The following is a 57,671-nucleotide window of genomic DNA, read 5'->3' as shown; positions in this document are numbered from 1 at the left end:
CGACCGACCTGCGGCAGGCGCGACAGCGTCAGCAGGAAGTTGCCGGTCCAGGCGAAGTCGATCTTCACGTCCTTCAGTTGCGGGAAGGTCTTGAGCATCTTCGGGCGGATGATCGCCTCGATATTGGCTGGATCGCGTGCGCCATACACCACGCCACCGCCGTAGATCAGACGCTTGTCGCCGGTGAGGCGGTAGTAGTCGAGCAGGTAGTTGCAGTCTTCCACGCAGTAGTCCTGCGGCAGCAGGCTGGCGGCGACTTCATCGGACAGTGGCTCGGTAGTGATCACCTGAGTGCCGCACGGCATCGATTTGGACGCCAGCTCCGGCACCAGATTGCCCAGGTAGGCGTTGCCGGCGACCACGACGAATTTGGCTTTGATACGGCCTTCCGGAGCGTGCACCACCGGGTTGGCGCCGCGCTCGATGCGCGTGGCCGGGGACTGTTCGTAGATCACCCCGCCCAGCGATTCCACTGCAGCGGCTTCACCCAAGGCCAGGTTCAGTGGGTGGATATGCCCACCGCTCATGTCCAGCATGCCGCCGACATAGTTCTCGGTAGCAACCACTTCGCGGATGCGCTTGGCGTCCATCAGCTCCAGCTGGGTATGGCCGTAGCGCTCCCACAGCTTCTTCTGCGATTCCAGGTGGCCCATCTGCTTGCTGGTCAGCGCGGCGAATACGCCGCCATCCTTCAGGTCGCACTGGATGTCGTACTTGGCGATGCGTTCACGAATGATGCGGCCGCCCTCGAACGCCATCTGCCCAAGCAGTTGCGCCTGCTTGGGGCCGACCGTACGTTCTATCACGTCGATGTCGCGGCTGTAGCTGTTGACGATCTGTCCGCCGTTGCGGCCGGAAGCGCCAAAGCCAACCTTGGCCGCCTCGACGATGCTCACCTTGAAACCGTTCTCCAGCAGAAACAGTGCAGTGGACAGGCCGGTGTAACCCGCGCCGATTATGCACACATCGGTTTCCACCTCGCCTTGCAGGGCAGGGCGTTGCGGGACGGGGTTGGCTGAAGCGGCGTAATAGGATTGTGGGTATGCCGTGTGCGCCATCTTGAACCTCTGTTCTTTATTTTTTACGAATGATCCGATGCTACCTGAGTTGAAAATAGCCGGCTAGTGTCCGTGCAAAATATTCAACGATCCGATTTCGATAAAAAATTGGCCTATTTCAGTGAGTTAGCGAAAAAATCTGTTGACGGCCAAAAAGATCTGCGTAGAATGCGCACCCATCGAAGGCACATAGCTCAGTTGGTTAGAGCACCACCTTGACATGGTGGGGGTCGTTGGTTCGAGTCCAATTGTGCCTACCAAATCGATAAAAAGGGGTCGCTAAGCGACCCCTTTTTTATTGCTCGAATTTTTCGAGCAGGCTTTGCGTGTTTGTTGCAGGTGGTTGCTTGTCAGAGCTCAGGCTTTCTGAAAGCATCCGCACTCTTTACTTCCAGTGACTTGGTTCGGTCTGGTTGGCCTTTGGGCTCCTGCCATTGTTAGGCGGGTATACCGCCGAATCGCTTCCTGGCTCATCCCAACCCACGTGACCTTTGGTAGGGGTCACCACTAGGAGAGGAGGCGCCATGCCCATCATTACTCTTCCCGACGGCAGTCAACGTTCGTTCGATCATCCGGTATCCGTGCTGGAGGTCGCTCAATCCATTGGTGCGGGTCTGGCCAAGGCCACCCTGGCTGGCAAGGTAAACGGCAAGCAGGTCGATGCCTGTGACGTGATCGATACCGACGCCACTCTGCAGATCATTACGCCGAAGGACGAAGAGGGGCTGGAGATCATTCGCCACTCCTGTGCTCACCTGGTTGGGCATGCAGTCAAGCAGCTGTATCCGAACGCCAAGATGGTGATCGGGCCAGTCATTGACGAAGGCTTCTATTACGACATCGCCATCGATCGTCCTTTCACGCCGGAAGACATGGCAGCCATCGAAAAGCGCATGGCCGAGTTGATCGAGAAGGACTACGACGTCATCAAGAAGATGACTCCGCGCGCCGAGGTCATCGAGCTGTTCAAGGCTCGTGGTGAGGAATACAAGCTGCGTCTGATCGACGACATGCCGGACGAAACGGCCATGGGGCTGTACTTCCATGAAGAGTACGTCGACATGTGCCGCGGCCCGCACGTGCCGAACACGCGCTTCCTCAGGGCGTTCAAGCTAACCCGTATTTCTGGTGCTTACTGGCGCGGTGACTCGAAGAACGAGCAACTGCAGCGTGTTTACGGCACTGCCTGGGCGGACAAGAAGCAGCTGGCTGCTTATATCCAGCGCATCGAAGAGGCTGAAAAACGCGATCACCGTCGCATCGGCAAGCAGCTGGATCTGTTCCACCTGCAGGAAGAAGCGCCGGGCATGGTGTTCTGGCACCCCAATGGCTGGACTGTCTACCAGGTGCTGGAGCAGTACATGCGCCAGGTGCAGCGTGAGAACGGCTATGTGGAGGTGCGCACGCCGCAGGTGGTCGATCGCATCCTGTGGGAGCGTTCCGGTCACTGGTCCAACTACGCCGAAAACATGTTCACCACGGCTTCGGAAAACCGCGACTACGCGGTGAAGCCGATGAACTGCCCGTGCCACGTGCAGATCTTCAACCAGGGCCTGAAGTCCTACCGCGACCTGCCGCTGCGCCTGGCCGAGTTCGGTGCTTGCCACCGCAACGAGCCGTCCGGCGCGCTGCACGGCATCATGCGTGTGCGTGGCTTCGTGCAGGACGATGCGCATATCTTCTGCACCGAAGATCAGGTGAAGAAGGAAGCGGCCGATTTCATCAAGCTGACCCTGCAGGTCTACTCGGACTTCGGTTTCACCGATATCGCCATGAAGCTCTCGACTCGCCCGGCCAAGCGCGTGGGCTCCGATGAACTGTGGGATCGCGCCGAGGGCGCGCTGGCCGAAGCGCTGAATGAGTCCGGCCTGGCCTGGGAATATCAGCCGGGTGAGGGCGCCTTCTACGGGCCGAAGATCGAGTTCACCCTACGTGACTGCCTGGGTCGTAACTGGCAGTGCGGTACGCTGCAGTACGATCCGAACCTGCCTGAGCGTCTGGATGCCAGCTACATCGCCGAAGACAACAACCGCAAACGCCCGGTCATGTTGCACCGCGCGATCCTCGGTTCGTTCGAGCGCTTCATCGGTATGCTGATCGAGCACTACGCCGGTTCCTTCCCGGCTTGGCTCGCGCCGACCCAGGCGGTGATCATGAATATCACCGACAAGCAGGCCGATTTTGCCCGTGAAGTCGAGAAAACTCTCAATCAAAGCGGTTTTCGTGCCAAGGTTGACTTGAGAAACGAAAAGATCGGCTTTAAAATCCGCGAGCATACCTTGCTCAAGGTTCCCTATCTCTTGGTTATTGGAGATCGGGAGGTCGAGACTCGATCCGTTGCTGTCCGTACCCGTGAAGGCGTCGATCTGGGCTCTCTGCCCATCGAGCAGTTCGCCGCACAGTTGCAGCAAGCGGTTTCCCGGCGTGGTCGCCAAGATTTGGAGTAATAACTATTAAGCGTGAAATGAGACAGGACAAGCGGGCCGCCCCTAAGGCGCCGATCAACGAAAACATCACCGCTCGTGAAGTGCGCCTGATTGGCGCTGACGGCGAGCAGGTCGGTATTGTTTCGATCGATGAGGCATTGCGCGTGGCTGAAGAAGCCAAGCTGGATCTGGTAGAGATCTCAGCTGATGCAGTGCCACCCGTTTGCCGCATCATGGACTACGGCAAGCACCTGTTCGAGAAGAAGAAGCAGGCTGCTATCGCCAAGAAGAATCAGCACCAGCAGCAGATCAAAGAAATCAAGTTTCGTCCAGGGACGGAAGAGGGGGATTACCAGGTAAAACTACGCAACCTGGTACGTTTCCTTGAAGATGGGGACAAGGCCAAGGTATCTCTGAGATTCCGCGGTCGTGAGATGGCTCACCAGGAGCTGGGTATGGAGCTGCTCAAGCGGGTCGAACAAGACCTGATCGAGCTTGGCACCGTAGAACAGCATCCTAAGCTGGAAGGACGCCAGCTGATGATGGTTATCGCACCCAAGAAGCGTAAATAATCTACCGGGCACTGGCAGGCCTGATGGTTATCAGTAGTTAATGAATGCGGAGTACAAAACATGCCAAAAATGAAAACCAAGAGCGGTGCTGCAAAGCGCTTCCTGAAGACTGCTACAGGCTTCAAGCACAAGCACGCTTTCAAGAGCCACATCCTGACCAAGATGTCCACGAAACGTAAGCGCCAGCTGCGTGGCAGTTCGCTGATCGGTCCGTCGGACAAAGCTAAAGTCGAGCGCATGCTGCGCGTTCGTTAATTCGGTCAAGATACTTAGAGGTAATTACTCATGGCTCGTGTTAAGCGTGGCGTTATCGCTCGTGCTCGTCACAAAAAGATTCTGAAACTGGCTAAAGGCTACTACGGCGCTCGTTCGCGCGTGTTCCGTGTTGCCAAGCAGGCTGTCATCAAGGCTGGTCAATATGCCTACCGTGACCGTCGTCAGAAAAAACGTCAGTTCCGCGCACTGTGGATCGCTCGTATCAACGCTGGTGCTCGCGTCAACGGTCTGTCCTACAGCCGTCTGATCGCTGGCCTGAAGAAAGCGTCGATCGAAATCGACCGTAAGGTTCTGGCTGATCTGGCAGTGAACGAAAAAGCGGCGTTTGCTGCGATTGTCGAGAAAGCTAAGGCCGTTCTGGCTTAAGTCCCCCGACAATCACCGGGTTCGCCCGGTGGCAACGTCAAAGATAGGGGAAGAGCCTTAACAGCTCTTCCCCTATTTCGTATCTGGAGTCTGTAAATGGAAAATCTGGATGCATTGGTCTCGCAAGCGCTTGAGGCCGTGCAACGAAGTGAAGATGTCAATGCCCTGGAACAGCTCCGGGTTCAGTACCTTGGCAAGAAAGGCGAACTGACCGCCCTGATGCAGACTCTGGGCAAGCTGTCGGCCGAAGAGCGCCCACAGGCCGGCGCCCTGATCAACACTGCCAAGAATCAAGTGCAAGACGCCCTGAATGCCCGCAAATCCGTGCTTGAGCAGGCCCTGCTCGCCGAGAAGCTGGCGTCCGAGCGGATTGACGTGACCCTGCCTGGCCGTGGCCAGGCATCCGGTGGTCTGCACCCGGTCACTCGCACGCTCGAGCGTGTCGAGCAGTTCTTCACCCATATCGGCTACAACGTGGCCGAGGGTCCGGAAGTCGAAGACGACTACCACAACTTCGAGGCGCTCAACATCCCTGGCCACCACCCGGCGCGGGCGATGCACGACACCTTCTATTTCAACGCGAACATGCTGCTGCGTACCCACACCTCGCCGGTGCAGGTACGCACCATGGAATCGCAGCAGCCGCCGATCCGTATCGTTTGCCCTGGTCGTGTGTATCGCTGCGACTCCGATATCACCCACTCGCCGATGTTCCATCAGGTCGAAGGCCTGCTGGTCGACGAGGACATCAGCTTCGCTGACCTCAAGGGCACCATCGAGGAATTCCTCCGCGTGTTCTTCGAAAAACCACTGGGTGTGCGTTTCCGTCCTTCCTTTTTCCCCTTCACCGAGCCGTCTGCCGAAGTCGACATGCAGTGCGTGATGTGCTCCGGCAAAGGTTGCCGCGTGTGCAAGCAGACCGGCTGGCTGGAAGTGATGGGTTGCGGCATGGTCCACCCGAACGTGCTGCGCATGAGCGGCATCGACCCGGAGAAATACTCCGGCTTCGCCTTCGGCATGGGTGTCGAGCGCCTGGCCATGCTGCGCTATGGCGTCAATGACTTGCGCCTGTTCTTCGATAACGACCTGCGGTTCCTGGCGCAATTTCGCTAGCAGCCGCCCCTCGTGATCGAATTCGTTTAAGGAGAACAGACAACATGAAATTCAGTGAACAATGGCTGCGCAGTTGGGTGAATCCCGACGTATCCCGCGAGGATCTGGTCGCACGCCTGTCCATGGTCGGCCTCGAAGTCGACGCGGTGCAACCGGTAGCCGGTGCTTTCAGTGGCATCGTGGTCGGTGAGATTCTCAGTGCCGAACAACACCCGGACGCTGACAAGCTGCGCGTATGCCAGGTGAGCAATGGTGCTGAGACCTTCCAGGTCGTTTGCGGCGCGCCCAATGCCCGCGCCGGCATCAAGATTCCGTTCGCCATGATCGGTGCCGAGCTGCCGGGCGACTTCAAGATCAAGAAGGCCAAACTGCGCGGCGTGGAATCCCAGGGCATGCTGTGCTCGGCTTCCGAACTCCAGATCAGCGAAGACAACAGCGGCCTGATGGAACTGGCGGCCGATGCGCCGGTAGGTAGCGACATTCGCTCCCACCTGCAACTGGACGACGCCAGCATCGAGATCGGCCTGACCCCTAACCGTGGTGACTGCCTGTCGCTCGCCGGCCTGGCTCGGGAAGTAGGCGCCATGTACAGCGCTTCCGTTTCGCCAGTCGCTATCGACGCCGTTGCGCCTGCGCATGACGAAGTGCGCCCTGTCGAGGTGCTCGCGCCCAAGGCTTGCCCGCGTTACCTCGGTCGCGTGGTGCGTAACGTTGACCTGTCTCGCCCGACCCCGCTGTGGATGGTCGAGCGCCTGCGTCGTTCCGATATTCGTAGTATCGATGCGGCGGTGGACATCACCAACTACGTGATGCTCGAGCTGGGCCAGCCGATGCACGCCTTCGACCTCGCCGAAATCAATGGCGGCATTCGCGTGCGCATGGCTGAAGAGGGCGAGAAGCTGGTGTTGCTCGACGGCCAGGAAGTCAGCTTGCGTGCCGATACGCTGGTCATCGCTGATCATGGCCGCGCGCTGGCCATCGCCGGCGTGATGGGCGGTGAGCACAGCGGTGTGAGCGACAATACCCGCGATCTGTTCCTGGAAAGCGCCTTCTTCGACAACATCGCTGTCGCTGGTAAGGCTCGTTCCTACGGCTTGCATACCGACGCCTCGCACCGCTTCGAACGTGGCGTGGACTCGCAGCTGGCACGTCAGGCAATGGAGCGTGCTACTGCGCTGCTGCTGGAAATCGTCGGCGGCGAAGCAGGCCCGATCATCGAAGCGAGTAGCGAGGCGGACCTGCCTAGCGTGGCGCCGATCACTCTGCGTGCCGAGCGTATCAGCCAGATGCTGGGCATGGATATGGACGGTGCCGAGGTCGAGCGTCTGCTCACTGCACTGGGGCTGGGCGTCAGCGCTCAGGGTGCCGGCCAATGGCTGGTCAGCGTGCCGAGTCATCGCTTCGACATCAGCCTGGAAGTGGACCTTATCGAAGAACTGGGTCGCCTGTATGGCTACAACCGTCTGCCTGTGCGTTACCCGCAAGCTCGCCTGGCGCCACAGACCAAAGCCGAAGCGCGTGCCGAACTGCCGGCACTGCGTCGTCTGCTGGTCGCCCGTGGTTATCAGGAAGCGATCACCTACAGCTTCATCGACCCGAAGCTCTTCGAGCTGTTCACTCCAGGCGTAGAGCCGCTGCAACTGGCCAATCCGATCTCTGCCGATATGGCCGCCATGCGTTCCTCGCTGTGGCCGGGTCTGGTCAAGGCACTACAGCACAACCTCAATCGCCAGCAGTCGCGCGTGCGTCTGTTCGAGAGCGGCCTGCGTTTTGTTGGTCAGCTGGAAGGTCTGCAGCAAGAGGCCATGCTCGCTGGCGTGATCACCGGCAGCCGCCTGCCCGAAGGTTGGGCCAACAACCGTGATAGCGTCGACTTCTATGATCTGAAGGCCGATGTCGAGGCGCTGCTGGGTTATGCCGGTGCAGCTGATGCTTTCAGCTTCGTGCCGGGCGAGCATCCTGCTCTGCATCCGGGCCAGACTGCTCGCATCGAACGGGAAGGGCGCCTAGTTGGTTTCATGGGGGCTCTGCATCCTGAGTTGGCCAAGACATTGGGCCTGGATCAGTCGGTGTTCCTCTTCGAGCTGGTGCTGGCTGAAGTGGCTGCTGGCCGCATGCCGGCATTCAGCGAGTTGTCGCGCTTCCCTGAAGTGCGTCGCGACCTGGCGCTGCTGGTCGATCGCGAGCAGCCGGCCGAGGCTGTGCTGGGCGCAATCCGTGAAACGGCGGGAGAATGGCTGACAGACCTCAAGCTATTTGACGTCTATCACGGTAAAGGCATTGATCCGCTTAGAAAAAGCCTTGCCGTCGGCTTGACCTGGCAACATCCATCGCGCACTCTTAATGACGATGAGGTGAGTACTACTACGCAAAATATCCTCACCTGCCTCGAACAAAGGTTCAACGCCACGTTAAGGAAGTAGCGTATGGGGGCTCTGACGAAAGCTGAGATGGCGGAACGTCTGTATGAAGAGCTCGGCCTGAACAAACGGGAAGCCAAGGAACTGGTGGAGCTGTTTTTTGAAGAGATCCGCCAGGCTCTTGAGCTGAACGAACAGGTCAAGCTGTCCGGGTTCGGCAACTTCGACTTGCGCGATAAGCGCCAGCGACCCGGCCGTAACCCGAAAACAGGGGAAGAGATTCCAATCACGGCTCGCCGTGTGGTCACTTTTCGTCCAGGGCAAAAATTGAAAGCCAGGGTCGAGGCCTATGCTGGAACCAAGTCATAACGACGAACTACCGGCAATTCCCGGCAAACGCTACTTCACTATTGGTGAGGTCAGTGAGCTCTGCGCGGTCAAGCCCCACGTTCTACGTTACTGGGAACAGGAATTCCCACAACTGAACCCGGTAAAGCGGCGGGGCAACCGTCGCTATTATCAGCGTCAGGATGTGCTGATGATTCGGCAGATTCGTGCGCTTCTGTACGATCAGGGTTTCACCATAGGCGGCGCACGTCAGCGCCTTTCTGGTGACGAAGCCAAAGACGACACCACTCAGTATCGTCAGCTGATCAAGCAGATGATCGCCGAGCTCGAGGACGTTTTGCACGTGCTGAAGAAGTAGGGCTAAGAAAAAGTTGCCTTATTTCAAAAGCTTAATGTATAGTTCCTCCCGCTTTCGGTCATCTGGAAGCATTGTCGGGGCGTAGCGCAGCCCGGTAGCGCACTTGCATGGGGTGCAAGGGGTCGAGTGTTCGAATCACTCCGTCCCGACCAAAAAACCCTAGAAAATCCAAGCACTTGCGGGGGCTTGGATTTTTTTATGCCTGTCTGTTTTTGGTGGTGTTCGAAAATTGATCAGGTTGGTTGCCAATTGGTTGCCAATTGAGATTGGCTTGCGCACACTCATGGCTGACTAGCAGCAGCTCGGCCGTGAAGGATCTTCGGGATGGATGAGCGCAACAACCTAGACCATGGCGCCCGACAGAGCATACCCCTCTGTCCGGTTAGCTTGCGTGCGCTTTCCGTGCCGCGCCCCTCTGGTGCCATCTCCAGTCGTACAGCTCCAAGGCTTCACCCGCAGCCCCGCGATGCATCCCCGATGCTCAGTCCGAGCAATTCTGCCCGGGTGCTGTGTGGCGGCCCCCTACGATTCGATCTGTGGTGGCCATCCCCGGCCTCCATCATCAGATCGCTGCTTCTTCTATATAAGCTGACTGACACTGACGAATGTATTGCTGGCCCCTGCCTGTGCTTTGGCGGGGCCTGCGTTGAGTATTGAATGGAGATCGAGTGCCGATGCTTGGGTTAACGTTGCGTGAGGAGTTCCGGGGCAAGCGCCTCAAAGGCACTGCCATCGAGCTTGCCAACGAGAGTAACACTGGTGCGACACAGGTTGCGGCTCAGGAATTCCTGAGCATCACCTACCCTACCCAGGATCTCCTCAAGGGTATCGAGGCTGTTGGGCCTGACCAGGGGCGCCCCGTTGTAGTGATTGGCGAGCGAGGGCTTGGTAAATCGCACTTGATGGCGGCCCTGTACCACGCGGTCAACGACCCCGTATCGACCGCTGCCTGGCTCAACTCATGGGCAACCACCCTGGCTTTGCCGGAGATTGCCAAGATTCGCCTGCGTGATGGCATGCTGGTGATCGGTGAAAGCCTGCACCGCCAACGCTACAAATTCCTCTGGGATGTGCTGCTGGAGCGTCACCCCCATGGCACATACATCCGCGGCAAATGGGAGGGCATGGGCCACGCGAAGACCGATGTTCCCTCCCATGACCTAATCCTGGAGTTGCTCCAGAAGCAGCCAACCATGCTGCTGCTGGACGAGTTCCAGACCTGGTTCGATGGGCTTAAGGACACCAAACAGGCCCCAGCGGTCGCTTGGGCCTTCAATTTCATCCAGATCCTTTCCGAGATCGCCAAGGAGCATCCGGAGCTCTTGGTTCTGGTGATCTCCGTGCGCAATGGCGGTACTGACGCCTATCAGCAGGTTCACCGCGTCAACCCGGTGACCATCGATTTCAAGGCAGGGGGCAGCCCCGAGCGTATCCAACAGGATCGCCGGCGTATGCTGCTACACCGCCTGTTCGACAACCGGCTGCAGGTGTCTGCCGCCAATATCGAAAATCTCTTGGCAAATCACGTCAGCGAATACTTCCGACTACTGGATGTTCCAGCCGCGGAACAGGAGCGAAAGCGCCGCGACTTCACTGAGGCCTGGCCCTACGCCCCGCACCTGCTGCAGCTCCTGGAGGACCAGGTGCTGATCGCCACGGATGCCCAGGAAACCCGTGACATGATCCGCATCCTGGCCAACCTGTTCAAAAGTCGGGGAGAGACCAGCCCGATCCTGACTGCCGCCGACTTCATTCTTGATGACGACAGCGCTGGCATCGGCGCGCTCTTGGATTCGGTGTCCAACCAGCAGCATCGCACCCTGCGCGAAAAGGCGCTGCGCAACATCACCTCGGTTACCGAGGCTGTGCCGGGGTACCGCTACGATGTGCCGCACCTGCGGGAGATTGTCAGTGCACTCTGGTTACGCTCGATTGCTGTCGGGAACCAGGCAGGGGCCGAACCAGCAACCCTGCAGGTCGATATCACCCGCGCATCGGCGGTTGATGACAACGCCTTCCAGGTCGAGCTCGCCACCATTGTCGAGAACAGCTTCAACATCCACCAGGATGGCAATCGACTGGTTTTTCGTGAAGAGGAAAACCCCCAAGCCAAGCTGATGGCCTGTGCTCGCAACGACAAGCTGTTTGCTGATGGTACAGATCTCGCTCAACTGGCCAAGGAGATCCGCTACGTCATCGGTGGCACCGAGGAGGTGGCGAAAAACTTCCGCGTGATTGCGTTGCCCAGCACTTGGCTTTCTGACCCTTGGTCCACCCTTGAGGAAAGCGAGCAGCCTGAGCGTTGGGATGATCGCCTGCCCATTCTGGTGCTGCCGGAGGAGCCTGATCGTCTTGATGAGCGTCTCGGTCGCTGGCTCAAGGATCACTTGCAAAAAAATCGCAATACGGTGCGCTTTCTGCTTCCCCGAGGAGGCTCGAAGAATGCGTTCCAGGACCGCGACCTGCTGATCCTGGCCCGCGCATCCATGAAAGCCCAGGAGTGGGGCAACCAGAGCCCTGAATACCGGAAGCTACAGACCAAGTATCAGAATGAGCTGCGTGACATTCTGAAGAAGCGCTTTGATCGCTTCGCTGTACTGATGCGCTGGAGCAACCAGGACCCCAGCCAATGTGCATTTGCTATAGAGACGCTGAAGAAACAGGGGGGGCAGATCCCCGAGGCTATCGAGGAAGCACTGGTCAATGACCTGTTCGTACCGGAAGACCTTGAAGAGCTGGTCATGGAAGTCGCTTCCAACAGCGAGCCTATCAGCAAGCTGCTGCGCGAACTGAAGGAGCCCCGCCCCGGTGGGCTGGACTGCATCCCATGGCTGGGAGAAACCGCCATGAAGGAGCGCATCATCCGCCTTTGCGCACGAGGCAAGATCGCCATCAATCTGAGGGGGATGGAATACCTGCAGGCACAGCCAGGTGAAGATGAAGAAAGCGCCTGGAGGCGCCTGCGCCCCAAGCTTTCCTTCACGGGGCGACAGCTGGACGAGGTATTCCTGCTACAGCCTTCTGCCGTACCTGCTACAAGCGGCACGGTCACTCCGATTGTCCCTCCGACACAGCCTGGCGGGCTCTTCGGTGACAGTAATGGCAATCCCGGCCAGGGAAGTGGCATGCCCCCATTCCCTATCTCGGAGCCGGGAGGTGGCACCCCACCTGCTCCTGGAGGGATTTTTGCCAATCCATCTGACAGCACCAACAGCAAATCGAAAACCGTACTGCAGAACCCTGCCACCTCGCCGCTGAATCTGATTGGCAAGCTGGAGGGCTGGGGTATTGGTCCTGCCACACCTGTCGAGTCCGTGACGCTCAAGCTCTCGGCAGCCACTGGCGCTCAATTGAAAGAGCTACTGAAGAAGCTCCCGGATGGCATGACCTTCGAGCTATCCCTTGAGAAGGAAGATAACTGATGGCACTGGATGCTGAACTGTTGCAGAAGATCACCAGCGGTACGTCCGCAGAGGCCTGGGAGCTTATTGTCGGCCGCGTCATGGAGATCACCAGCAAGCCGTTGGCCACGGGTAATGCAGCTGGCGAGGTGACCCGGCGTGACCGTGAAGTGGGTTGGCTGGATCATTTTCTTGCGACCAGCAGCTGGGATCTCTGGCATGCCTTTGCAGATCCTGAAGTGAGCGGCATTCAGCGTACCTCGGACCGGCTGACAAGTTGGTGGGAGCAGCCGTACAGCGCCAAGGCAGTGTTGATTCTGGATGGTCTGTCGCTGCGCGAGCTGCCTTGGCTTCTCCAGGGGGCTAAGGAGCGTGGTTTTACCCTGCATGAAGTCTCAGCTACAGCCTCGGAACTGCCGGGTGAAACCAACGAATTTGCCAAAGCCCTGGGCTTTGGCAGCCGTAGCCAACTACAGAACAATGGCGGTGGATTGACTCACAGGGTGGCTCCCTGCCAGACCGAGAGCATCGACTTGCCCTGGCAGGACTGCGCCGGTCTGGTTAACAGCGCCCCGAACTGGGTGTTCTGGCACCACTGGCCTGACAGCAAGGTGCATGATGGCTCCGGCGCTGGCCAGGGGCTAGAGGTGCTGACTCGCGATGCCGCTGAGCAGCTCACTAGCGATGACTTCTGGGCCTTGGTGGAAAAACTGGCGAATGGCCGCCGACTGGTTATCACCTCTGACCATGGCTATGCCGCTACAGGCTATTTCTCCGATGCCGAGGGGGATGTAGCTGCCTACCTCAAGAAAACCTTTGCCGGCGGCCGTAGCACTGCAGGCACTGCCGAGGCTGGCCATTTCTCTCCCCCGGTTTCTCTCCAGATCGAAAACCAGCATGGACCACACCTGATGGCGCTTGGCCGTTTGAAGTGGAAGAACCAGGGTGGATACCCGACGCTGACTCACGGTGGCTTGTCGCTGCTGGAAGTTTTGTCGCCGTTCGTCGAGCTCACCAAGTAAGGATTGCGCCAAATGGCAACCAAAAAAGAACTCCTGGCCCTCGAAGTCGCCAAGGCTGTCAGTGCCGGCAAGGCCGTTGCGCTGGAAACCGTGGATTTCAACGACCCGAATCGCCCCAAGACCTGCCTGGAGGTCGATTTCCCGATCCTACCGGTCAACCAGGTAGCGATCATCGAGGGGAATGCGGGCAAGCCTATTTACCAGATGTCGAAATGGTGGGCACGTCGGCGCTCCAGCGTTTTCCGCTCCATGCTGATTGCCGCGGCCACCAAGGCTCCTGAGGACAAGTCGCACGCGGCCAAGCTGGTATGGGACAACTACTACGCCAACCACCAGAAGAAGGGTGCTTTCAAGGATCTGAAGGTGGCGGACATCTTCATGGGGGGTGGCACCACGCTGGTGGAGGGCTCACGCCTTGGCATGCAGATGATCGGCAATGACCTGAATCCGGTTGCCTGGTTCGTAGTAAAGCAGGAGCTTGCCAACGTCGATCTGGACCAGGTCAGGCACCTGCTTGCCGACATCGAGGCCGAAGTCAAGCCGCAGATCATGCCGTACTACTACTGTGATGGCCCGAATGGTGAGAAAGGCACCTGGACGCATCTGCCGACCCAGAAGGTGATGCCCGCCGGCTTCGACCCGCTGAGCATTCCGCGTGAGGAGCGCAAGGACTATCGCTACGAAGGCCCGGAGATCATCTACACCTTCTGGGCCAAGCACGGCCCTTGCCAGGTGACCGGCTGCGGCCATCGAACACCGATCATGACCAGTCCGGTGATGGCGGTGAAAACTCTGTCCGTCAAGCACTGGGAGCATGCCTGCAGCAACTGTGGCGGTGAATTCCATATTGAGGAACACTCTGCGCGGATGGCACCCGACGTGCCGTTGTATGTGGCACCGTCGGAGCATCCGTTCGCCATCCTTGATGTCGAGAAGGGTGTGAGCTGTCCGCATTGTGGCAGCAGTATCAAGGCCCAACTACGCATCAAGGATGGTCTGGCGCTGGAAGGCACTCGTGGGCAAATCAAGCTTGGCAAGGGCAAAAATAAGAAGGTCGAGCTGAGTCTGCTGGTGCATCCGCAATGGCTAGCAGGCTCGCCAAAGCTGGATGTGAACGGCCAGCCCTTCGGTGGTTCGGCGCAGGATGACGTGGGTGCGACCACGCGCTGGGATAATGAGCGAGCATCCAAAATTCGTCTGCTAGAGGTGCGAGGTGCACTGCCGGACCAAGTGACTTGCCCAGAAACGAAGATCACCTTTGCGCCGGAAAACGGCACAGTGCCGAAGCGCTCCAACTTTGCCTGCGCGGCCTGCGGCACAGTGCAAGACGTCATGAGCTCTATCAAGGCCACCAAGAAAAGCGGCCAAATGGCAGCATATGCCGTTCAAGGCTACGCGCCCAAGCGGGATGAAGCAGGCAAACCCTACAGCGGGCGCTTCTTCGCACCTTATGAAATAGCACATGCCCATCAACATGACGCTGCGTTCGCGGAATGGGAAGCGCGCAAGGATGCTGACCTGAAGGACTACTGGCCGCGCTCTGAAGTGCCCTATGGGTTCATGACAGCTATTGCCAACAGTGATATCCGTGAAAACTACGGCTTCACGCACTGGTGGACGATGTTCAACCCGCGCCAACTGCTGGTGCACGCTCAACTGCTCAAAGCCATTGTCGAAGTCGGGGACTACGACTGGCGGGTGCGGGAGTTTGTGCTGGGGGCCTTCCAGCAATATTTACGCAATCAAAATCTTTTTTGTTTTTGGGATAGCGGTTACGACAAGCTCGTGCCGCACATGAGCAACAACAACTATCACCCGAAGAACAATGTCGTTGAAAACAGTGTTTTTCCAGCGTTGGGTCGTGGCAATTGGGCGTCGTGTATCGAAGGGATCAATGAGGGCCGAGAATGGGCGGCTGAACCGTGGGATTCGGTGAGCATCGAAGCGCTGAAGCGCCGCGACTCTGCGCTTGCTGGTCAGCTAAGTGGGAAGAGCGAAAAAGTGTTCCCCGGCGACCCGGTACTAGATGTGGTCGTGCATCAGGGCTCGTCCACCGATCTGACTCAGCTAGAAAGTGCCAGCCTTGATCTGGTCATCACCGATCCGCCTTTCGGCGGCCTGTTGCACTACTCGGAGCTGGCCGACTTTTTCTACGTCTGGCTCCGCCTGGTGCTTAAGGGCAAGTACCCAGAGATTTTCAGTGCAGAGTACACACCCAAGTCGCTGGAGGCCGTGGCCAACAAAGCACGGGAGCCAGAAGACCCGGATGGCTTCTACCAGCGCTTGCTCACGCAATGCTGGCGCGAGGCGCATCGCCTCCTGAAGCCCAGCGGCATCCTGGCCTTCACCTTCCATCACAGCGAGGATGAGCCGTGGGTGGCAGTGCTGGAGTCGCTATTCGATGCGGGCTTCTACCTCGAGGCTACCTACCCGATTCGCTCCGACGAGACCAAAGGCGAAGGAGAATTCGGCTCGAAGACCATCGAGTACGACATCATCCACGTTTGCCGCAAGCGCACTGAAGAGCCCAAGCCGGTGAGCTGGGGCCGGATGCGCCGTGAGGTCTTGACTGAGGTTCGCCAACTGCAAGGCATGCTGGAGAACCACTCCAAACAGGGCTTGCCATCGGCTGACCTGCAGGTGATTCGCCGTGGCAAGGCCCTGGAGTACTTCTCTCGCCACTACGGCAAGGTCTATGTCGATGAAGGACGGGTGATCAACGTGCGGGATGCCCTGGTGGGTATCAATCAGCTGATCGATGAGGACGCCAACCGTACCCAGGAGCCGCCGCCGGTCAATGCGGAACCCGTCACTCGTCAATTCCTGCGTATCTACGACGGTCAGACCGAGGTCGCCCGCGACCAGATGCAAAAGCACCTGCGTGGCTCCGGCATGGCCCCTGACGAGTTTGTAGAGCGCGGCTGGTGTGAGGAAAAGAAAAAGGTTTTCTACATGGTGGAGCCGCTGGCGTTCGCGCAAAGCTGGCAGGGAAAGCATCGCCGCAAGCTGACTTCGGACCTTGACCAGGCGCTGGTTCTGATGGGGGCATGCTTCGACAACAGCGGGATCAATGCCGCCGATACCTTGAAGAATGAAAACTTCAAACCCCACGCCGCGCTCAAGGGACTGCTGGATTGGTTGTCCAAGCGTGCGGCGACCGAACCGATGCGCCATGCCGCGTCGCGGGCGCTTACCATCTACAACGGCTGGGCATCCAGTCACAAGGAAGCCGTGCAGCAAATGGCGCTTTTCCAGGAGGATTAAGGCATGAAGCAGTTGCTCGACAGCGTTTGGATGCGCAGGGGAACCAGCTGGATTTGGGATGCGGAAGCATTGGCGCAGGTTTGTACTGCCAGTGAGGTCTGGAGCCTGAGGCAATTCATGCAGGCTGCCAGAAATTGGCCGGATGACCTGCCGAGCAACGACAACAATACCCTTGTGGTAGCCGGACTGGAGGGCAGCCTGGATGTACTCCCTCCTGACGAGGCCGAGGACTGGCTGGCAGCAGAAGTCAAGGGAGCCTTGCTTTCCTTCCAGAGCTATTACGAGGGGCAGGCAGCACTGGTGTTCTGGATGCCCTCCGGCGCTGGTCGGCTCACGACAAACCCGGCCACCGATGCGGTGGCCTGGCGTTGTGCGCATCCTCACTCTCAGGCCAGCCTGGATTTTGGCCGCGTACTCTGGGGAGAAGCCACCGATTACCCGCAGGAGATCCTCTTGCGTCAGGGGGCCAAAGCATCCGGCCTCTTCCATCTGCGGATTACCTGAGTCGTGACGATGAGCGCTGAGCTTCATTTCTCTCCCGGTGAGCAGATCACGCATTCCGAGTTTGGGCAGGGGGTTGTTACCGAGCCGCCTCGGGATGGATACCTGGGGGCGCTGTTTGTCGGCGTTGGTTTACGACGTGTCCCTGTTCACCTGGTCAGGCGTGAGCTGTCGCGCACCCAGCGCATTCTGCAGGCGGTTGCAGGTGGCAGCGAGCGTGCTCGCAAGGCCTGGCTGGCCTATGAGGCACACGCATTGCCAGCGATGGAGAGTGCTTCTGCACTGACCTCGGCCCGCATCGATCTTCTGCCCCACCAGGTAGTGCTGACCCACCGTATTGCCACCGCCTCGCCCAGGCGCTATCTGATTGCTGATGAGGTGGGGCTAGGCAAGACCATCGAAACGGCGCTGATCCTGCGCGAGCTGGCTAGCCGCGGGGAGCTGAACCGTGCCTTGATGGTGGTTCCTGCGGGCCTGGTGAACAATTGGCATCGCGAGCTGAACGACGTGTTCAATCTCGACTTCGAGGTATTCGGCTCGGAGGGCGACATCACCGACCGCAAGACCAATGCCTTCGCCAAGCACGACCGCTTGATCGCCAGCATCGATACCCTCAAGCGACCTGCACGCATCAAGCGGCTGTTGGAAGCCCCACGCTGGGATCTGGTGGTGTTCGACGAAGCGCACCACCTGACAGCTCATCGCAGTAGCGGAAACAAGGTCAAGAAAACCGAAAACTACAAGCTGGCCGAGGCACTGAAGAACCATGCTCGTGACTTGCTGCTGCTTTCTGCCACCCCTCACCAGGGCAATCACTTCCAATTCTGGATGCTGGTGCAGTTGCTCAACCCGACCCTGTTCAAAGGGCCGGAGGAGATGGTTGATCACCGATATCGGCTGAATACGGTGATGTTCCGCCGCACCAAGGCGGATGCCTGTCAACCGGATGGCACACCGCTGTTTGCTCGTCGCTGGGTGCATACAGAGTCGTTCGTGATGAACGAGGCAGAAAAGCGCTTCTATGAGCGCTTGCGTGAGTATCTGGAGGAAGGCTTTGACCTGGCCAATCGTCAGGGTAACCAGGGCCGGGCCTTGGGGTTCCTGATGGCCATCTTCCAGAAAATCGCGGCCTCAAGCTTTGCGGCTGTACGGCGTACCCTCAAGCGCCGCCTGTTGATGTTGACCCTGCATGAAGCGCTGCTGCGTGACAAGGATCTGGACATCGAGGGGCGTGAGCGGCTTTACGACGAAGCGCGTGAAATGATCCATGAGCAGTTCAATCTGTCACGCGACATCATCGGCCGCAGCGAGGTCGATCGTGTGATGGCAGATCTGCGCCATCGCCTGATCAAGAAGCTGGATGATGATGTCCTGGAAATGGCTTCCGATCCCTACGATAGCGAATATTCATCGACGCATTCGGAAGAGGCAGCTTCTGCCGTCGTTGAGCTTCACCTACCAGAGGAGCGCCTGCGAATTGGTGACCTGCTGGCCTCCTTCCCCCAGCAGCGGGAGACCAAGGCGCAAAAGCTGCTCGATGGCTTGGGTTACCTCTGGCGACAGAATCCTGAAGAAAAGGTAGTGATTTTCGCGACCTACCTGGGAACGGTAGAAATGATCTCCCAAGAAATCGAGGCGACCTACCCAGGCCAGGGTGTTGTCGTGCTTAGGGGCGGTGATCATGGGGCAAAAGTGGCTGCGGAGCGCCGCTTCCGTCAGAAGGATGGTCCGCGAGTGCTGGTGTGTACTGCAGCAGGACGCGAAGGGATCAACCTGCAATTCGCTCGTATCCTGTTCAATTTCGACCTGCCCTGGAACCCGATGGACGTAGAGCAACGTATCGGCCGCATCCACCGCTATGGGCAGAACCATACGGCACAGGTCTATAACCTGGTGCTCTCGGATACCATCGAGGGGCGGATTTTCCTGCTTCTGGATGAGAAACTCACCGAAATCGCTCGAACTGTCGGCAAGGTCGATGATCAAGGCAACGTAGCCGAAGATTTGCGCGCCCAGATCCTTGGTCAGCTCTCCGAACGGCTCAACTACGACCGTCTGTACCAGGAAGCGCTTTCCGACCCAACCCTGCGTCGTACTCAGGTGGAGCTCGAAGCGGCGCTCTCCAATTCCAGCGAGGCTCGCAAGGTTGTCTTCGATCTCTTTCAGGATCTGGAGGGCTTCAGCCTCGATGATTACCAGCCTTTCTCCGACGTGTCCTCCAGCATGGATCGTTTGGTGCGCTTCATGTCGTCGGCCCTGGCAGACCGCCAGCAGCGCTTGGTGAAGGTTGATGAAAATACCTGCGATCTCGTTGCCCAAGATGGCTCGCGCAAACTCCGTTTTACGCTGGATCGCGATATTGCCACCAGCAGTGACGATGTCGACTTGATGGGCCTTGACCACCCATTGGTACAGCAGGAGCTGGGACGTTGGCGCAGCCTGCCTCCGGAAGAGATCGGCATTGCCGTACAGGGAGACCAGGGTGAGCCTGTGCTGATGTCACTCTGGATGGTTGAAACCTCAACCAGCGCTGGTGAGCGTCGCGTGGTCTTGCAGCCAATAGCCGTGAAGGCAGATGGAACACGAGTCCCGACGGTCGAACGACAATGTGAGAAATACCTGCTGGCCGCACCGGCCGCCCCCTGCTTCTCTCCCGAGCAGCGGCAGGAGCTGTTTTCACAGCTGGTAGAGCCTACTTTACAGCGCGAACTGAGACATAAAGGGGCGGCCAATGGCGATGGGAGCTATTCGGCTGAGCTGATCGGATATATCGAGATGGCTGGGTAGCTTTCTGACTACAGCCAGTGCCCCGGCACTTCGATCCCGTAGTTTCTCGCCACTGTCTGCAGCGTGGCGATGATCTCAGCATGCCTTGCCTGATCGACGGGCTGCCAGCTCGCACGGCGCTCCAGCAGGCCCTTTAGCTCGCCGAGGTCATACATGCCCAGGCGGTGGAAATTGCCCCAGCTGGGGATGCCAAACAGGTTGTAGATGACCACGGTAGCGTCGCGCTCGCTGGCCAGGCGCTTGTCGCCGGTCAGCTTCTCAGCAGCCTCTTCGGCTTCGTCGCGGTCGTCGTAGGTGTTGAGGAGTTTCATTCTCTATCGCTTGATTCTGGAGTACGTAACATACAAGCAGAGATTTTCACCTGCTTTGTGGCTTGTGTGGAGGGGTATCATGAAAATATTACGGTTAAGCGCGGTTATTGAGTCGACCGGGCTCGCTAGATCCACAATTTACAAATTTGTTGGAACGGGCGACTTTCCGAAGCCTGTACCATTGGTAGGGCGGAGCGTTGGTTGGCTTGAGAGTGAGATCCAGGAGTGGATTAAGGGCAGGCTTGTAGCGCGAGATATTAACCCTCGCCGATAACGTGATGCCGGCGAGTTTGATTACAATTCGCCGTTATCTTTCAACTTGTCGGCGATCCTGAAATAGATTGTCTTACCTTCGAGCTGAGCCCCGTCTGTTTATATCCTTGAGCTGCGCTCGAAACAGAAGTTTTGCTCCGCCTAGATGAGCTGCGGTGGGGCAGTTATGGAGATTAGAAATGGAAGTACGTTACTGGGAAGGAGGCCTGCTGCGGCATGAGGTCGAAGCTATCGAGAGCATGCGTAAGGCCTTCAAGGATGTGTCTCAACCTGAAAAATCAGATGCAGCCTCGCCAACGGCTGGTAAGTCTCTAGCTCAGCAGCTCAGTAATCTGTCTCTGAAAGGCAAGGGGGCAGATCAACCTTCTGGTATGTGGCCTTGGAAGGGGTATGCAGGGTTCCGTTTTGCAGACTCGCGCGGTAAAGAAGGCGAGTTCGATCTTGTCATTGTAACCCATAAGAACGTCATCATAGTCGAGCTGAAGCATTGGAATGGTGTTATCACCAGTCATGGTGGCAAGTGGTACCAGAATGGTGATGAGCGTGATCGCTCACCAATATCGGTTACTCAGAATAAAGTCTTTCTACTAAAGAAAAAGCTCAATGCAGTTAGGCAGCAACTCCCTAAGGGCATTGTGCCAAATATCAAATTTTGCGTGGTCTTGAGCGGTAAGTGTACGTTTGATCAGCTACCCGACAATGAGCGCGAGCATGTAATGCATCTCGATGACTTCTTGAAGCTGGCCAACGAGCGTCAATTTAATAATAGGTTTCGCCCGCATCCCGAGGCGGCAGGTCTGAATCAGTATTTTGATGTGTTTGATCAGCTGCTCAATCAGGGAAGTGTCAAACCGAAGGAACTCATGGTTGATGGGTTCCGAGCGCAGGGGGAGCCGATTTTCAAGCATCCCGGCGAGGTTTATGTTGAGTATGAGGCTGCAAACGAGAATAACAAGGCCGATCGTGCTCTTTTACGTTTGTGGGACTTCAATAAGCTCGATGATGTAGATGCCAAAACCCCAGAGGGGCGCTTCAAGATTCTTTCCAGGGAGCGGGATGTTCTGGTTTATCTGGGACAGCGGGATCATGAGTTGGCAAAACGTTGTCTGCGTCCTATCAGAAACCCCTCCGTGCAGTCCGTTACTCAAGAATTTTCTGAGCTGTGCGAGCTTCCGGCAAGTCACTACCGGCTCAACGAATTCATCAATCGATATGCGCAGAACTATGAGGAGAGTGAGCGGGTAAAGTTGGCCAAGATCTTGGTCGCGCAGTTCGCTACCATGCACGGATTTAAGGTCGCTCACCGTGATTTGGGCGACCATAGCGTATGGTTCTCGCCATCCAGCGCCATTGCTTTGTCCAACTTCATTGCAGCCTATCATCAGCCAGCAGGTACGGTTGGCCCACGTCGTGATCAACTGAGTATTGGCTCTATTGCTCTTCCAGAAGATCGTACTGATGAAGGGCACGGCGGTACGCCTTTCCACCGCGACGTTTTCGCGCTTGGACTCCTTTGCTGGCACTTGGCTCAAGCCAAGTCTTTACCTCTCAAGCTGAATGCCGATTACATCGATAGCGTTCGGGATGACATCTTGGATTCGGATACATGGTACTCAGGCGTTCTCGCCAAGGCGGTGGAGCACAATCCAAGCTCTCGCTACGCCAACGCCGGTGAGTTGCTGGACGAGTTGAACCAGGTAACGCCAGAAGATACAGCGCAGTTTGCTTTCGATCAGTCACAACTTGAACGTTTTTCCGCTTCAAGCGCTAGAATTTACAAAATTTACCCGGTGGATGAGGAAATCATTGATACCCCTGAGAAAGAGGTCTATCGGTCGGGTGATTGCATTGTAAAACTATGGCCTACGATCCATGCAGATGCTCCGCAGGCAGGGCAAGGTCCGTTGTTGCTCAGCTTTTTTGAAAAAATAGAATTGCTGAATAAAAGTGGCTATAAATTTTTGCCTAGGATTGATCAGTTTGGGTATGACAAGAGCGGTACTCCTTTTTTAGTTCAACAATTTATCGATGGCCAACACTGGAGCGAATTATCACAGCTGAGCTCGCGACGAGCCGAAGAGCTGATTCGTAATTTTATTTCTGCAGTTGAGTGTCTGCATGAGCAGCAGTTGACTCACGGAGATCTCCATCCTGGAAATATCAAAGTCGTAGTGCCAGTTGATGACGGGCAGTCCGTACAGCTTTACCTGCTAGATCTTCCGGATCTTACAGTTTCAGGAAGCGAACCTTTCAATAATCGATATAGCCCTCTAGCCGAAAGCTGCACACCTTTCGAGCGTGATAACTTTGCTGTCATGCGTATGGCTGTAGAGTTGCTCGGAATGGACTGGGATCAGCCAGATGAACATGATCTGCCTGAGCTGCGTAAGGCAATTAATGAGGAATTACAGAGCGATTCAGGCTTCGTTGCGCTAGACCGATTTAGTGATGCTCTTAATCGTGAATTTCGTCCGAAGCAAGCTAGAACAGTTATTACAGTCACCGTGCGCGGAAATGACTCTCTAGATTTCGCAATTTATCCTGACAATGGACGCCTTTTTGTCAGCATCAAGCCAGATGTAAAGGATGCCCATCAGGCTGTCGTTACGTTCAGCGGTGTGGGCGGAAGCTTTTCAGCTGCATATGAGAAGTCCTCGAAAGCCTTTGTGAGGGGATTCAAGCCTAGTCAGCAGGAGGCTGTTCCGCACTGGGTTGAGCGTAATGCAGATTTTGAAATTGATGTCGAAATTAATGTTGTTGTTGCAAATATTAGTAACCTCAAAGAGCTGTCAGACTTTATGGGGAATAATCTGGCGTTCGACGAGCTTGTTGCCAGTATTATGGATGCTGCCTGTGCTTCCTCAGTAAACCAGGAGGCCGGAGGTGCGCATAACTCCACCGATTTGGCTGCTGACAATGATATCAATGAAGAGCATGTCCCGGAGATAAAAACGAGGTCTATTCAGACAAGTAAAGTCTGGAAGGCTATTATGGATACAGAAGTCGAGGGGCTGCCAACGCTAGAGGTGTCGGGTGAGCCTGTCTTTAATAAAGAAAAAACTGGGCTCATGATTCCATATACAGCCAGTGGTGAGGTTTTAGAGTCGTTCGAGACTGATGATAAAATTAATCTCATCAAGAAGGATGGTGAAAAGCAAATCAATCTTGGTGAGATAGATCTTCGTAAGAGTACAAAGTCTGCTCTGTGTTTGGTGTACTCAGGAAAAACCAGAGCTGTTATTAAAGCTGATGATGTGCTCTATCTTCAAAGCAATAAGAACAGGTCCTCGTTGACCCGTCGAAAGCGCGCGATAGAGCGTATATTAGGTCGTCAATCAGTTGTAACAGGGCTGGTTGACTATTTTGACGAAGGCTGCAGTATAGTTCCTGAGCGATTTTCTGTGCCGCCAACTGAGGAAGGTTTCGCAGTCTACCAGCGAGAAACTTCAAGCGGGCAGACTATTGGCCTCAACGATGCACAGAAGGATGCTTTTTCAAAGTTGATAACAAATGGGCCAGTGGGTTTTTTGCAGGGGCCACCCGGTACCGGTAAGACTGAGTTTATTGCCGCATTCTGCCACTACCTGATAAGTGAAGAGGGTGCTAGGAATATCCTTCTTGTTAGCCAGTCGCATGAGGCTGTAAATACTGCGGCAGAGCGCATTCGTGCCCACTGCCGCAGATTGAATACCGATCTCGATGTTGTGCGTTTCAGCAACCGCGAACAGGTAGTCTCAGATGAGTTGCAGGATGTCTATTCCAAGTCGATTGTCACCCAGCAACAATCGAGCTTTAGCGCTGAACTAAAAAGGCGTTTGTCTCTGATGGCTCCCTCGCTTGGGGTTAGCGCCGGGTTTATCGCGAGCCTGGTTGAGCTTGAGTCGAGGATTCATGGACTGGTCAAAAGCATTGAGCGCCTGGATAAGGATCTGCAAGATGCTGGTGAGGGCACTCTCGAGTCTAAGCAATTGACCGCAAGCCTGAGTCGAATGCAAGAGGATCTGCTTGAGGCGCTTGCCAATGACTATGGTATCTCTGCAGCCCCAGAGTCTACTGCTCGGAATATGCTTGAGCAGGCCTATGCCAGTGTTACCGCCAGCCACGGTGTCAGGCCGCATGAATTTAAGCGTTGCATGGATCTGATCAAGCTGTCTGAGGAGTTGCTGCAACGTATTGCCACTGATGGCGCTAATTACGATGAGTTTCTGATGCGCGCCAGAACACTGGTCTGCGGTACCTGTGTAGGCGTCGGTCTACCGCATTTGAAACTTGCTGAAAACCGGTTTGACTGGGTCATTATCGATGAGGCTGCACGTTCTTCACCTAGCGAGCTGGCGATTGCCATGCAGGTGGGAAGCCGAATTCTGTTGGTAGGGGATCATCGGCAGCTTCCTCCAACCTATGCAGACGAGCATCTCAAGGCCATCGCCCGTGATTTGGGACTGCATAGTCAGTCAGACGAGTTTCGGCGGATCATGCGGAGCGATTTCGAGCGCGCTTTTGAGTCTGCTTATGGCCGAGGTGTCAGTGCCACACTTAAGGTTCAGTACCGTATGCAACCACCGATCGGAGATCTGGTTTCGGAGGTTTTCTACGGTGGTGAACTAATGACTGGTGCGCGGCCTGTGCCGGAATGCTTTTCGAATGCTCCAGATGTTATCGGTTCAATTGTAACTTGGTTGGATACGGGCGTTCTCGGGAAACAAGCTAATCACTCGGAGCAGCAAGGTAGTACCAGCTTGGTAAACCATGCTGAGGCAAACTCCATTATTAAGATGCTCAAAGATATTGAAAGTGACATGGAATTCAGCTCGGCATTAGTTGAGGAAATGACGGAAACCATGGAGCCTCCTATTGGGATCATCTGCATGTATTCTGAGCAGAAGAAGTTGGTTCGTAAAAAGTTTGCCGAGAAAACATGGTCGGAAGATTTCAAGAAATTGGTCAAGATTGACACTGTTGATAGTTACCAAGGAAAAGAAAACCGCATTGTCATTGTTTCTCTGACGCGATCCTCTGCAGACCTTTCTCCAGGCTTCTTGCGGTTGCCGAATCGAATAAATGTGGCAATGTCCCGAGCCATGGATCGTTTGGTTATTGTCGGTGACATGAGTATGTGGGCAGGGCGGAACGCGGATCTGTCGTTGGGTAAAGTTGCCACTTATATTCAAGAGCGTCAGGATGGTGAGCGCTACAGGATTACGTCGGTAGTAAATGCAAAAGGAGCTGCATGATGGCTGGTGAAGCTTTGGTTTTGTTTGAAGTTGATATCTGTGTGCCAGCGCAGCAGTTCAGAATTGAGTATTCTCTGATTGAGAAGGGGGGGCTTCCATTCGTTTCTGAGTTCTTGCTGCGTTTGTTGAAAGTCTCCCCTTTGATGTCGGCTGATATAGCTAGATACTTCGGTTTCACTTCGAAAGAGTTGAGTGCGGCACTGACACCCTTTTTCCAGAAGGGAGAGGTTTCTGTCCAGCCAGATGGGCGGATTAGTCTTTCAGAAAAAGGACTTCGACTCTTCTCAGGAAATGAAGACTCTCCCAGTGTCAGGTCTAGGCAGGACTATCGGCGATCATTCACTTTTGACTTGCTAACGTTCTCCTATCTTGGGGGGAAGATTCCATCGGCAAGTACAAGGCGAGCAGTTCTTCTAGATGCCGGTGTTGAAGTTAGGGCTGTTTCACAGCAAAGGGCGGTCGGTGCATTTCAGAATAATTTGCATGAGATATTTCGTCGCGGGGATTTGACAGGGAAGGATCAGCAAGACTCTGTTCCGGAGTTGTACAAAATAAGCGACGTGAGGAAAAGCTCAGACGTGTGCTTTCTTGTTGAGGAGACGTTGTGCCTTGATGTTGATAGTCTCGATTTGAGTTTCGAGGTGAAAAAGGGAATAGCCGAGGAGGAGGAATATATTGGTCGTCGTGCATCTATGCTGCATAGCCTAAATGGACGCGAAAATTTCGATGATGTTGTTCGACTGGCAGATAGGTTAGGCGATTCAGAAACGATTGATGCTCTTTCGAGTGGAGTGATGGATTTCAGAGGAGTTGCTCAACGTGCTTTGTCGTTTGGCTTAGATGATCGCCGTGGTGACGTAAGAATTTATGGATCCCTACAGCTGAATAGAAATTGGGATCAGGTGTGTTCGTTATTGAAAAAGCACCATGAGAAAATTTCTGATTCTGAGCGTGAAGTTGCTACCAGACTTACCTGGCTCGCTCCGTGCTCCCATGGATTGTGGGGTAAAAGCTCTCGCCATGGTCAAGCTTTAAGTAAGTTCGTTGAGTATGCGGGTTTAAAAAGCAAACGAAATGACCGGCATGCTTTTGAGGCAGAGATTCTGATTCCCCTGTCGTCTAGCAAGGATTGGCAGTCGAAAAAGGCTGCAAATAACGATTGCGCAGAAGCGAAAGAGTATTTGCACGGTTTTGTCGAGTCTGAAACCTTGGCGCCTCTAGAGGTCTTTATGCTGAGCGGCTGTTTTGCAGTTGTTATCTATCATCTTGTGGTGCCTGACCGTTACCCTGTACCAATTCCGTTTGGATTTATTACTGAAGACCCAGCTCGCGTGAGGAGTATTGAGGGGCTAGTTAGGTCTGTTCTTGATGAGTACAGCTTTGAGAATAAGCCAAGGTACTTGGGCGGCTTGGCAGATCTGGGCAGGAATTTGTAGTGGTGTTGATGGTCCGCTCTTTGCTGTCAGTGACTGCCGCGCTTTGTGAACGCCGTGCCATGCTTTTGTTGTAAAGTGCAACCAAGCATTTGCAGTAGCAGGGATCGCGTAAGGGATGTCATCAGTTCCCCAACCCAAGAGCTTGGTCATCGATCTGGAGGTCGCTCCCGGAAAGGAGGGGTATCCAGATCGTATCTTTAAGGTCGGGGCAGCGCGGCCTGACCTCGGTGTCGAGCTTGATCGTAAGGTCTCGAAAAATCTCCCCGAGATTCTTGCTGAAGTCGATGCGCTGTCCGATGGTGCTGGCTTTCTTCTGGGGCATAACGTCATCGAACATGACTTGCCCATCCTCAAGCAGCAGGCACCTGCGCTTGCTCTACATTCTCTGCCAGTCATCGATACCTTAAGACTATCCCCCCTGGCCTTTCCGCAGAACCCGTATCACCGGCTGGTCAAGGATTACAAACTCATCCGGGACAGCCTCAACTCGCCGCTTGCAGACTGTCGTTCAACGCTGATTCTGTTTAGAGATCAGCGGGATGCATTTGCGCAGTTAAATGAGACCAATCGTGCTGAGCTGCTCTGCTATCAGGCATTGCTTGCCCCAAGCATAAAAAGCGATCTGGGATCATTCTTCGCTTCGCTAACTGGGCAGACTGCAGTTCCGATTTCGGATCTGCAGCGGCTCATTCCGAGTCTGTTGGCGGAAACCGATCCATCATTGGATCGTGATCTGAAGGTATGTAGAGCTCGACTGGAAGCTCTCCTGGCTGAGGACCTTGAGCAGACGGATTTGCATCTGCCCTTGGCCTATGCCCTTGCGTGGTTGAGAGTGTCGGGGGGCAACTCTGTCCTTGCGCCTTGGGTGCGGCATCAGTTCTCTGCTGTTGGGCGATTGATTACTGAGCTCCGGGATGTTCCCTGCGGCCGTTCAGACTGCCGCTACTGCTGCACGACCCACGATCCGCGCCATGAGCTGAAGCGCTACTTCGGCTTTGCTGATTTCCGCTACGAACGCCCCGGCCAAAGCCTGCAACACGATGTGGTTCTCGCAGGCATGCAGGGCAGACATGTTCTCGCGATCCTGGCAACCGGTGGTGGTAAATCGCTGTGTTACCAACTGCCGGCGCTGAATCGTTTTCATCGCAACGGCAGCCTGACCATCATCATTTCGCCTCTGCAGTCGCTGATGAAGGATCAGGTTGACGGGCTTCTTGAGCGAAATGTGCAGTGTGCTGCGACGCTCAATGGCCTGCTGACCATGCCTGAGCGTGCGGATGTGCTGGAGAAGGTCCAGATGGGCGATGTCGGCATTCTGCTGGTATCTCCTGAGCAGTTCCGCAACAAGGCTTTCCGGCGTGCGATACGCCAGCGCCAGATCGGCGCTTGGATTTTCGATGAGGCCCACTGCTTGTCGAAGTGGGGCAACGATTTCCGTCCAGATTACATGTACGCCTCGCGCTTCATTCGCGAGCACACAGGCAATCAACCCCTGGCCCCCATTGGCTGCTTCACTGCAACGGCTAAGCCGGATGTGTTGGCTGATATCCGGGCGCATTTTAAGGAAGGTCTCGGGATTGAGTTTGATCAGTTCCTGGGGACTCATGAGCGGACGAATCTTAGCTTTGAAGTGCTGCCCTGCAGTCGTGGCGAGAAATGGCCAAGAACCCATCAATTGCTTGAGGATCACCTCGGCGGCCAGGACGGTGGTGCGGTCGTTTTCGTTGCAAGTCGCAAGGGCGCTGAAGAGCTTTCAGAGTTTCTAGTCGGGCAGGGATGGGCGTGCCGGCATTTCCACGCGGGGATTGAACCCAATGACAAGAAGGATATCCAGGACGACTTCAAGGCTGGGCGGCTCCGCATCATCGTCGCCACCAATGCCTTTGGCATGGGCGTCGACAAGTCCGATATCCGCCTGGTAGTTCACGCAGACATTCCTGGTTCGCTGGAGAACTACCTTCAAGAGGCCGGCAGGGCAGGGCGTGACCAGGATGCAGCACGCTGTGTGCTGCTATATGACTCGCAGGACATTGAGACCCAATTTGGATTGTGCGAGCGCTCCAAGCTCAGCCTCCGTGACATCCAACAAATTCTCCGCAAGCTGCGTTTCGAGTATGCCAGGCGTAAGGGCGGCGAGCTGGTCATCACCGCCGGCGAGATTCTCATGGATGAGACCGTCGAGACCTCGTTCGACGCTGACGACAGTGATGCTGAAACCAAAGTGGTAACCGCGGTTGCCTGGCTGGAGCGGGGGCAATACCTCAAGCGAGAGGAAAACAGTACACAGATTTTTCCGGCGCGCCTGAGTCTGAGCGAAGCGGACGCCGAGCAGCGTTTGCTCAAGGCCAATCTGTCGGAGCGGCGCCGTGAAGAGTTCGGCGCAATTCTGAAATACCTCTACCAGGCCGACGCCGATGAGCGGGTGAATACGGACAATCTGATGTCGCTCACCAGCCTGACTTCTGAGGAAGTTGTTAGCACCCTCAAGCAGATGGAGGAGCTGGGCCTACTCGTCAACGACACCCAACTGACCGTATTGCTACGTCACGGCGTGGTGGACACCTCCATTCAGCGCCTGGAGCAGACCCTGGCATTAGAGGGAACGCTATTCGAGGTACTCAGCGAGCTGGCGCCAGATGCTGAGGATGGTAGTTGGCAGGATCTCAATCTCGTGGCACTGACGGCGGGGCTCAAAGCCAGACTAGAGCACGACGATGTCATCCCATTGCAAGTGCTTCGCCTGCTACGCAGCCTCTCTCAAGATCGTGAAAGCAACAGCCAGCCACGCAGCAGTTTTGAGCTAAAGCAGGTCAATCACGACTACATCAAGCTGAAAGTTCAAGGTAAGTACAGCTGGTCGCAGATTGAACGTTTTGGTGAAAAGCGCCGAGTCATTGCCAGCAAGCTGCTTCAATTCTTGATCGGAAAGCTGGCTCCGGCCTCCAAGGGCAAAGATCTGATGGTGCAGTCCACCTTCGGTGAGTTAGTGGGTGTGATCGAGTCGGATCTGGAGCTCTCACAGGTCATCCCCCCCAACCAGCGTCAGCGAGCAATTGAGCATGTGCTGTTGTACCTGCACAAGCAGGAGGTGCTGACGCTCAACCACGGGATGACTGTGATGCGTCGAGCAATGACCATTGAGGTAAACGCAGACAAGAAGGGCAGCTACCTCAAAGACGATTACCTGCGTCTCGATGAGCATTACAGCGAAAAGCGTATCCAGGTCCATGTGATGCGTGAGTATGCCGAGGTCGCGCTCGGCGCTATGGCGAGTGCGCTGGAGCTGGTGCTGCACTATTTCACGGACTCAAAAGATGCCTTTTTGCATCGCTATTTCTCTGGCCGCGAAGAGGTGCTTAAGCATGCCACCAGTGAAGAGTCCTGGAGATCCATCGTTGAGGATCTGAGCACTCAACAGCGACTCATTGTGGTCGATGACGACGACGTTAATCGCTTGGTGTTGGCAGGGCCAGGGTCTGGCAAAACTCGCGTAATCGTTCACCGTATTGCGTACCTGCTGCGTGTTCGACGGGTTCCTGCCAATGCAATTGTGGCGTTGACCTTCAATCGGCATGCGGCCAATGAAATACGAAGGCGCCTCTTGAGCCTGGTCGGAGCTGATGCCTACGGCGTCAGCGTCATGACTTACCACAGCATGGCCATGCGGCTGACCGGCACTCGTTTTGAGCGTAGGGATGTTGTCGACGAGGGGGCTCTTAAACAGGTTCTGGGGGACGCTGTTGAGCTTTTGGAGGGCAAGGGAACAGCCGATGGAGAGGACGACCTGCGAGAGCAGTTGTTGCGTGGCTACCGCTACATCCTGGTTGATGAATACCAAGACATCGATGCTCTGCAATACCGTTTGGTGAGTGCGCTTGCTGGTAGGCAGTCCAGTGAGGAAGGGCGTTTGTGCATTCTGGCGGTAGGCGATGATGATCAGAACATCTACGCCTGGCGCGATACTAACAACCGCTACATCGAGCGCTTTCGCGAGGATTACTCTGCCGCTACCAGTTACCTCGTCGAGAACTATCGTTCGACTCAGAGCATCATTGCGGCTGCAAATCACCTGGTTGGTAACAACCCCGGGCGCTTGAAAGCGTCCTATCCGATCCGAATCAACCGCGAGCGCCAGTCAGATCCTCTCGGGGGACAGTGGCAGGCGCTTGATCCAGGTCGCTCTGGACGGGTTGCACGATTGGCAATTGATCCCAGCGATAGAGCTGTTGGCAACCTTCAGGCGCAGGCTGCTATACGCGAACTCAAGCGACTGCTGGCATTGGAAGAGGGTAGCTGGAGTGGATGCGCCATTCTTGCCCGTACCCATCAGTATCTGTGGCCAGTCCAGGCGCTTTGCGAGCTTGCCGGAGTTCCGTACTTTCTGGCCTCGGATAAAGATAGTGCGCCGCCCATCACTCGGCAGCGTGATTTCGTGGCGGTTGTTGATCGACTTCGAGAAGTCAATGAGGCGCTTTCGGCTGCTATGGCGTGGCAGCAGGTGTCTGCGGGAGTGGGTGAGAGCTGGTGTAACTTTTTCCGGGAGGCTTTCACCCAATTGCAGGTCGAGCTCGGTGAGTGCCAGCTCAATAGTGCTGCAATCGTGGACTGGCTCTATGACTACGCTCGGGAGATGCGGCAGCAGACCAAGAGTGGCCTGTATCTGGGCACAGTGCATTCAGCGAAAGGCCTAGAGTTCAGGCATGCCGTTCTGCTTGATGGTGGATGGAATGTACAGACTGAGGGACTTAACGATGAGCGCCGGTTGTACTACGTGGGCATGACGCGCGCAGAGCAGACGCTGACTCTGTGTGAGTTCAGTGCAGCGAATCCTTTCAGTGGGAGTTTGTCGGCTGACATCGTGCAGCAGACCTTCACCGGCGATTACAACCCAGCTTTGGAGCGGCGTTATCTGCAGCTCAGTTTGAAGGACATTGACATTGGCTTTGCCGGACGTAGCCCTGTAACAGACCCTATCCATGAGGCACTGAGGTCCCTGGAGCCGGGGGCGACGCTGAAGCTTGAGCAGCGAGGCGAGCGTTATGTGATTCTGGACGACCAGGGGCGGGTTGTCGGGCGGACTTCTCAGTCCTTTAGGCTGGATCTTGAGGTTGAACAGTGCGAGGTTGCGGGTGTGGTAGTTCGGTTCCAAGAGGACAGCGAGGAGCAGTATCGGTCTCTGCAGAGGTGCGAGCGCTGGGAGATTGTTGTTCCAAGGCTCTGTGGCGTGCCACAGCCTGCGTTATAGGGCCAGGGATCGTGCCCTGAGTTGATTACGGAGACTGTTAATGACAGCGCATGCCCCCCTTATCTCTACTCAGGATGATCTCTTCCACGAGGAGGTATCGCTGTTGCTTCCAGAGCGCTTTGCAATCAATTGCAAGGTACTCGATAACCCCGTTCGACAACTTGAAAGTCCAGAAAAGCGTGAGCTCTGCCGGTTGCGGCCGTTCTCAGTTCGTCAAATTGCGGGCTATGAAGCGACCTTACAAACCGGCGAGATTCTGAGGATTATCAGCGCTAAGACTGCAACTCAACTCAATGCAGATTTGGTTCTACTGGTTGCTGGGGCTTCAGATCCTGCAGAAATTTCTCTGGCACTTGAGCGAGGTGAAGGCCGTTGGGTGGGCAACACCACGATCGACTTAAGCACACTCGATGCAGCTGCTCGGAAATCAAGACTCGAAGCAATTACGGCCTCTTGGGACGACGCCTTTCAACTCCGTGAAAGCCGCCCAGCTAAGGGGGACAGGCCCGCTACACCAGGGTTACGCCGCCCCCAAATTGGAGCGCTGCATGCCTCGCTCGCCCACCTCACGCGATCAGGTTCACCTGCCACTATTGTCATGCCAACAGGTACCGGCAAGACGGAAACTATGCTCGCGCTGAATGCTCACCAGCGTTTCGAGCGATTGTTGGTTGTAGTACCGAACGACGCGTTACGTGAGCAAATCGCCGGGAAGTTTGAAACCTTTGGTGTGCTCAGGCGTCAGGAGTGCCTCAGCTCAAGAGCTGACTACCCAGTAGTAATGCGCCTTTGCCACATTCCCACCGCGGTGGATGAAGTGGATCAGATCTTTGGCAGCGCCAATGTGGTGGTGACTACCATGCAGATTGCTGGTCGCGCCGACGCCCAGATCCAGGAGCGTATGGCTGATCACGCATCCGCTCTCTTCATCGATGAGGCCCACCACATTGCGGCCCCGACCTGGGCGAGATTCCGCAGCCTCTTCGTCGATCGTGAACTGCCTTTACCTATTTTCCAGTTCACTGCCACTCCGTTCCGAGAAGATGGGCGACGAGTCGATGGCGAGTTCATCTATACCTATCCGCTCAAGAAAGCGCAGGTAGAAGGCTACTTTAAGCCGATTCGCTTTGAGGCGATCTTTGGCCTGGATCAATCCGAGGCCGATGAGGCGATCGCCGAAAAGCTCGGTGAGATTCTGCAAGACGATCTCAGCCTTGGTCTAAACCACTTGGCTATGGCGCGGTGCTCCACAATTGAGCGCGCCAAGAAGCTTCATCAGCTCTATAGCCGACGGTTCCCACAACATAATCCTGTCCTGGTTCACAGCAACCAGTCCGCACGGGAAAGGCGTGCAAGCCTTGCGGCGCTGCGTCGTTTCGACAGCCGAATTATCGTGTGTGTTGACATGCTGGGAGAGGGTTTCGATTTGCCGGAGCTCAAGATCGCCGGCCTGCACGACCCGCATAAAAGCGTTGCGGTCACTATTCAGTTCGTGGGTCGGTTCACGCGACAGGATCCCAGGCTCGGCGATGCAACAGTAATCGCTAACACTGGTGTGGATGACATCGACCGCTCGTTGGCGAAGCTCTATGCGGAGGATGCCGATTGGAATACGTTGGTCGAGGCGCTGAGTTCTGCGCGGATCGAACGACAGGTGCGGCGTGCGGAAATGTTCCGGGGTTTCACGGGGGACCTTTGCGATATTCCTCTGCAGACCCTGGAGCCAAAAATGAATGCTGTCGCTTATAGGACGACATGCGAAATTTGGGATCCACTGCAAGTAGAGGACCTCTTCCCTGCCGGCGTTTATCGAGGCATGAAGCTCAATCAGCAGCGCCGAGTCGCCATATTCGTTACGCGCAATGAAGAACAGGCCGGCTGGACTACAGCTCAGCAAGCTACCAATGTCATCTGGGATCTGCACATGATGCATTGGGATGAGGACGCTGGACTCCTGTTCATTAGTAGCTCCACGAAGGGCCCTCATGACAAGCTTGCCAAGGCTATCTGTGGCGACAGCTCTCGCCGAATCGAGGGTGAAGATGTGTTTCGAAGTCTTCATGGCTTCAAAAGGCTGATCCTGCGCAACCTGGGACTCACCCATCATCAGGGTCGCGGAGTACGCTATTCCATGTACATGGGCGTTGATGTCGCTGACGGCCTCGACACCGCAAAGCAGTCGAGAATCAAGAACAACGTCTTTGCTACCGGCTTTCTTGATGGTGTACCGGCCATTCGTGGTTGCTCGGTGAAGGGTAAGTTCTGGTCGATCACTCCAGTCCGTGATCTGACCGATTGGGTGGATTGGTGCCAGGGAATCGGTCGGTTGGTGAGCGATTCCGGAATTACCACTGATGAAGTGTTCAAGAGTGCGATGCGGCCTCGCCTTATCAGCGAGAGACCTACGGCACCTCCCGTCGCAATTCACTGGCCGGAGTCGCTTATGACACAGATCGAAGAGCGTATAGAAATCAGTTTCGATGGCCAGGTTGTCCCGTTCGCCGAATGCGATATCGAGCTTATCAGTCATGAGAGGACCGGCCCGCTGCGGTTCGCCGTGACCAGCGACGCCCATGCCGCCGAGTTTGAAATCGAGTTCAACGATGGGGGAGCCCGCTATCCACAGCGAGTGGGGCCGGAGGCAACCATTAAGATTGGCAGTGCCGTGAAGACGTTATCTGAGTCGTTCGGAGACGATGCGCCTCAGATCGACTTTGGCGATGGGTCGCTTCTGATCTACAGCCATCTCTACGCGCTGCCTGACGGCGTGTCTGTTGAGCCGTACCCAACTGACAAGATTGTTGAGTGGGATTGGTCCACAACCAATATACGGGCCGAATCTCAAGGTGCAGAGAAACGCCCCGACTCTGTCCAGCGTAAGGTCATTGAATACTTGCTCTCCGATGGCAACTTATATGACCTGATTTTTGACGATGATGGGAAAGGGGAAATTGCTGACGTGGTTTCTCTGCGTGTCACTGACAGCTTAGTGCAGGTCACGCTCTACCATTGCAAGTTTTCAGGCAGCGATACCCCTGGATCTCGCCTCGGAGATCTCTACGAGGTCTGCGGGCAAGCGCAGAAATCTGCTAGGTGGCGCGATCGCCCGAATCGCATGTTTGCTCACATGCTGAAGCGAGAGAAGCGTCGTCTCGAAATGGGGAAGAGCTCTCGCTTCGAGCTGGGAACTGCAGCATCGCTCAAGAAGCTGAAGGCAAGCTGGCAAGACTATCGCTATGAGTTCGATGTTCGCATTGTACAGCCAGGGTTGTCGCGCTCTGCGGTTAACGAAGAGGGATTGCATCTGTTGGCTGGGGTTGAAACGTATTTATTAGAAACCCGTGCGATGAGGCTTCGGGTTATTGGCAGTGCATGATCTGGCATGGCATGACCTCCGCTGACCGCAATGTTTTGGAGGCTACTTGGCCTTTGCGACCATTGACTCAGACTAGCGAGTCAATTCATCGGTGCTTTGGGGAATCCAGTGGCTGAATCTAGCCAGCTGCGATTACCAGCTTGTTTGCTGTTTTAGCTTGGTGCTCTTCGGGTAGAGAGGCATAAAAAACTCAGCTAAGTCAGTGATGTTCAAGTCAAGGAAATCGCCTCAGTTTACTGGGCGATAGTCAGATGGATTTATCCAGTCTGCTGGGTGAGGGGGGCTGTATGACTGCGGGTTCTAGTTTTATACATCACACAACCAATCAACCTGATAGCTATCCACCATCCAGTCGATACGTCTATCCCTGAGAGCACCTACTCGTCATCCCTTCAGGCGATAGCCTCATGATCGCCTGAGAAGAGCTGTTGCTGTCCTACACAGCAACAGCTTATGGCTGCTCAGTGTGAGTAATTAAAAACAACCAATGCACTTGGTGTGTATCAACCACACAGGTGCATCGTCATGCTCAACCGTACTACTGCCAAACCCCTCAACCAGTCCGGGGTATCGATCCTGATCGAGAAGCTGGTGCTCGCTATTCAGAAATACGAAAGGCCCATCCATCGTCCTGAGCGGAGGCTGAAGCAATATTTCAACCACATCGAACAGATGCTCAGTCTGTTCGATGGTAACCACGATTACAGCTACAGCTCTCACCTACAGGTCTTCCGAGAGGCTGTTCAAGACGTAGGAGTCCAGTTCGGTCCATTTGGGCTGGACTCCTATGATGAAGACACAGATCGTCCCCGTGATACCGTTCAGACGCTATCAGCTCTTGCGGAACGCATCCGTGTGCTGACACGCCGGCAAAAATACCGTCGCGTGCAATACGATCAGCGCCTGCAGGCTAAGAAACTCCAGCGCGAGCTCCATGGTTATGTCGATGGGATGTTTACACGACACGCACGCTTGCTCGTGGTCAGGGTAAACCTCTACTACCGCGCTGCCGCGCAGGCCAGGCTTAGGGTTGAGCATGTCTTTCGTGATTTGGACGAGCTCATAACAGACCGTCGATACAACGCTATCTTTGATCACGAGATCGGCTACATCTGCGCCATCGAGCAGGGGAAATACCCTGGTGTCCGTCACGAGAATGGCGATGAGCGAGAGGGAAGGTATGGTCGTGGCTTTCACGCCCATGTGGCATTCTTTTTCGACGGATCGAAGGTCAGGGCAGACGTCTTCAAGGCAATACAGATAGGCGAGCTTTGGCAAGAGATCACGCGTGGCCGTGGCTGCTATGACAGCTCCAATCACAACAAGGAGGCGAAGCACGGTGACCGGCTCGGTGTAGGTATGGTCCATCGAGATGATTGGGCGAGACGTGAGCGTCTTTACACCGTTGTGGATTACCTAGCAAAAGATGATCAGCATCTGCGCTTGAAGCCTGCGGGGGCTCGTTGCCTTCGGAGGGGCATGCTGAGTCGTCCTCGCGGAGTTGAGTTGAGCCTTAGTGCATCCGCGGGTTAGCTTGCTGCAGTTAAGCTGGTTAGCTGGTAGCTCTTGAGTGAGTTCAACGTAAGTATCATCTCATCGGTGATGAGGCGCGGATTTCGCATTAAGTCGAAAGCCAAAAAATAAAGAAGCCACACCTGAAGGTGCGGCTTCTTTGAATAGTTTATTCCTCTGAAGGTAAACCACACTCGGCCCGCATCTCATTCATCATGTCGAAGCTGATCGGGAAATTTGGATTTTCTTGGTGAATGGCGTTCAGCTTTTCGTTATAGCAGGCTTCTCCCTGATTAGATGAGTTTTGCTGGTTATATGCACTTTGAGCAAGTGCTCGTCTAAGGCAGTCATCGCACCCGCTTTGCTTGAAGAAGTCAGGTGTTGCTTGTGGAGGAATTTCGGAGTCGAGCGCCCCATTTTTCCACTGGAGCTCTTTTATTTCGGAATGGCTGGAGTACATATAAAGCTCGGTGCCATTCTTGACTAGAGCTCTATGATCATTTGTCGGAACACCGTCGTATCCGTAAACGTGTTTCCCTTCACTGTCAGAGTATCTGAAGCTGCCTTTTAATGGCTTTCCCATGTCCCATGTGACTTGATAGTACTCTTCAGGGGTGGTGTGGTATTTTTCTTCCCCGTTCTTGACCATGGGCGGTTCACTCCATGGGTCATCCCATTCGGGGTCAGTGTTTATGAGGTTCAGTCTTTCGATTACTTTGCCATCTTTCCACTCTTGAGTGAGCGATGTTTGTAATATCTTGTTTTTCCAGCTGCCTTCAAATGTTATATTTCCCAGGTGGTCGAATTTCTTCTCGCTATTTTTATGTCCATGCTCATAATTTGAAATAGACTTTATATATGGAGTTGATCCATAGCTGTCTAAAGCTATCTTCTCTCCGTGAAGCTGGCCGTCAAGGAAGTTTTCTACGAGATAAGGGCTCGTTTGTTTGCCCGACTTCTTGCCGTTTTTCCAGATAAGGTCTGTGGCAAGTTTCGAACCATCAGCTGTCCACTCCTTTTCTACTCCCTCGGGCTTGCCTTCGTGCATTTGTATCAAGCGAATAAGCTTGCCAGATTGGGGGTTGTACCTTTTTTGCTCCCCGTGTTGTCTTCCAGCAAGCCACTCGTTTTCTTCTTGGACTTTCTGCGTGCTATGGTTCCAAGTTGTTTCTTTGCCGTTTTTCTTTCCTTCGATAAAGTTAGCTTCTGCTATCTTTGTGCCATTGTTAGCGAAGCATTCCGCTTTCCCCTCAGGCTTTCCGTTTTTGAGCGGCATGTTGCATGAACCAAGCGACATTACGTCGGCTACAGTTATTGGGTAGTTCTTTACTATTCCAGTGAAGGGGGTGTTGGATTCTATTCTGTATGTCAGTCCTGATATTTCTCTTGTTTGGCTGGCATCTATTTCTTCTTGCCCGCAACCACTAATTAGTAATAAAGCAATAACTGCGGATGACGATTTTAGTAGGATTTTGTTTCTCACTAGTTAGTTCCTTCTATGGTGCCTTCATTTATTTCATGGGCAGCTTATAGAGCTTTGGGTCGTAAATGCCGTGGTCGTTTTGGCAGCATAACGAAACGATTCACGGTATGCCAAGAATCTCTGCCGCCCACGATCCCGACCAAAGCCTGCTGCGCTTGGGTGCGTCTGTGCGCACGCGTCGTTTACAACAGGCGTTATCTCAGGAGGCGCTTGCAGATGCTGCGTGTATAGATCGCTCACACATGGGCAAAATAGAGCGAGGTGAGCGGAATGTCACCTTTCTGAATATTGCGCGAATCGCTTCTGCGCTTGGATGTAAACCATCTGACTTGCTGCTGGACGCTGATCTGTAGCGTCTCGCCTAACGGCGCCTGCCATCTGTTAAAGCAAGCCCTGTTCAGCCAGCGACACGATGCCTTCTGACCCCACGATGAAGTGGTCCAACGTGGTGGTGCCAACCATGGCCAGGGCGTTTTTGAGTGTCTGCGTCAGGCGTATATCTGCCTGACTGGGCGAGGGATCGCCGGAGGGATGGTTGTGCACCAGGATCACTGCAGCGGCGTTTTGTGCGAGCACTGTTTTGATCACTTCACGCGGATAGACGCTGGCTGCGTCGAGGGTGCCGCGAAACAGCTCCTCGAAGCTGATCACGCGGTGTTTGCTGTCGAGCAGCAACACCGCGAAGATCTCGTGCGGCAGATCCTGCAGCAGCACCTGCAGGTGCTCCCTGACTTTATGCGGGTCGGTGAGTGCACGTCCTTTGCTCAGTCGGTAAGTTGCCAACTGCTGGGCCATGCGCAGGATGTCGGTTTCGGTTACGGGTGAATCAACCAGGTAACTGCCGGCGACTTCACCGGCCCTGAGCTTGTGAAATTTCATGGTGTGTCTCCGGATGGCGAGCCGGTTCGGCCCGCCTGTGGTTAGGCTGAAGGCTCGAGCTGTTGGGATTGGGCTTCGAGTTTCTCAGCGAGTGACTGGGTGTGAACGGTGCTGTCGGGTTTCGACTTGGCGGGCTGACCGTCCGGAAAGAACTCTTCAGCAATGGCGCTGCTGTCCTCGCCGTCATCCTCGAAGATCCCGTTACCCAGACCGACACGCGCGGTGGCATCCAGCGCTGCCTGATCAAAACCAGCCGCCTTACGCGCCTCATCCAACTCACGCGCAGTGAGTAACGCTTGCTCGACAGTCATACCGCTGCGCAGCGTCAGATCGACGTAGAAGATCGGCGTGCCATGGCTCTGCCGGGTGGATTTGCCACGTAGACGCAGCTCCAGCGGCAGGCATGCCAGGCGATCGCCTGATATGGCCCTGAAGTACTGCAGTCGGGCAATCAGCGTACGGATGCTGTTGAAGCCCGTGGTGCGAAACACGAAGCTGCCCAGGGCATCCTCATCGCCAATCACCACATTCATCCGCCCGTAGGGCTTGCAGGCGTTGCCCTTAGCCAGAGGACAGGCATCGGGCGACGGGCAGGGCAGCGATTGAACGCCATCCTTACCGATACGCTTGCAGGTCTCACCGTTGCCGACACAGACCGGTCGACCGTTCTGCCGATCAAACAGGGTGTAATCAGCGCGGAAATTCAGTTCAGGCTCGTTGAACAACAAGCGCACTGGGATGCTGCGCAGCTTGTCGTCTTTGCCTTGGCGCAGCTCGTCATTGAGCGGGTGCAGCAGCCAGCCGTCTTTGCCTTGTACCTGAGAGGTGATGGTGAATTGGTCGTCTTTCTCGGGCAGGCGCTTGCCGTTCTTCTCGACGACCTTGCCGATGGAGATGCGCCCGAGCACGGGCGGGGTAATTGCTAGACCTTTGAGCATGATGGCGCTCCTTGTAAGCAAAAAAGGCCAGCCAGCAGCGCGAACTGCATGGACTGGCCAAGGGGAGGGATGGAGTAGAAGAGGGTGATCAACCGATCAGAAAGCGCCGACTACCTTCTTTGAGTTTCGGATAGCGGGCCTGCAGGTAAGGCTTTTCCTGGAGCAGACGCTCGACATCGAGCACGGTGCTGTCCTTGGCTTTGCGCCAGCTCACGTAGCCGCTGGAGAACTCGGCGCGGGTGGATTCACCCATGGCTTGCTGCAGCATCTGCTTGAGCTCGGCTTCGCGCTTTTCCTTCTCAGAGATTGATTGACGCACAGCCTTCAGTTCCAGGAAGGCCGCTGCCAAGCCGGCGTTACCACTGAAGTCGACGATCTGGCCGTTGTCCTGTGGATACAGGCAACGCAGTGCAAGCTCGGCCGAGGCGCTGCCATCGGCAGGTGGCGGGGTATCCGTTTCAACGTACTGCCAGAAACGGCGCTCCAACTCGATCAGGCGAGCGATCATCTGCTCGTCCCGCTCGATGCGATGGATCTCCAGTGTTTGGCCACCGAGCAACACTGCCACATCCGCCGCCTGCTTGCCGGTGACGGCGAGCTGGTGCATCACCTGCAACTGCACATATTCGGGGACGCCTTCTTTCCAGAGGCGTGCCCCGTTTATGCCGGCTGTCTTGCATTCGAGGATCTGCACCTCGTCTGTACCAATCACCTCGCGATCAATGTTGGCCAGCATCCAGGGCAACTCCGGATTGGGATGCTGCAGCACAGCGTTGATGCGACGTACCTTGTGCTTCGTGCGTTTGCTGTAATGCCAGGCCACGATGGGCTCCAGCACGTTGCCCCAGTAAGCCGGGCTTTCTTCATCGTGCGGGTCGGTCTTCGGCAGTTTGCTGTCGCGGCCGGTTTTCTCCAGCCACAGCTCCAACTGGGATTTGTAGGGATTGAGACCGACCGCCGCCGCTGCATCCGAACTGCCGATGCCTTGTTTGCGGATCTGCAGCCAGTCCTCGCGCGGCAGCTCCTTGGTGCTGACCAGGCGCAGGGCAGGGCGTTTCTTGCTGGTGCTGCCATTCAATGACGTTGCTTTCATGGTGTTCACCTCGCGGACACAAAAACGCCCGGTCAGCGCTGAACTGACCGGGCGTTATGGAGTGGATGAAATAGAAGATCAGGCGACCATTTGCAGGGCCGCATCCAGAGCGCGTTGCTTGACCTGTGCACCTTGGCCAAACCAGGCCGAGTCGAGGCGGTACTCAGTGCTGCGAGCACGACGCTCATGGTCGACGTACTCGGTCACCGCGTTGAGCAGACCCCAGGCAGTACCGCGAGCCGACTCCAAGTCCGAGCCACGGCCGCGGCCTTCGTACAGCTCCTGTACGCGGCGCAGGGCGCGCTCGTTGGGCAACTGTTCGGGCAATTGTCCGGTCGGGCTGACCTCGCACAGCACGTTCATGAAGTAGCCCAAGGCCTCATGCCACTGCACCTTGCGCTCAGCCAGTGCGCGCATGCGGTACATGAAGTCGTCCCATTGCGAGACGGCGATGCCGAGTTGCTTCTTCACCACCTTCGAGTCGAAGCGGGTGTTATGCGGTACCTTGATCGCACGGCTGGTGCCGTCCAGGGCCACTGTCAGGGTGTTGTTGCACACCACGCGCACGGTGGTCGGTGTTGCCGTAGTCGCTAGGGTGCCGTCACAGGACGTCGCCAGAAGCAGGTAGCCGTTGACCTGATCGTGGCCCTTGATCGACGTGCCTTGTCCGGTACGCGCCAGCGCCCAGAACTTGCGACCACCTTTGAGCACGCCCGCAGTTTCCAGCTCATAGCCGGACACTTCGGTCAGATCGCGATAGAACTCCAGCACCTCGCGCGGTTGTACGGTGTGGTAGCGGTTGGAAACCACTGACAGTGGAGCTTTGGTATCGGAGCGATAGAGCACCTTCTGCTCCGGGAAGGAATGGATCGCGCCCAAGTGGCCGACAGCATCCGATTTGAAATGCACCGGCGACTCCTGGATTTGCCAGTCCATGCCGGCCTCACGCTGCCAGACCTCGATAGGTTGCTTGCGAGGCAGGTTGTTGCCCAGGCCATGCCAGGGAGTAGCGCCGACATAGGCCATTTGTTCGACTTGATGAGCCATGATGAATTTCCTTTGAGCAATAGCCGGCATAAAGCGCTGCGCATGGCGCAGCACCGGCATTTAGAGATGAATGAGAGAGAAGGGCAGCCGGATCAGACCGGCTGATTGAAGCGGTGACCGCAGCTCAGGCAGAGGTTGTGGGCCAGCACATGACGGTCGAGTTTTTCGCCAAGCTGAGCACCCATCGCACAACCACCTGCAGCACCAACCAGGCCGTTGAGAATGGCCGATGACAGGGCATTGAGGTTTACGTTGGGAGGTTTGGCTAGTGCGCTACTGGTAACAGCTGGGCCAGTGAGCAGGATGGTGCCGGCACCACGCAGCGCACCGCCCAGCATGCCGATGAAGGCAGCAATCCGCATGGCGGTGAGGTGCGTGGAGACCTGAGGAGAGCCGCAGCTCGGGCAGTGCAATGACATGGTGAAGACTCCAGGGTGGGGATGTCATTGCGGTGATGTGTGACTGAAATTTCATTCGATTGAGACCAAAGCCCGCTATTTCCGCTACGAGTAGCGGAAATAGCGGCTAGCCGTGTCTTCATGCCGGCAATCCTGAGGGGCAAGTCATTGCCGGCACCTATACGTGCGCCTGCTCGTAGTAAAAAAAAAAATTAAGCAGACGCGATGAATGCTGGAGCAGGCATTCGTAGAGTGACGACGCAAGCGAAGGCACGCGTTTTGAGAGCAGGCCGTCTGCACAGTCGCGTTGCCAGAAATCGCTCGAATGCTCTTTAAATGTTTGGAGGAAAGTATGAACCCAGAATTAGGTGTCGATTCTGAAGTGCGAATTATTAGGGTTAAAGATGTTATGAAAATGACAGGGCTATCACGCTCAACAATTTATGATCGAATAAATAGCCTATCGCCACGATACGATAAGGATTTTCCACGACCAAGAAGGTTGGGTGGTAATTCAGTGGGGTGGTTGTCATGTGAGATGCAGCAATGGGTTAGCTCAAGAGAGGTGGTTCAAGGATTAAAAAGTTGTGATCGGGGAGGTGGGGGAGAGTAGCTCTCCCACTTTAAAGTCATCAAGATTTAATGCGAGGGCAGTAATGGCTAATCAAAGTGCGCTTCCTGAGCCTGGTTGTGAATATCCTTTATTTATTCCTGCGCCAATTTTTGCGGCAGCAGTAGATGAAGTAGAAGTAAACATCAAGGCGCCCAGGTCGCTTGTGATTTCTGGGGCACTGACAGCAATATCATTAGTTTCTCAGGGGCTAATTGATGTGCTGAAGCCAAATAATCAGGTGGTGCCAGTATCTTTAATGCTGGCGACCATTGCTGATTCTGGTGATCGTAAATCTACGGCTCAGGATGCGCTGTTAAAAAGTGTGAGGTCTTTTGAAGTAGGAAGAGATGATGAATATAAGCGTGATATGGTTCGGTGGAAGGCTGGGTTGGCAATATGGGAGCAGGGGAAGAAGGAGTTACTAAAATCTATCAGTAAAGCTTATCGTGATGATTTTGATACCAGCAGTATCGAAAGTAAAATAATGGAGCATGAGAATAATAAGCCTGAAAAGCCCAGGCGGTTTCGAATGCTGTATGACGACACTACGCCGCAAGCCTTGTTTCTGGGCATGTATGAGGGGCTGCCAACCGCAGGGCTTATCTCCGATGAGGCATCAGGTATTTTGAATGGTCGTACCTTTAGGGATTTTCCGAAATTAAATACAATCTGGAGCGGCGGAGTAATTGCTGTGGATCGTACCTCTTCAGAAAGTTATCGACTTGATGAGGCGCGATTAACTGTATCGCTAATGGTGCAGGAGAAGAACTTCATTGACTATTTGTCGCGTAAAGGTGAGTTGTCGCGCGGAGCTGGACTTTGGGCTAGATTTTTAATTTGTAAGCCTGATTCGATAAGGGGGACTAGGGTTATGGAAAGCTTCAGTAGTTCTTGGCAGAGAACTACTGAGTTTAACGTAAGGGTATCCGAACTGCTGGAGCGTAATGCTCGGTTTCAGGCGCAGGCTACAAGCTGTCGAGAGAGAATTAAGTTTACCCCTGCAGCATCTGCACTGTGGATGAAAGTTTTCAACGAGATTGAGGTTGGGATGCGTGAAGGGGGGCGATTTGAAAGAATGCCCGATTTTGCCTCTAAGCTAGCTGATAATATTGCCAGGGTTGCTGCATTGCTTCACTTTTTTGAGGGTGAGGAGGGAGATATCCCAATTGAGATCCTTGAGTTTTCTGTTTCTCTATGCTGTTGGTTTGCTGATGAGTTCAAAAAGATTTTTGTTCCTCCTGTTCAAATTGAAGTTGATGCTGATGAGTTGTATCAGTGGCTCGTGACAAGAAAGCGTGTAAGGGGGCGTGAAATCGATAAAAATGACTTACTTCAATATGGTCCGAATAGAATGAGAAAAAAGGAAGTACTTTCGCCGATTTTAGATTATCTTGTATCGGCTAAAAAAATAATTATTCATGAGCGCCGTCTGGGGCGAATGGTAGTAAGACTTAATGATTGATAGTCGTGGTGGTGTCAGCTTTTGGAAGGTTAGCACCACCAAAATCCAATATTTGAAATTATTGTTTTTGCTTTTCGATTATTTTGTCTAGAATAATTTGAGTTATGTCATCTTTTTCTCTCTTGCCGAGATATTGTTTGTTGTCTTCGATGTTGAGGAGTGCGCTTGTTATATTTTCGGCGTATTCGACATTAGTTCTGTTCCCTTTTGGGGTGTTGGCAATGTGCTCGTCGATTAGTGCTATCAGTTTCTTGTAGTATATTGATTTTGCTTCGCCGCCTAGCTTCGCTTTACTACTTCTGTTGGCGATGATTTTATCATATACCCCTTCTAAGTAACCTTGGGCTTCAATTGCGCGGCGCTGAGAAAACCAAGCATTTATGTAGTCTTCTTTTGGTAAATTATATTCTATTTTTAAGATGTGAAGTGCTATCAAGTAGATGTTGCAGTTGACTCTTTCGTTAAGGTTAGATGTTACTATTCTTGTGAAGTCTTTATTAATTATGGCCTCCTCGATTTCGCTCTCTGTTAAGGTCTTTCTTTGTTTTTCAATTATTTCCTCAAGATTTATGTCGGACTCGGAGTATTTTAATACTGCTTCTGTATTGCTCTTAATGGTGCTAATGGTTTTTTTGAATAGCGATTCAAGTGTATTTTTATCTGCTTCAATCTTTGTTTGGTTCTTCATTGAGTGGCTCGTCCTTGGTGAGTAACTCTAGTTTTTTGCCAAGTGTTTTCCATGCCTCAGACATCTCTTTAGAATAGCTATGTCGTTGGTATGTTCGTTTAATTCTATTTTCTTCAGTGTGATTCAAGCAGCGCTCAGCTACCTCTGGTAGAACTCCAAGGGCAGTCATGATAGTAGCGCCGGTTCTCCTCAGGTCATGTGGGGTCCACTTCCCGCCTTTTAATAAGAGAGCTTGGGCTTTGGCACTGCGATTGCTCATGGTCCCTTGATCTGGTTTGCGCTGTCTGTCACCAAGCTGCTTTGTAACAGTTTTGGAGCAGACTGGCCCAGTGTCTTTGGTGTTGGGGTAGCACCACTCGCTTTTGCTGCTGATGACCTTGATGCGTTCGAATTGCTCGATTGCAAATTCGGATAGAGTCACGGTGTGCGCCTTTCCATTCTTGCTGTCTTCACTAGGAATGAGCCAGGTGCCTGCTTTCAGGTCGATATTCTCCCAGCGCGCGTTCATCAGTTCTCCTATACGACAACAGGTTGATAGGGCTATCCAGATTGCTGCTTCGGTTGATGGAAGCAGTCCGGCCTCTGGTGCTAGCTTGGCCAGTGTTCGGATTTCATCCTCACTAAGAACTCTGTCGCGCTCTGTATCCTTGCCGCCAATTTTTGCTTTGCGGATGCTCGCTGTTGGGTCGTGCTCAATCAAATCGCGATCCACGGCGAACCTGAACATTTGGCGCATAAGACTGAAGATCATTTTGGCCATCCGGTTAACGCCGCGGGCAAGCAGCGCATCGGTCACTTCTGTGATGTGGCCTTTTTTTACTTCGTCGAGAGGTAGTTCGCCCAGAAAGGGTAGGACGTCCTTATTGAACATCCGGCGAACCTCATCGCCGCCATCCTTGAGGTTAATCAGGTCTACCTTTGCCCAGTGGTCAAATAGGTCATTGACGGTTTTCCTGGCAGCAAGTCGAGCATTTGCTGCTTCGATGGCCGCTTTCTCAGCGGCGATTCTTGCAAGCTCGGCATCGCGAGCTGCAATTCGGGCAGCCTCCTCAGCTTCGAGATGCTCCTTTACATCCTTGATACCTGACTTGTGCAGCCCTGCAAGCTCTTTGGCTCGTTGGCCGGCTTCGGCTAGCGTCATCGTGCCTTCGTTGCCATCACGGCTGTATGTACCAATAGGGAAGGTCACGCGTTCGCTGCGGCTATTGGTATAGCGAAAGTAGAAAAGCCGCTCTCCGCTAGGAGTGATCCGAGCTACTAGGCTGCCATGTCCCCAGATGGCGACTTCGCTCAGCCATTTGTCACTTGTCCCTGGTTTGCCAGTCATCTGGCGGTCTGTAATGTTGGCCATATGGTCAGCTTTCCCGTTGCCAATTGGTTGCCAATTGAGATTGTCTGGTTGCCAATTCGTTGCCAATTGAGATCGGCTTTCTTCGAATCGAATAGGGCTATTTTGGACGAGAAATTAGCTGTAAGCCAGTAATATCAAGGGTTGTGCGGGGTTGCTTTGAATTTGGTTGTATCTGCTCGGACGGGTAATTACCTGTATGGGGTGCAAGGGGTAGAGTGTTCGAATCACTCCGTCCCGACCAAAAAACCCTATAAAATCCAGTCACTTAGCGGTGACTGGATTTTTTATGGGCGCTTCACACGTAGAAGCGTAGGGACTTTTGCGGGACTTTTTTCATCCTGCCATTCTCCTCAAAATTGTCAGGGCCGGACCGCGCGAGTCGGTGGCCGAAATCCTGTTGGCTTCATCGATCAGTTTGCCCAACTCGGCGGCCGAGTGGTGACGGATCTCGCCCATTCCAATTTGACAGTGAGGAAATAGCGTCTAGGTTCAAGAACGAGCCTAACTTGCTCGTCTTACTCACTTACAAGGAACGTTAAGATGATGAAAGCCTACCTTGCCTCCGTGCTATTCGCCGTTCTCACCTCCCTCTCCCTTGCTGCTTCGGCAGTAGAAACTTCGAAGACTGAACCAGCCGCTACGGCCTCTGCGCAGGTTGCCCAGGCGGTTACCGTCAATCTGAATACTGCTGATGCCGACACTCTCCAGCGCGAGTTGGCAGGTATCGGAGCAACCAAGGCGCAGGCAATCGTGGCTTATCGTGAGGCTCACGGTAACTTCGCTTCGGTTGACGAGTTGCTTGAAGTCAAAGGTATCGGTGAGGCGACTCTGGATAAGAATCGCGACAAGCTGATGGTTGATTGACGCCTGCTGCTGTCGTTACCACCAAGGCCGGTCGTTGACCGGCCTTTTCGTTTTGGGTCGGCCTCAGATGCTTCAGGTCGTTTGTGACATAGCCGTTGATGACGCACCTTGTCGCCAAATGCTGGCAAACTTGCGCTTCGATTTTCGACAGGAGTTAGTCGATGCCCGCCAGCCCGGAGTTGTCCCCCGGTCTTATCGTCATTCACGGTAACCATCTCGAAGAGCTGCGTGCGCTGGCCGTGCAGTGGATGCGCCGCTACCCGCTGCGGCCATTGGAGAACGAAGTGCTGCTGGTGCAGAGCAACGGCATCGCCCAGTGGCTCAAGCTGGCGCTGGCCGAGCGCGATGGTTGTGGCATCGCGGCGGCGCTGGATGTCGATCTGCCGGCGCGCTTTCTCTGGCAGGCATACCGTAACGTGCTGGGTAGCGATGCGATTCCGCAGCAGTCGCCTCTGGACAAGGCGCCGCTGACCTGGCGCTTGATGCGACTGTTGCCGAGCTTGCTGGGCGAGGAGGCTTTTACCCCTCTGCGCCGCTTCCTCGCCGATGACCAGGACCTGCGCAAGCGCCACCAACTGGCCGAGCGCCTGGCCGATCTGTTCGACCAGTACCAGGTCTACCGTGCCGACTGGCTGGCGGACTGGGCTGCCGGGCTGGATCGCCTGCGCACTTCGCGTGGCGGCGAGCGGCCTCTGGAAGGCGATTCCCGTTGGCAGTCCGCGCTGTGGCGCGCGTTGCTGGTGGATGTGGGCGAGCAGCACCTGGCCGAGAGCCGTGCAGGCGTGCATCCGCGTTTCGTCGCGCGCATGGGCGAGTTGGACGCGCCGCCACCCGGACTGCCCCGGCGTATCACCGTTTTCGGCATTTCCTCACTGCCGGCTCAGGTGCTGGAGGCGCTGGCGGCCATGGCGCGTTTCAGCCAGGTCATGCTCTATGTTCACAACCCCTGCCAGCATCATTGGGGCGATATCGTCGAAGACAAGGATCTGCTGCGCCACGAATACCGCCGTCAGCAGCGTAAGGGAAAACCAAGTGCCCAGATCGGCCTGTTCGAGCAGGAAGACATGCGCCAGCACGGGCAACCATTGCTCGCGGCCTGGGGCAAGCAGGGGCGTGACTACATCAACCTGCTGGATCAGTACGACGAGCCGCAGCGCTATCGCGAGCAGTTCGAACGTATCGACTTGTTCAGCCCGGCCAGTGAGAACTGCCTGCTCGGCCAGTTGCAGAATGACATCCTCGATCTGCGGCCGCTGACGGAAACGCGCAGCACCTGGCCGCCGGTCGACCCCGCGCGTGATCATTCGCTGCGCTTTCATATCGCCCACAGCGCTCAGCGCGAGGTGGAGGTGTTGCACGATCAACTGCTGGCCAGCTTCAGCGAGGACGCCACGCTGCGGCCGCGCGACGTGATCGTCATGGTGCCGGACGTCAATGCCTACGCACCGCATATTCAGGCCGTGTTCGGTCAGTTCGCCAGCGACGACCCGCGTTTCATTCCCTTCACCCTGGCTGATCAGGGGCTGCGCGGCAAGGAGCCGATGGTCATTGCGCTGGAGCATTTGCTGCGCCTGCCGGACAGCCGCTTCAGCGTCAGCGAGATTCTTGATCTGCTGGATGTCGCCGCGTTGCGTCAACGATTCGCCATCGCCGAGGATCAGCTGCCCACGCTGCGTCGCTGGCTGGAGGGTGCCGGTGTGCGCTGGGGCTTGGATGCGAGCCAGCGGCAATCGCTGGGCCTGGGTGAGAGCCTGGAGCAGAACACCTGGCGCTTCGGCCTGCGGCGCATGCTGCTGGGCTACGCAGTGGGCTCGGCCGACGCCTTTGCCGGTATCGAACCTTACGACGAGATCGGCGGGCTTGATGCTGCGTTGATCGGCCCGGTAACGCGTTTGCTGGAAACCCTCGACCGGCATCTGCAGTTATTACGTGAGCCGGCCACACCAATGCAGTGGGGTGAACGTCTGCGCAGTGTACTCGACGACTTCTTCCTGCCTCAAAACGACCGTGAAGACGTGCTCTCGACTCAGTTACTCGATGCGCTGGATGCCTGGTTGGAGCTGTGCGAGGCTGCGACGCTGGACGAAGCGCTGACTCTGCCAGTGGTGCGCGAAGCCTGGCTCGGCGGGCTCGATCAGGGGCGGCTGAGTCAGCGCTTTCTCGCCGGTGCGGTGAATTTCTGCACGCTGATGCCGATGCGCGCGATTCCGTTCCGTCAGGTCTGCCTGCTGGGCATGAACGATGGCGACTATCCGCGCAGTCAGGCGCCGCTGGATTTCGACCTGATGGCTGGTGATTACCGCCCCGGTGACCGCTCGCGCCGCGAAGATGACCGCTACCTGCTGCTTGAAGCACTGCTGGCAGCGCGTGATCGTCTCTACATCAGTTGGGTAGGGCGCAGCATTCGTGATAACAGCGAGCGTCCGCCTTCCGTGTTGGTCGGTCAGTTGCGCGACCATCTTGGCAGTGCCTGGACGCTGGCCGATGGCTGCGACGTTCTGCATGGCCTGACCACCGAGCATCCCTTGCAGCCTTTCAGCCGCCGTTACTTCGATGGCGAGGCGCAACTGTTCAGTTATGCCCACGAGTGGGCGGAACTACATGACCAGGCCTCGGCGCGCGAGAGCGCTACCTCCCTGCCGGCCTGGGAAGAGGGGCAACAGCTCAGGCCCGAACTGTTACAGTCGTTCCTGCGTGACCCGGTGAAGTGTTTTTTCACCCGCCGCCTCAAGGTGTTTCTCGATGAACAAGAGCAGGCGCAGCTCGACAGCGAGCCGTTCGCCCTCGACGGTCTGCAGCGTTACCAGTTGCAGGAAACCTTGCTCAAGGCGGCGGTAGCAGGCGACGGGGACCACGACGATGCGCTGAGGGCGGCAGCTGATCGCCTGCAACGCAGTGGTGTCCTGCCGCTGGCTGGTTTTGGCGAACAGTATCGAAACGCTTTGCTGGAGCCGCTGCCGGCGCAGTTGCGGCGTTATCAGGGGCTCTGCCTGTGCTGGCCGACCCCGGTCGAGTCGCCACAGCGTCTGCTCTTCAGTGCAGCCGGTGTTGAGCTCGATGGCTGGCTCGCCGGGCTGCGACAGAGGGCCGATGGCAGCCTGGCGCGCCTGGAGCTGCTGCCGGGCGCACTGCACAAGGACAAGAGTTGGAAATGGCATCGCCTTCTGCGCCCCTATGCGCTGCATGTCATCGCGTCGGCCTGCGGTGTACCGCTGACCACCTTGCTGGTCGGCGAGGATCGCAGCTTGGCGTTCGAGCCCCTACCTGCTGAGCAGGCAGCCGGTGTGCTGAGCACTTGGCTGCAAGCCTGGAGCGCCGGCATGCAGGCACCTCTGCCGGTCGCCCTGAAAACCTCGTTGGCCTGGTTGCAGGACAACAACGAGGACAAGGCCCGCAGTGTCTACGAGGGCGGCTACAACCTCACAGGTGAAGTTCAGGGCAGCGCCAGTCTGGCCAGGCAGTTCCCGGATTACGCCGCGCTTACCGACGATGGTCAGTTTCCGGCATGGAGCGAGCAGCTCTACCTGCCTTTGCTCGACAGTCATCCCCAGGCGCTCGAGGAGGGCGCAGCATGAGCCAACAGCGCCCACTGGCCCTGACGTTTCCCCTGCACGGCAGCCGCTTGATCGAGGCCAGCGCTGGTACAGGCAAGACCTTTACCATTTCCGCGCTCTACCTGCGGCTTATTCTAGGCCATGGCGGCGACGCCGCGTTCCGCGAGGCGCTGCTACCGCCGCAGATTCTGGTGGTGACCTTCACCGATGCGGCCACTCGCGAACTGCGCGATCGAATTCGTGCGCGTCTAGTCGAGGCCGCGACCGTATTTCGCGGTGATGCCCAGGGCGATGACCTGCTGCGTGAGCTACGTGGTGATTTCGCCCAGACGCAGTGGGACGAGTGCGCCCGCCGCCTGGAGTTGGCAGCGCAGTGGATGGACGAGGCCGCCGTGTCCACCATTCACGGCTGGTGTCAGCGCATGCTGCGTGAGCATGCCTTCGACAGCGGCAGCCTGTTCAGTCAGACCCTGGAGACTGACCACAGTGAACTGTTGGCCGAGGTGGTGCGCGACTATTGGAGGCAGAACTGCTATCCGCTGCAGGGCGTCGCGCTGCAATGGGTGGCAAGCGTCTGGGGGACGCCGGATGGTCTTGGCGTCAGGTTGCGTCCCTTGCTGGGCGAGGAGAGTGAGGGGACGGCGCAGTCGTTGGGCGAGTTGCTCGATCACGCGCTGCAGCAGCGTGATCAGGCGCTGGTCGAGCTCAAGTCGCCTTGGCTGGCCTGGGCAGAGGAGCTGCAGCTGTTGCTGGATGCAGCTGTGGCGGCCAAGCAAGTGGACGGCAAGAAAATCCAGGCGCGCTTCTACAACCCCTGGCTGGCCAAGTTGCGTGAGTGGGCTGGTGGCGAAGAGTCGCGTCTCGACCTGGGCACAGGCTTCACTCGCCTGACCCCCGACGGCCTGGCCGAAGCCTGGAAGGGCGAGGCGCCTGATCATCCCGCGCTGGATGCCATGGCTGTACTCAAGGCGCAACTCGATGCGTTGCCTGATCCCGCTGACGCGGCTTTGCGCCACGCTGCAGCCTGGGTTCGCCAGCGCTTCGACTGGGAGAAACGCCAGCGCGCGGAGATGGGCTTCGACGACATGCTCGTGCGTTTGGGCGCTGCCCTGCAAGGCAGCAATGGCCCGCGCCTGGCCGAGGTGATCCGCCGCCAGTTCCCGGTGGCAATGATCGATGAATTCCAGGACACCGACCCGCTGCAGTACCGCATCTTCGATACGCTCTACGAGGTCGAAGCCAATCGCGACGACTGCGGCCTGTTCATGATCGGTGACCCCAAGCAGGCCATCTATTCCTTCCGTGGCGCCGACATTCACACCTACCTGCGCGCGCGCCGGGCCACGTTCGGTCGGCATTACAATCTGGAAAAGAACTTCCGCTCCAGTCAGGCCATGGTCGATGCCGTTAATGGCGTTTTCCTGCGGGCTGAGCAGCGCGAGGGCGGTGAGGGTGCGTTTCTGCTGCGCGATGATCTGCCTTTTATCGAGGTGGGCGCGCAAGGTCGACGCGAAGTATGGAGTGTCGACGGCCAGGCGCAACCAGCCCTGACGGTGTGGCAATTGGAGAGCGACGAGCCGGTTGCCAAAGGCGCCTATCTGGATGCCATGGCGGCGGGTGCAGCCAGTGAGATCGTGCGTCTGCTGGGTCTGGGGCAGCGCGGGCAGGCCGGATTCAGCAAGGAGGGTGCGCTCAGTGCTCTGCGCCCCAGCGACATCGCAGTGCTGGTGCGCGACTTCAATGAGGCGCAGGCCATTCGCGGCGAGCTGTCGGCGCGCGGGGTGCGTAGCGTCTACCTCTCCGACAAGGATTCGGTGTTCGCCGCCCAGGAAGCACGCGATCTGCTGCTGTGGCTGCGTGCCTGCACCGAGCCGGATCAGGATCGCCCGCTGCGCGCAGCGCTGGCCAGCGCGACGCTGGGGCTGGAGTTGGCCGAGCTGGAGCAGCTCAACCTTGACGAGCGCACCTGGGAGCGCCGCGTCATGCAGTTCCGCGACTACCGTCAGCGCTGGCAGCGCCAGGGCGTGCTGCCGATGCTGCGTCAGTTGCTGCAGGACTTCGAACTGCCGCAGCGGCTGATGGGTCGTGACGATGGCGAGCGGGTGCTGACCAATCTGCTGCACCTGGCCGAACTGCTGCAGCAGGCTGCCGCCGAGCTGGACGGTGAACTGGCGCTGATTCGGCATTTGAGCGAACTGCTGGCTGGCGAAGGCCAGGCGGCCGATGAGCAGGTGTTGCGCTTGGAGAGCGACGAGGCGCTGGTGCGCGTGGTGACCATCCACAAATCCAAGGGCTTGGAATATCCCCTGGTATTCCTGCCGTTCATCTGCGCCTTCCGTCCGGTGGATGACAAGAAGCCGCTGCAGATCCACGACGGCGAACGCCGACGTTTGGTGCTCAAGGCCGATGAGGACAGTCTTGAGCGCGCCGAGCGTGAGCGTCTGGGTGAAGATTTGCGCCTGCTTTACGTGGCGCTGACCCGTGCCCGCCATGCCTCCTGGCTGGGCGTGGCAGATCTGAAGATCGGTAACGGCAAAAAGTCGCGTCTGCATGAGTCGGCCTTGGGCTACCTGCTCGGTGGTGGCGTATCGCTGGGCGCCAGTGGCGAACTCGCCAACTGGCTCGCCCCCTTTGCTGTTGGTCTGGAAAGCACCGTGGCGCCGGTACCGCCCGCCAGCGAGCAGCGCTATCGCATGATCGAAGATGAGCAGTTCGAGCCGCATTGGCGTACGCCAGTACGGCGCGCCGCCGAGCATTGGTGGATCGCTTCCTATAGTGCGCTGCGCCTGGACGAGGACGCGCCCAGCCAGGCCAGTCGCCATGAAGACGCCGCGCCCGACAGTCCGGCGATGCAGAACGCCATCGACGACGAGAACCCGTTGCTGGTTCTGGCGCCGCTGCCGGCATCTGCTCAGGGGCTACATCGCTTTCCGCGCGGGCCGAACCCGGGCACCTTCCTCCACGGACTGCTGGAAATGGCGGCGCAGGAAGGCTTCGCGGCCCTGGCGCAGGATTCGCCGAGGTTGCGCGAGGCGCTGGCCAGGCGCTGTCAGCGTCGCGGCCTGGAAAACTGGATCGATCCGCTGCTGGACTGGTTGCTGGCGCTTCTGACTCAACCGTTCCCGCTGACCGGCACGGATGCCGTTGTGCTGGCGCAACTGACGCAATATCAGCCCGAGCTGGAGTTCTGGTTCGAAGCACGTGGGGTCGATGTTAGGCTGCTGGATCAGTGGGTGCAGCAGTGCGAGTTACCGGGTATCGCCAGGCAGCCGCTGCGGGCCGACACCCTCAACGGCATGTTCAAAGGTTTCATCGATCTGGTATTCGAACATCAGGGGCGTTACTACGTGGCGGATTACAAGTCCAACTGGCTCGGCAGCGACGATAGCGCCTATACCCGTGAAGCGATGGAAGTAGCCATCGCCAGCCACCGCTATGACCTGCAATACGTGCTCTATGTGCTGGCGCTGCACCGGCAACTGCGTCTGCGCCTGCCGGATTACGACTACGACCAGCATGTGGGGGGCGCGCTCTACCTGTTCCTGCGCGCGCCGCAGCAGGGTGCCTACCTGGCACGGCCGCCGCGCGAGCTGATCGAGCGATTGGACGCGCTGTTCATGGGCGAAGCCGAGGAGGGCGCAGCATGAGTACGACGCTTGCGCCGACGCTGCGCGATCGCGCCGAACTCTTTGCTCTGCTTTCTATATGGAGCGAGCGCGGCTGGCTGCGTGAACTGGATCGCGCGCTGGCGCAGCTGTTCGCTGAACTGGATCCGGACGCTTCGCCCCTGTTGCTGCTCGGCGCTGCACTGGCCAGTCACCAATTGGGTCAGGGGCATGTCTGCCTGGATCTCGCGGCGACCTTGGCCAACCCGGACTTCACCCTGTCCCTCCCGCCGGAGGGGGATGACGCGCAAGAGGCGATGATTCTGCCGTCCCAGGTGCTGGCCGGGCTAAGCCTGGAGTCCTGGCTGGCGGCCTGTGCCGGCAGTGCGCTGCTTGAGTCCGAGGGTGCGCCGCTGGTGCGCAGCGGCGCCTGCTTATATATGCGGCGTTACTGGAGCTATGAACGACAGGTAGCCGGCAACATCGCTCGGCGCCTGCAGGCGAGTGCCGCTGCGCCGAGCGATCTGGCCATGCGCCTGGCTTCACTCTTTCCTGATGCGCTGGTGGTGGACGGCAAGCGCCAGACCGACTGGCAGAAGCTGGCTTGTGCGATGGCCGCGCAAGGGCGCTTCACGCTGATCACCGGGGGGCCTGGAACCGGTAAAACGACCACGGTGGTGCGCCTGCTGGCATTGTTGCAGGAAGCTGCCATGGCCACCGGTGAACCGCTGCGCCTGAGTCTGGCGGCGCCTACCGGCAAGGCTGCCGCGCGCCTGACCGAATCCATCGGTGCGCAAGTGCAATCCCTGGCGCTGGACGAGCGAGTGCGTGAGCAGATTCCGACTCTGGTGACGACACTGCATCGCTTGTTGGGCAGCCGTCCTGGCAGCCGGCATTTTCGTCACGATGCCGCCAATCTCTTGCCGCTGGACGTGCTGGTGGTCGACGAAGCCTCGATGATCGACCTCGAAATGATGGCCAGCCTGCTGGACGCACTCCCATCGCATGCGCGTTTGATTCTGCTGGGCGACAAGGATCAGCTCGCGTCCGTCGAGGCTGGTGCGGTATTGGGCGATCTGTGCCGAGAGGCGGAAAGCGGTGGCTACAGCGAGGCGACGCGCACCTGGCTGGAAAATCAGACGGGGGAGCGGCTTGAAGATCCTGCGCTGGTCGTAGGGGACAAGGCGCTGGCACAGCACATCGTCATGCTGCGTCACTCACGCCGCTTCGGCAGTGGCTCGGGTATCGGGCGTCTGGCGCGCGCAGTGAACCAGGGCGATGCGCAGACGGCTCGTGCGATTTTGGCAGCCGGTGCGGATGACCTACATGTGCTGCGTCTGTCGGGGGAGCAAGATCACGGATTGGAACGTCTGCTCATAGACGGTCAGGGCCACGGTGAGTCGCGACCGCAGGGGTATGCGCATTACCTAGAGGTGATGCAGGCGCAGCGTCCGGTGCCAGAAGCGAGTGAGCAAGCCTGGGATGATTGGGCGGGCAGGGTTCTGGTCGCGTTCGATCAGTTCCAGTTGCTGTGCGCCGTTCGCAAGGGCGCCTGGGGTGTGGAGGCGCTCAATGAACGTATTGCCCAGGCACTGGTGCGGCGCGGTCTGCTCGAGCAGGCGCATGGTTGGTATGAAGGTCGGCCTGTGCTGGTGACGCGCAACGACTACAGCCTGGGATTGATGAATGGCGATATCGGCATCGCGCTGCGCTTGCCCGAGCCACCAGAGGTTCCGGGTGCACCCACGCGCCAGGTATTGCGGGTGGTATTCCCACGCAATGATGGCAGCGGCGCCTTGCGCCACATCCTGCCGAGTCGTCTGAGTGCGGTAGAGACGGTGTTCGCCATGACCGTCCACAAGTCGCAGGGTTCGGAGTTCGCCCATTGTGCGCTGATCTTGTCCGATAGCCTCAATCCTGTACTGACCAAGGAGCTGGTGTATACCGGTATCACGCGTGCCCGCCACTGGTTCAGCTTGATTGAAAGCCGAGCAGGTATCTTCGAGCAGGCCATACAGCGACGTGTGGAACGGCGTAGCGGTCTGCGTGAGGCGCTCGAAGCGCTTTGAGTAATAAAACTGCAACTAAAGCTTGACGCATATTCTGCTGGATGTAGAATGCGCGCCACTTCAGCGATGAAGCGCTTCAAAAACTGCTTGTTAATCAATAAGTTAAGTTGACTGAAGGGCTTGCAAAGCTGGATCTGGCGTGTAGAATGCGTGCCGGTCGACAGGGCGGTGGTTTAGTCCTGTTGGTGGTTCGGTCGAATGGATCGAAAGCGGTAGAAAAGAGGTGTTGACAGCGGTTTTGAACGCTGTAGAATGCGCCTCCCGCTGGAGAGAAGAAGTTCAGATCGAAGGCGCAAGTGGTTGAGTAGAAAGAAGTTTCTCCGGAAACAAATTCGAAAAACAGCTTGACAGGTAGAGGGGCTGCTGTAGAATGCGCGCCTCGGTTGAG

The 57,671-nt window shown here is 56.3% G+C and carries 36 protein-coding genes, 2 tRNA genes and 1 pseudogene (1 of these 39 running past the window's edge); 28 read left to right on the top strand and 11 right to left on the bottom strand.

Annotation, left to right across the window (positions count from 1 at the left end; translation table 11 throughout):
- Window positions 1-1,058, bottom strand: partial view of an FAD-binding oxidoreductase gene (locus tag RTH74_RS20705; RefSeq protein ID WP_316915906.1) — the 5' portion only. 226 nt of this gene lie to the left of the window's left edge; only the first 1,058 of its 1,284 coding nucleotides appear in the window; it begins with the start codon at window positions 1,056-1,058; the stop codon falls past the left edge of the window.
- A 183-nt stretch (window positions 1,059-1,241) separates the two neighbouring features.
- Between RTH74_RS20705 and RTH74_RS20700 the strand changes: the two genes are divergently transcribed.
- The 15 genes from RTH74_RS20700 to RTH74_RS20630 all read left to right on the top strand — a co-directional run bounded on the left by RTH74_RS20700 (window position 1,242) and on the right by RTH74_RS20630 (window position 19,852).
- Window positions 1,242-1,318: transfer RNA gene (locus tag RTH74_RS20700), tRNA-Val, on the top strand.
- Between the two features lie 264 nt (window positions 1,319-1,582).
- Window positions 1,583-3,505, top strand: coding sequence for a threonine--tRNA ligase (gene thrS / locus RTH74_RS20695; protein WP_316915905.1), 1,923 nt, complete (start codon window positions 1,583-1,585; stop codon window positions 3,503-3,505).
- On the top strand, window positions 3,505-4,056 hold the full coding sequence (infC, locus tag RTH74_RS20690) for a translation initiation factor IF-3 (protein WP_177345355.1): 552 nt from the start codon (window positions 3,505-3,507) through the stop codon (window positions 4,054-4,056). The genes thrS and infC overlap by 1 nt, the downstream gene beginning before the upstream one ends.
- Window positions 4,057-4,116: 60 nt before the next feature.
- A complete protein-coding gene (gene rpmI, locus RTH74_RS20685) occupies window positions 4,117-4,311 on the top strand; it encodes a 50S ribosomal protein L35 (RefSeq protein WP_003461222.1) in 195 nt (64 codons plus the stop codon).
- Window positions 4,312-4,341: 30 nt separating this feature from the next.
- A complete protein-coding gene (gene rplT / locus RTH74_RS20680; RefSeq protein WP_003461224.1) occupies window positions 4,342-4,698 on the top strand; it encodes a 50S ribosomal protein L20 in 357 nt (118 codons plus the stop codon).
- Between the two features lie 96 nt (window positions 4,699-4,794).
- Window positions 4,795-5,811: a phenylalanine--tRNA ligase subunit alpha gene (pheS, locus tag RTH74_RS20675; RefSeq protein WP_017676600.1), complete on the top strand. Its 1,017-nt coding sequence runs from the start codon at window positions 4,795-4,797 to the stop codon at window positions 5,809-5,811.
- A 44-nt stretch (window positions 5,812-5,855) separates the two neighbouring features.
- Window positions 5,856-8,234 (top strand): phenylalanine--tRNA ligase subunit beta, encoded by a 2,379-nt coding sequence (gene pheT / locus RTH74_RS20670; RefSeq protein WP_316915904.1) that lies wholly within the window; start codon window positions 5,856-5,858, stop codon window positions 8,232-8,234.
- 3 nt (window positions 8,235-8,237) lie between these two features.
- Window positions 8,238-8,540: an integration host factor subunit alpha gene (gene ihfA, locus RTH74_RS20665; RefSeq protein ID WP_003243414.1), complete on the top strand. Its 303-nt coding sequence runs from the start codon at window positions 8,238-8,240 to the stop codon at window positions 8,538-8,540.
- Window positions 8,521-8,877, top strand: coding sequence for a MerR family transcriptional regulator (locus RTH74_RS20660; protein ID WP_013716019.1), 357 nt, complete (start codon window positions 8,521-8,523; stop codon window positions 8,875-8,877). The genes ihfA and RTH74_RS20660 overlap by 20 nt, the downstream gene beginning before the upstream one ends.
- Before the next feature lie 75 nt (window positions 8,878-8,952).
- A tRNA-Pro gene (locus tag RTH74_RS20655) sits at window positions 8,953-9,029 on the top strand.
- A 522-nt stretch (window positions 9,030-9,551) separates the two neighbouring features.
- A complete protein-coding gene (locus RTH74_RS20650) occupies window positions 9,552-12,299 on the top strand; it encodes a DUF499 domain-containing protein (RefSeq protein ID WP_316915903.1) in 2,748 nt (915 codons plus the stop codon).
- Window positions 12,299-13,300 (top strand): hypothetical protein, encoded by a 1,002-nt coding sequence (locus tag RTH74_RS20645; protein ID WP_316915902.1) that lies wholly within the window; start codon window positions 12,299-12,301, stop codon window positions 13,298-13,300. The genes RTH74_RS20650 and RTH74_RS20645 overlap by 1 nt, the downstream gene beginning before the upstream one ends.
- Before the next feature lie 12 nt (window positions 13,301-13,312).
- Complete coding sequence (locus RTH74_RS20640; protein ID WP_316915901.1) at window positions 13,313-16,564, top strand: DUF1156 domain-containing protein; 3,252 nt, start codon at window positions 13,313-13,315, stop codon at window positions 16,562-16,564.
- A gap of 3 nt (window positions 16,565-16,567) precedes the next feature.
- On the top strand, window positions 16,568-17,068 hold the full coding sequence (locus RTH74_RS20635) for a hypothetical protein (RefSeq protein WP_316915900.1): 501 nt from the start codon (window positions 16,568-16,570) through the stop codon (window positions 17,066-17,068).
- Between the two features lie 9 nt (window positions 17,069-17,077).
- On the top strand, window positions 17,078-19,852 hold the full coding sequence (locus RTH74_RS20630) for an SNF2-related protein (RefSeq protein ID WP_316915899.1): 2,775 nt from the start codon (window positions 17,078-17,080) through the stop codon (window positions 19,850-19,852).
- Window positions 19,853-19,860: 8 nt separating this feature from the next.
- Here RTH74_RS20630 and RTH74_RS20625 read toward each other — a convergent pair whose 3' ends face one another.
- Window positions 19,861-20,163 (bottom strand): hypothetical protein, encoded by a 303-nt coding sequence (locus RTH74_RS20625; RefSeq protein WP_316915898.1) that lies wholly within the window; start codon window positions 20,161-20,163, stop codon window positions 19,861-19,863.
- A 79-nt stretch (window positions 20,164-20,242) separates the two neighbouring features.
- Here RTH74_RS20625 and RTH74_RS20620 point away from each other — a divergent pair, with 79 nt between their 5' ends.
- The 6 genes from RTH74_RS20620 to RTH74_RS20595 all read left to right on the top strand — a co-directional run bounded on the left by RTH74_RS20620 (window position 20,243) and on the right by RTH74_RS20595 (window position 37,260).
- Window positions 20,243-20,437, top strand: a complete 195-nt coding sequence (locus RTH74_RS20620; RefSeq protein WP_316915897.1) for an AlpA family transcriptional regulator — start codon at window positions 20,243-20,245, stop codon at window positions 20,435-20,437.
- 178 nt (window positions 20,438-20,615) lie between these two features.
- Window positions 20,616-25,670 carry an AAA domain-containing protein gene (locus RTH74_RS20615; protein ID WP_316915896.1) on the top strand — a complete coding sequence of 1,685 codons (5,055 nt, stop codon included), beginning with the start codon at window positions 20,616-20,618 and terminating at the stop codon, window positions 25,668-25,670.
- The gene (locus RTH74_RS20610) at window positions 25,670-27,106 is read left to right on the top strand and encodes a hypothetical protein (RefSeq protein ID WP_316915895.1); all 1,437 of its coding nucleotides are present in this window, start codon (window positions 25,670-25,672) and stop codon (window positions 27,104-27,106) included. Before RTH74_RS20615 ends, RTH74_RS20610 begins: the two co-directional genes overlap by 1 nt.
- Before the next feature lie 115 nt (window positions 27,107-27,221).
- On the top strand, window positions 27,222-32,351 hold the full coding sequence (locus RTH74_RS20605) for a RecQ family ATP-dependent DNA helicase (protein ID WP_316915894.1): 5,130 nt from the start codon (window positions 27,222-27,224) through the stop codon (window positions 32,349-32,351).
- Window positions 32,352-32,391: 40 nt separating this feature from the next.
- Window positions 32,392-35,727, top strand: coding sequence for a DEAD/DEAH box helicase family protein (locus RTH74_RS20600; protein ID WP_316915893.1), 3,336 nt, complete (start codon window positions 32,392-32,394; stop codon window positions 35,725-35,727).
- 525 nt (window positions 35,728-36,252) lie between these two features.
- Complete coding sequence (locus RTH74_RS20595; RefSeq protein ID WP_316915892.1) at window positions 36,253-37,260, top strand: hypothetical protein; 1,008 nt, start codon at window positions 36,253-36,255, stop codon at window positions 37,258-37,260.
- 148 nt (window positions 37,261-37,408) lie between these two features.
- On the opposite strand, the gene RTH74_RS20590 is transcribed toward RTH74_RS20595, so the two are convergent.
- Entirely contained in the window at window positions 37,409-38,722 is a 1,314-nt protein-coding gene (locus RTH74_RS20590) for a hypothetical protein (RefSeq protein WP_316915891.1), read from the bottom strand.
- Between the two features lie 107 nt (window positions 38,723-38,829).
- Here RTH74_RS20590 and RTH74_RS20585 point away from each other — a divergent pair, with 107 nt between their 5' ends.
- Window positions 38,830-39,075 carry a helix-turn-helix transcriptional regulator gene (locus tag RTH74_RS20585; RefSeq protein ID WP_316915890.1) on the top strand — a complete coding sequence of 82 codons (246 nt, stop codon included), beginning with the start codon at window positions 38,830-38,832 and terminating at the stop codon, window positions 39,073-39,075.
- 28 nt (window positions 39,076-39,103) lie between these two features.
- Here RTH74_RS20585 and radC read toward each other — a convergent pair whose 3' ends face one another.
- The 5 genes from radC to RTH74_RS20560 form a co-directional block, all read right to left on the bottom strand.
- Window positions 39,104-39,601 (bottom strand): RadC family protein, encoded by a 498-nt coding sequence (gene radC / locus RTH74_RS20580; protein ID WP_316915889.1) that lies wholly within the window; start codon window positions 39,599-39,601, stop codon window positions 39,104-39,106.
- A 41-nt stretch (window positions 39,602-39,642) separates the two neighbouring features.
- Entirely contained in the window at window positions 39,643-40,539 is an 897-nt protein-coding gene (locus tag RTH74_RS20575; RefSeq protein ID WP_316915888.1) for a hypothetical protein, read from the bottom strand.
- Window positions 40,540-40,627: 88 nt separating this feature from the next.
- Window positions 40,628-41,632 carry a lambda-exonuclease family protein gene (locus tag RTH74_RS20570; RefSeq protein WP_316915887.1) on the bottom strand — a complete coding sequence of 335 codons (1,005 nt, stop codon included), beginning with the start codon at window positions 41,630-41,632 and terminating at the stop codon, window positions 40,628-40,630.
- A 78-nt stretch (window positions 41,633-41,710) separates the two neighbouring features.
- On the bottom strand, window positions 41,711-42,679 hold the full coding sequence (locus tag RTH74_RS20565) for a DUF932 domain-containing protein (RefSeq protein ID WP_074916707.1): 969 nt from the start codon (window positions 42,677-42,679) through the stop codon (window positions 41,711-41,713).
- Between the two features lie 92 nt (window positions 42,680-42,771).
- A complete protein-coding gene (locus tag RTH74_RS20560) occupies window positions 42,772-43,098 on the bottom strand; it encodes a hypothetical protein (RefSeq protein WP_074916709.1) in 327 nt (108 codons plus the stop codon).
- A gap of 304 nt (window positions 43,099-43,402) precedes the next feature.
- On the opposite strand from RTH74_RS20560, the gene RTH74_RS20555 reads away from it, so the two are divergent.
- A complete protein-coding gene (locus tag RTH74_RS20555) occupies window positions 43,403-43,690 on the top strand; it encodes an AlpA family transcriptional regulator (protein WP_316915886.1) in 288 nt (95 codons plus the stop codon).
- Window positions 43,691-43,733: 43 nt separating this feature from the next.
- Entirely contained in the window at window positions 43,734-45,152 is a 1,419-nt protein-coding gene (locus RTH74_RS20550; protein WP_316915885.1) for a YfjI family protein, read from the top strand.
- A gap of 58 nt (window positions 45,153-45,210) precedes the next feature.
- Here the strand turns inward: RTH74_RS20550 and RTH74_RS20545 are convergent, their stop codons facing one another.
- The 3 genes and pseudogenes from RTH74_RS20545 to RTH74_RS20535 all read right to left on the bottom strand — a co-directional run.
- Window positions 45,211-45,840, bottom strand: a complete 630-nt coding sequence (locus RTH74_RS20545; protein ID WP_316915884.1) for a hypothetical protein — start codon at window positions 45,838-45,840, stop codon at window positions 45,211-45,213.
- A complete protein-coding gene (locus RTH74_RS20540; protein WP_316915883.1) occupies window positions 45,818-47,191 on the bottom strand; it encodes a tyrosine-type recombinase/integrase in 1,374 nt (457 codons plus the stop codon). The genes RTH74_RS20545 and RTH74_RS20540 overlap by 23 nt, the downstream gene beginning before the upstream one ends.
- A gap of 333 nt (window positions 47,192-47,524) precedes the next feature.
- Window positions 47,525-47,632, bottom strand: a pseudogene (locus RTH74_RS20535) (integrase); the annotation flags it as partial.
- A 99-nt stretch (window positions 47,633-47,731) separates the two neighbouring features.
- Between RTH74_RS20535 and RTH74_RS20530 the strand changes: the two are divergent.
- From RTH74_RS20530 to recD, 4 genes are all read left to right on the top strand, one after another.
- On the top strand, window positions 47,732-48,055 hold the full coding sequence (locus RTH74_RS20530; protein WP_106735349.1) for a ComEA family DNA-binding protein: 324 nt from the start codon (window positions 47,732-47,734) through the stop codon (window positions 48,053-48,055).
- A gap of 161 nt (window positions 48,056-48,216) precedes the next feature.
- The gene (gene recC / locus RTH74_RS20525; protein ID WP_316915882.1) at window positions 48,217-51,630 is read left to right on the top strand and encodes an exodeoxyribonuclease V subunit gamma; all 3,414 of its coding nucleotides are present in this window, start codon (window positions 48,217-48,219) and stop codon (window positions 51,628-51,630) included.
- Window positions 51,627-55,256: an exodeoxyribonuclease V subunit beta gene (recB, locus tag RTH74_RS20520; protein WP_316915881.1), complete on the top strand. Its 3,630-nt coding sequence runs from the start codon at window positions 51,627-51,629 to the stop codon at window positions 55,254-55,256. Before recC ends, recB begins: the two co-directional genes overlap by 4 nt.
- Entirely contained in the window at window positions 55,253-57,283 is a 2,031-nt protein-coding gene (gene recD / locus RTH74_RS20515) for an exodeoxyribonuclease V subunit alpha (protein WP_316915880.1), read from the top strand. The genes recB and recD overlap by 4 nt, the downstream gene beginning before the upstream one ends.
- Window positions 57,284-57,671 lie beyond the last annotated feature (388 nt).

It is taken from the genome of Pseudomonas sp. zfem001 (assembly GCF_032621725.1).
Lineage (GTDB): Bacteria > Pseudomonadota > Gammaproteobacteria > Pseudomonadales > Pseudomonadaceae > Aquipseudomonas > Aquipseudomonas sediminis.
This window is presented reverse-complemented; position numbering and strand designations above follow the sequence as displayed.

Coding starts and splice junctions, on each gene's coding strand:
- thrS (WP_316915905.1), top strand. CDS start 1,583: ATGCCCATCATTACTCTTCCCGACGGCAGTCAACGTTCGTTCGATCAT.
- rpmI (WP_003461222.1), top strand. CDS start 4,117: ATGCCAAAAATGAAAACCAAGAGCGGTGCTGCAAAGCGCTTCCTGAAG.
- rplT (WP_003461224.1), top strand. CDS start 4,342: ATGGCTCGTGTTAAGCGTGGCGTTATCGCTCGTGCTCGTCACAAAAAG.
- pheS (WP_017676600.1), top strand. CDS start 4,795: ATGGAAAATCTGGATGCATTGGTCTCGCAAGCGCTTGAGGCCGTGCAA.
- pheT (WP_316915904.1), top strand. CDS start 5,856: ATGAAATTCAGTGAACAATGGCTGCGCAGTTGGGTGAATCCCGACGTA.
- ihfA (WP_003243414.1), top strand. CDS start 8,238: ATGGGGGCTCTGACGAAAGCTGAGATGGCGGAACGTCTGTATGAAGAG.
- RTH74_RS20660 (WP_013716019.1), top strand. CDS start 8,521: ATGCTGGAACCAAGTCATAACGACGAACTACCGGCAATTCCCGGCAAA.
- RTH74_RS20650 (WP_316915903.1), top strand. CDS start 9,552: ATGCTTGGGTTAACGTTGCGTGAGGAGTTCCGGGGCAAGCGCCTCAAA.
- RTH74_RS20645 (WP_316915902.1), top strand. CDS start 12,299: ATGGCACTGGATGCTGAACTGTTGCAGAAGATCACCAGCGGTACGTCC.
- RTH74_RS20640 (WP_316915901.1), top strand. CDS start 13,313: ATGGCAACCAAAAAAGAACTCCTGGCCCTCGAAGTCGCCAAGGCTGTC.
- RTH74_RS20635 (WP_316915900.1), top strand. CDS start 16,568: ATGAAGCAGTTGCTCGACAGCGTTTGGATGCGCAGGGGAACCAGCTGG.
- RTH74_RS20630 (WP_316915899.1), top strand. CDS start 17,078: ATGAGCGCTGAGCTTCATTTCTCTCCCGGTGAGCAGATCACGCATTCC.
- RTH74_RS20625 (WP_316915898.1), bottom strand. CDS start 20,163: ATGAAACTCCTCAACACCTACGACGACCGCGACGAAGCCGAAGAGGCT.
- RTH74_RS20620 (WP_316915897.1), top strand. CDS start 20,243: ATGAAAATATTACGGTTAAGCGCGGTTATTGAGTCGACCGGGCTCGCT.
- RTH74_RS20615 (WP_316915896.1), top strand. CDS start 20,616: ATGGAAGTACGTTACTGGGAAGGAGGCCTGCTGCGGCATGAGGTCGAA.
- RTH74_RS20610 (WP_316915895.1), top strand. CDS start 25,670: ATGGCTGGTGAAGCTTTGGTTTTGTTTGAAGTTGATATCTGTGTGCCA.
- RTH74_RS20605 (WP_316915894.1), top strand. CDS start 27,222: ATGTCATCAGTTCCCCAACCCAAGAGCTTGGTCATCGATCTGGAGGTC.
- RTH74_RS20600 (WP_316915893.1), top strand. CDS start 32,392: ATGACAGCGCATGCCCCCCTTATCTCTACTCAGGATGATCTCTTCCAC.
- RTH74_RS20595 (WP_316915892.1), top strand. CDS start 36,253: ATGCTCAACCGTACTACTGCCAAACCCCTCAACCAGTCCGGGGTATCG.
- RTH74_RS20585 (WP_316915890.1), top strand. CDS start 38,830: ATGCCAAGAATCTCTGCCGCCCACGATCCCGACCAAAGCCTGCTGCGC.
- radC (WP_316915889.1), bottom strand. CDS start 39,601: ATGAAATTTCACAAGCTCAGGGCCGGTGAAGTCGCCGGCAGTTACCTG.
- RTH74_RS20575 (WP_316915888.1), bottom strand. CDS start 40,539: ATGCTCAAAGGTCTAGCAATTACCCCGCCCGTGCTCGGGCGCATCTCC.
- RTH74_RS20570 (WP_316915887.1), bottom strand. CDS start 41,632: ATGAAAGCAACGTCATTGAATGGCAGCACCAGCAAGAAACGCCCTGCC.
- RTH74_RS20565 (WP_074916707.1), bottom strand. CDS start 42,679: ATGGCTCATCAAGTCGAACAAATGGCCTATGTCGGCGCTACTCCCTGG.
- RTH74_RS20560 (WP_074916709.1), bottom strand. CDS start 43,098: ATGTCATTGCACTGCCCGAGCTGCGGCTCTCCTCAGGTCTCCACGCAC.
- RTH74_RS20555 (WP_316915886.1), top strand. CDS start 43,403: ATGCTCTTTAAATGTTTGGAGGAAAGTATGAACCCAGAATTAGGTGTC.
- RTH74_RS20550 (WP_316915885.1), top strand. CDS start 43,734: ATGGCTAATCAAAGTGCGCTTCCTGAGCCTGGTTGTGAATATCCTTTA.
- RTH74_RS20545 (WP_316915884.1), bottom strand. CDS start 45,840: ATGAAGAACCAAACAAAGATTGAAGCAGATAAAAATACACTTGAATCG.
- RTH74_RS20540 (WP_316915883.1), bottom strand. CDS start 47,191: ATGGCCAACATTACAGACCGCCAGATGACTGGCAAACCAGGGACAAGT.
- RTH74_RS20530 (WP_106735349.1), top strand. CDS start 47,732: ATGATGAAAGCCTACCTTGCCTCCGTGCTATTCGCCGTTCTCACCTCC.
- recC (WP_316915882.1), top strand. CDS start 48,217: ATGCCCGCCAGCCCGGAGTTGTCCCCCGGTCTTATCGTCATTCACGGT.
- recB (WP_316915881.1), top strand. CDS start 51,627: ATGAGCCAACAGCGCCCACTGGCCCTGACGTTTCCCCTGCACGGCAGC.
- recD (WP_316915880.1), top strand. CDS start 55,253: ATGAGTACGACGCTTGCGCCGACGCTGCGCGATCGCGCCGAACTCTTT.